General features: G+C 69.8%; 52 protein-coding genes (1 of these 52 running past the window's edge). 29 read left to right on the top strand and 23 right to left on the bottom strand.

Annotated features, from left to right (window positions below; genetic code table 11):
• Positions 1-142 precede the first annotated feature (142 nt).
• The 4 genes from ACIBQ1_RS07255 to ACIBQ1_RS07270 all read left to right on the top strand — a co-directional run bounded on the left by ACIBQ1_RS07255 (position 143) and on the right by ACIBQ1_RS07270 (position 2,749).
• A complete protein-coding gene (locus ACIBQ1_RS07255; protein WP_397275198.1) occupies positions 143-619 on the top strand; it encodes a GntR family transcriptional regulator in 477 nt (158 codons plus the stop codon).
• A gap of 41 nt (positions 620-660) precedes the next feature.
• Positions 661-1,149 carry a GntR family transcriptional regulator gene (locus ACIBQ1_RS07260; RefSeq protein ID WP_397275200.1) on the top strand — a complete coding sequence of 163 codons (489 nt, stop codon included), beginning with the start codon at positions 661-663 and terminating at the stop codon, positions 1,147-1,149.
• A gap of 600 nt (positions 1,150-1,749) precedes the next feature.
• The gene (locus ACIBQ1_RS07265; protein WP_397275202.1) at positions 1,750-2,238 is read left to right on the top strand and encodes a GntR family transcriptional regulator; all 489 of its coding nucleotides are present in this window, start codon (positions 1,750-1,752) and stop codon (positions 2,236-2,238) included.
• Positions 2,239-2,278: 40 nt separating this feature from the next.
• The gene (locus tag ACIBQ1_RS07270) at positions 2,279-2,749 is read left to right on the top strand and encodes a GntR family transcriptional regulator (RefSeq protein WP_397275204.1); all 471 of its coding nucleotides are present in this window, start codon (positions 2,279-2,281) and stop codon (positions 2,747-2,749) included.
• A 15-nt stretch (positions 2,750-2,764) separates the two neighbouring features.
• On the opposite strand, the gene ACIBQ1_RS07275 is transcribed toward ACIBQ1_RS07270, so the two are convergent.
• From ACIBQ1_RS07275 to ACIBQ1_RS07285, 3 genes are read right to left on the bottom strand one after another with little or no spacing between them, the layout of a single operon-like run.
• Positions 2,765-3,169 carry an ASCH domain-containing protein gene (locus ACIBQ1_RS07275; protein ID WP_397275206.1) on the bottom strand — a complete coding sequence of 135 codons (405 nt, stop codon included), beginning with the start codon at positions 3,167-3,169 and terminating at the stop codon, positions 2,765-2,767.
• A gap of 11 nt (positions 3,170-3,180) precedes the next feature.
• Positions 3,181-4,203 carry a hypothetical protein gene (locus ACIBQ1_RS07280; RefSeq protein ID WP_397275208.1) on the bottom strand — a complete coding sequence of 341 codons (1,023 nt, stop codon included), beginning with the start codon at positions 4,201-4,203 and terminating at the stop codon, positions 3,181-3,183.
• Between the two features lie 45 nt (positions 4,204-4,248).
• Entirely contained in the window at positions 4,249-5,190 is a 942-nt protein-coding gene (locus ACIBQ1_RS07285; protein ID WP_397275209.1) for a DMT family transporter, read from the bottom strand.
• Between ACIBQ1_RS07285 and ACIBQ1_RS07290 the strand changes: the two genes are divergently transcribed.
• The 9 genes from ACIBQ1_RS07290 to ACIBQ1_RS07330 all read left to right on the top strand — a co-directional run bounded on the left by ACIBQ1_RS07290 (position 5,189) and on the right by ACIBQ1_RS07330 (position 16,851).
• On the top strand, positions 5,189-6,595 hold the full coding sequence (locus tag ACIBQ1_RS07290; RefSeq protein WP_397275211.1) for a PLP-dependent aminotransferase family protein: 1,407 nt from the start codon (positions 5,189-5,191) through the stop codon (positions 6,593-6,595). The two genes, ACIBQ1_RS07285 and ACIBQ1_RS07290, sit on opposite strands and share 2 nt — an antisense overlap.
• Before the next feature lie 118 nt (positions 6,596-6,713).
• Complete coding sequence (locus ACIBQ1_RS07295; protein WP_397275213.1) at positions 6,714-7,322, top strand: GNAT family N-acetyltransferase; 609 nt, start codon at positions 6,714-6,716, stop codon at positions 7,320-7,322.
• Between the two features lie 17 nt (positions 7,323-7,339).
• The gene (locus tag ACIBQ1_RS07300; protein ID WP_397275214.1) at positions 7,340-8,215 is read left to right on the top strand and encodes a 1,4-dihydroxy-2-naphthoate polyprenyltransferase; all 876 of its coding nucleotides are present in this window, start codon (positions 7,340-7,342) and stop codon (positions 8,213-8,215) included.
• Between the two features lie 10 nt (positions 8,216-8,225).
• Complete coding sequence (locus ACIBQ1_RS07305; protein WP_397275216.1) at positions 8,226-9,233, top strand: adenosine deaminase; 1,008 nt, start codon at positions 8,226-8,228, stop codon at positions 9,231-9,233.
• Positions 9,234-9,373: 140 nt separating this feature from the next.
• Complete coding sequence (locus tag ACIBQ1_RS07310; RefSeq protein ID WP_397275550.1) at positions 9,374-10,609, top strand: P-loop NTPase fold protein; 1,236 nt, start codon at positions 9,374-9,376, stop codon at positions 10,607-10,609.
• Positions 10,602-11,591 carry a hypothetical protein gene (locus tag ACIBQ1_RS07315; RefSeq protein WP_397275218.1) on the top strand — a complete coding sequence of 330 codons (990 nt, stop codon included), beginning with the start codon at positions 10,602-10,604 and terminating at the stop codon, positions 11,589-11,591. The genes ACIBQ1_RS07310 and ACIBQ1_RS07315 overlap by 8 nt, the downstream gene beginning before the upstream one ends.
• On the top strand, positions 11,584-14,259 hold the full coding sequence (locus tag ACIBQ1_RS07320) for a hypothetical protein (RefSeq protein WP_397275220.1): 2,676 nt from the start codon (positions 11,584-11,586) through the stop codon (positions 14,257-14,259). Before ACIBQ1_RS07315 ends, ACIBQ1_RS07320 begins: the two co-directional genes overlap by 8 nt.
• Positions 14,260-14,389: 130 nt before the next feature.
• Entirely contained in the window at positions 14,390-15,592 is a 1,203-nt protein-coding gene (locus ACIBQ1_RS07325) for an FxsB family cyclophane-forming radical SAM/SPASM peptide maturase (RefSeq protein WP_397275221.1), read from the top strand.
• The gene (locus ACIBQ1_RS07330) at positions 15,589-16,851 is read left to right on the top strand and encodes an HEXXH motif domain-containing protein (protein ID WP_397275223.1); all 1,263 of its coding nucleotides are present in this window, start codon (positions 15,589-15,591) and stop codon (positions 16,849-16,851) included. The genes ACIBQ1_RS07325 and ACIBQ1_RS07330 overlap by 4 nt, the downstream gene beginning before the upstream one ends.
• A gap of 1 nt (position 16,852) precedes the next feature.
• On the opposite strand, the gene fxsT is transcribed toward ACIBQ1_RS07330, so the two are convergent.
• Positions 16,853-19,321 carry an FxSxx-COOH system tetratricopeptide repeat protein gene (gene fxsT, locus ACIBQ1_RS07335; protein ID WP_397275225.1) on the bottom strand — a complete coding sequence of 823 codons (2,469 nt, stop codon included), beginning with the start codon at positions 19,319-19,321 and terminating at the stop codon, positions 16,853-16,855.
• Positions 19,322-19,565: 244 nt separating this feature from the next.
• On the opposite strand from fxsT, the gene ACIBQ1_RS07340 reads away from it, so the two are divergent.
• Positions 19,566-19,724 carry a hypothetical protein gene (locus ACIBQ1_RS07340; RefSeq protein ID WP_397275226.1) on the top strand — a complete coding sequence of 53 codons (159 nt, stop codon included), beginning with the start codon at positions 19,566-19,568 and terminating at the stop codon, positions 19,722-19,724.
• A gap of 175 nt (positions 19,725-19,899) precedes the next feature.
• The gene (locus ACIBQ1_RS07345) at positions 19,900-21,924 is read left to right on the top strand and encodes a hypothetical protein (RefSeq protein WP_397275552.1); all 2,025 of its coding nucleotides are present in this window, start codon (positions 19,900-19,902) and stop codon (positions 21,922-21,924) included.
• Here the strand turns inward: ACIBQ1_RS07345 and ACIBQ1_RS07350 are convergent.
• Positions 21,904-23,145, bottom strand: a complete 1,242-nt coding sequence (locus tag ACIBQ1_RS07350; protein WP_397275228.1) for an MFS transporter — start codon at positions 23,143-23,145, stop codon at positions 21,904-21,906. The genes ACIBQ1_RS07345 and ACIBQ1_RS07350 overlap by 21 nt on opposite strands.
• A 371-nt stretch (positions 23,146-23,516) precedes the next feature.
• Here ACIBQ1_RS07350 and ACIBQ1_RS07355 point away from each other — a divergent pair, with 371 nt between their 5' ends.
• Entirely contained in the window at positions 23,517-23,726 is a 210-nt protein-coding gene (locus ACIBQ1_RS07355; protein ID WP_397275229.1) for a hypothetical protein, read from the top strand.
• On the opposite strand, the gene ACIBQ1_RS07360 is transcribed toward ACIBQ1_RS07355, so the two are convergent.
• The 6 genes from ACIBQ1_RS07360 to ACIBQ1_RS07385 form a co-directional block, all read right to left on the bottom strand.
• On the bottom strand, positions 23,713-24,186 hold the full coding sequence (locus ACIBQ1_RS07360) for a GNAT family N-acetyltransferase (RefSeq protein ID WP_397275230.1): 474 nt from the start codon (positions 24,184-24,186) through the stop codon (positions 23,713-23,715). The two genes, ACIBQ1_RS07355 and ACIBQ1_RS07360, sit on opposite strands and share 14 nt — an antisense overlap.
• 160 nt (positions 24,187-24,346) lie before the next feature.
• Positions 24,347-25,084 (bottom strand): 4-hydroxy-tetrahydrodipicolinate reductase, encoded by a 738-nt coding sequence (dapB, locus tag ACIBQ1_RS07365; protein ID WP_397275232.1) that lies wholly within the window; start codon positions 25,082-25,084, stop codon positions 24,347-24,349.
• Positions 25,085-25,173: 89 nt separating this feature from the next.
• On the bottom strand, positions 25,174-26,487 hold the full coding sequence (locus tag ACIBQ1_RS07370; RefSeq protein WP_397275234.1) for a M16 family metallopeptidase: 1,314 nt from the start codon (positions 26,485-26,487) through the stop codon (positions 25,174-25,176).
• A gap of 76 nt (positions 26,488-26,563) precedes the next feature.
• On the bottom strand, positions 26,564-28,930 hold the full coding sequence (locus ACIBQ1_RS07375) for a polyribonucleotide nucleotidyltransferase (RefSeq protein WP_397275235.1): 2,367 nt from the start codon (positions 28,928-28,930) through the stop codon (positions 26,564-26,566).
• A gap of 305 nt (positions 28,931-29,235) precedes the next feature.
• Complete coding sequence (gene rpsO / locus ACIBQ1_RS07380; RefSeq protein ID WP_111180641.1) at positions 29,236-29,505, bottom strand: 30S ribosomal protein S15; 270 nt, start codon at positions 29,503-29,505, stop codon at positions 29,236-29,238.
• Positions 29,506-29,714: 209 nt separating this feature from the next.
• Positions 29,715-30,641, bottom strand: a complete 927-nt coding sequence (locus tag ACIBQ1_RS07385) for a bifunctional riboflavin kinase/FAD synthetase (RefSeq protein WP_397275237.1) — start codon at positions 30,639-30,641, stop codon at positions 29,715-29,717.
• 82 nt (positions 30,642-30,723) lie between these two features.
• On the opposite strand from ACIBQ1_RS07385, the gene ACIBQ1_RS07390 reads away from it, so the two are divergent.
• A complete protein-coding gene (locus tag ACIBQ1_RS07390) occupies positions 30,724-31,743 on the top strand; it encodes a TRM11 family SAM-dependent methyltransferase (RefSeq protein ID WP_397275239.1) in 1,020 nt (339 codons plus the stop codon).
• A 43-nt stretch (positions 31,744-31,786) separates the two neighbouring features.
• On the opposite strand, the gene truB is transcribed toward ACIBQ1_RS07390, so the two are convergent.
• From truB to rimP, 8 genes are all read right to left on the bottom strand, one after another.
• Positions 31,787-32,659, bottom strand: a complete 873-nt coding sequence (gene truB, locus ACIBQ1_RS07395) for a tRNA pseudouridine(55) synthase TruB (protein ID WP_397275241.1) — start codon at positions 32,657-32,659, stop codon at positions 31,787-31,789.
• On the bottom strand, positions 32,641-33,696 hold the full coding sequence (locus ACIBQ1_RS07400) for a bifunctional oligoribonuclease/PAP phosphatase NrnA (protein WP_397275243.1): 1,056 nt from the start codon (positions 33,694-33,696) through the stop codon (positions 32,641-32,643). Before ACIBQ1_RS07400 ends, truB begins: the two co-directional genes overlap by 19 nt.
• Positions 33,693-34,151 carry a 30S ribosome-binding factor RbfA gene (gene rbfA / locus ACIBQ1_RS07405; RefSeq protein WP_397275245.1) on the bottom strand — a complete coding sequence of 153 codons (459 nt, stop codon included), beginning with the start codon at positions 34,149-34,151 and terminating at the stop codon, positions 33,693-33,695. Before rbfA ends, ACIBQ1_RS07400 begins: the two co-directional genes overlap by 4 nt.
• 39 nt (positions 34,152-34,190) lie before the next feature.
• Positions 34,191-34,487 (bottom strand): DUF503 domain-containing protein, encoded by a 297-nt coding sequence (locus tag ACIBQ1_RS07410; RefSeq protein WP_397275247.1) that lies wholly within the window; start codon positions 34,485-34,487, stop codon positions 34,191-34,193.
• A gap of 120 nt (positions 34,488-34,607) precedes the next feature.
• Entirely contained in the window at positions 34,608-37,769 is a 3,162-nt protein-coding gene (gene infB, locus ACIBQ1_RS07415) for a translation initiation factor IF-2 (RefSeq protein ID WP_397275249.1), read from the bottom strand.
• A 125-nt stretch (positions 37,770-37,894) separates the two neighbouring features.
• Positions 37,895-38,194, bottom strand: a complete 300-nt coding sequence (locus ACIBQ1_RS07420) for a YlxR family protein (protein WP_397275251.1) — start codon at positions 38,192-38,194, stop codon at positions 37,895-37,897.
• Positions 38,178-39,182 carry a transcription termination factor NusA gene (gene nusA / locus ACIBQ1_RS07425; RefSeq protein WP_397275252.1) on the bottom strand — a complete coding sequence of 335 codons (1,005 nt, stop codon included), beginning with the start codon at positions 39,180-39,182 and terminating at the stop codon, positions 38,178-38,180. The genes ACIBQ1_RS07420 and nusA overlap by 17 nt, the downstream gene beginning before the upstream one ends.
• A 12-nt stretch (positions 39,183-39,194) precedes the next feature.
• Positions 39,195-39,680, bottom strand: a complete 486-nt coding sequence (gene rimP / locus ACIBQ1_RS07430) for a ribosome maturation factor RimP (protein ID WP_397275254.1) — start codon at positions 39,678-39,680, stop codon at positions 39,195-39,197.
• A 299-nt stretch (positions 39,681-39,979) separates the two neighbouring features.
• On the opposite strand from rimP, the gene ACIBQ1_RS07435 reads away from it, so the two are divergent.
• Together ACIBQ1_RS07435 and ACIBQ1_RS07440 are read left to right on the top strand one after the other, a co-directional pair.
• Entirely contained in the window at positions 39,980-40,444 is a 465-nt protein-coding gene (locus ACIBQ1_RS07435; RefSeq protein WP_397275256.1) for a hypothetical protein, read from the top strand.
• Positions 40,441-40,914, top strand: a complete 474-nt coding sequence (locus tag ACIBQ1_RS07440; RefSeq protein ID WP_397275257.1) for a ferritin-like domain-containing protein — start codon at positions 40,441-40,443, stop codon at positions 40,912-40,914. Before ACIBQ1_RS07435 ends, ACIBQ1_RS07440 begins: the two co-directional genes overlap by 4 nt.
• A 34-nt stretch (positions 40,915-40,948) precedes the next feature.
• Here the strand turns inward: ACIBQ1_RS07440 and ACIBQ1_RS07445 are convergent, their stop codons facing one another.
• Complete coding sequence (locus ACIBQ1_RS07445) at positions 40,949-42,016, bottom strand: DUF5937 family protein (protein ID WP_397275259.1); 1,068 nt, start codon at positions 42,014-42,016, stop codon at positions 40,949-40,951.
• Positions 42,017-42,084: 68 nt separating this feature from the next.
• Here ACIBQ1_RS07445 and ACIBQ1_RS07450 point away from each other — a divergent pair, with 68 nt between their 5' ends.
• From ACIBQ1_RS07450 to ACIBQ1_RS07465, 4 genes are read left to right on the top strand one after another with little or no spacing between them, the layout of a single operon-like run.
• Positions 42,085-42,933: a hypothetical protein gene (locus ACIBQ1_RS07450; protein WP_397275260.1), complete on the top strand. Its 849-nt coding sequence runs from the start codon at positions 42,085-42,087 to the stop codon at positions 42,931-42,933.
• A complete protein-coding gene (locus ACIBQ1_RS07455) occupies positions 42,930-43,916 on the top strand; it encodes a Bug family tripartite tricarboxylate transporter substrate binding protein (RefSeq protein ID WP_397275262.1) in 987 nt (328 codons plus the stop codon). The genes ACIBQ1_RS07450 and ACIBQ1_RS07455 overlap by 4 nt, the downstream gene beginning before the upstream one ends.
• Entirely contained in the window at positions 43,913-44,473 is a 561-nt protein-coding gene (locus ACIBQ1_RS07460; protein ID WP_397275263.1) for a tripartite tricarboxylate transporter TctB family protein, read from the top strand. Before ACIBQ1_RS07455 ends, ACIBQ1_RS07460 begins: the two co-directional genes overlap by 4 nt.
• A gap of 1 nt (position 44,474) precedes the next feature.
• Positions 44,475-45,977: a tripartite tricarboxylate transporter permease gene (locus ACIBQ1_RS07465; protein ID WP_397275265.1), complete on the top strand. Its 1,503-nt coding sequence runs from the start codon at positions 44,475-44,477 to the stop codon at positions 45,975-45,977.
• 208 nt (positions 45,978-46,185) lie between these two features.
• Here the strand turns inward: ACIBQ1_RS07465 and ACIBQ1_RS07470 are convergent, their stop codons facing one another.
• Positions 46,186-47,928, bottom strand: coding sequence for a proline--tRNA ligase (locus ACIBQ1_RS07470; RefSeq protein ID WP_397275267.1), 1,743 nt, complete (start codon positions 47,926-47,928; stop codon positions 46,186-46,188).
• 95 nt (positions 47,929-48,023) lie between these two features.
• On the bottom strand, positions 48,024-48,695 hold the full coding sequence (locus tag ACIBQ1_RS07475) for a hypothetical protein (RefSeq protein WP_397275269.1): 672 nt from the start codon (positions 48,693-48,695) through the stop codon (positions 48,024-48,026).
• Between the two features lie 132 nt (positions 48,696-48,827).
• Between ACIBQ1_RS07475 and ACIBQ1_RS07480 the strand changes: the two genes are divergently transcribed.
• Entirely contained in the window at positions 48,828-49,766 is a 939-nt protein-coding gene (locus ACIBQ1_RS07480; protein WP_397275270.1) for an acyl-CoA dehydrogenase family protein, read from the top strand.
• Here the strand turns inward: ACIBQ1_RS07480 and ACIBQ1_RS07485 are convergent.
• Complete coding sequence (locus ACIBQ1_RS07485) at positions 49,763-50,248, bottom strand: hypothetical protein (RefSeq protein ID WP_397275272.1); 486 nt, start codon at positions 50,246-50,248, stop codon at positions 49,763-49,765. The two genes, ACIBQ1_RS07480 and ACIBQ1_RS07485, sit on opposite strands and share 4 nt — an antisense overlap.
• A 91-nt stretch (positions 50,249-50,339) precedes the next feature.
• Here ACIBQ1_RS07485 and ACIBQ1_RS07490 point away from each other — a divergent pair, with 91 nt between their 5' ends.
• From ACIBQ1_RS07490 to ACIBQ1_RS07510, 5 genes are all read left to right on the top strand, one after another.
• Positions 50,340-51,407, top strand: coding sequence for an LLM class flavin-dependent oxidoreductase (locus tag ACIBQ1_RS07490; protein WP_397275274.1), 1,068 nt, complete (start codon positions 50,340-50,342; stop codon positions 51,405-51,407).
• Positions 51,408-51,471: 64 nt separating this feature from the next.
• Entirely contained in the window at positions 51,472-52,509 is a 1,038-nt protein-coding gene (locus ACIBQ1_RS07495; RefSeq protein WP_397275276.1) for a hypothetical protein, read from the top strand.
• Positions 52,510-52,518: 9 nt separating this feature from the next.
• Positions 52,519-54,063, top strand: a complete 1,545-nt coding sequence (locus ACIBQ1_RS07500; RefSeq protein ID WP_397275278.1) for an AMP-binding protein — start codon at positions 52,519-52,521, stop codon at positions 54,061-54,063.
• A 351-nt stretch (positions 54,064-54,414) separates the two neighbouring features.
• Positions 54,415-55,716 (top strand): FAD-dependent oxidoreductase, encoded by a 1,302-nt coding sequence (locus ACIBQ1_RS07505; protein WP_397275279.1) that lies wholly within the window; start codon positions 54,415-54,417, stop codon positions 55,714-55,716.
• Positions 55,700-56,460, top strand: partial view of a DUF6986 family protein gene (locus ACIBQ1_RS07510; protein ID WP_397275281.1) — the 5' portion only. Its footprint extends 382 nt past the window's final position; 761 of the gene's 1,143 nt are visible here — the first part of the coding sequence; its start codon is at positions 55,700-55,702; its stop codon lies off the right edge, out of view. The genes ACIBQ1_RS07505 and ACIBQ1_RS07510 overlap by 17 nt, the downstream gene beginning before the upstream one ends.

Here is a 56,460-nt window from a genome sequence, read left to right on the forward strand (position 1 = left end):
CGGCAGCAGGACCGGTCAAGGGGCTTGGGCATGGATTAAAGATACGTCTGGTTGTCTCCTCTTGCCTAGCGAGTAGGTGCACTCTGTCTAAATAGACAGAACGATATGGGAGGTCTTGCACCTGTTGGTCTAAGTTGCAGGCGTGCTCGACTACGACGGCGACACCCACATCTACCTTCAGATCGCCGAGATCCTTCGGGAGCGGGTCTCCGGTCTCGCGTCCGGACACCCGGTGCCGAGTGAGGCGGACATTCAGCAGGAGTTCGGAGTCGCCAGGACCACTGCCAGGCGGGCGGTGCACGTACTTCGCGAGGAAGGACTCATCTACACCGTTCAGGGCGAAGGCACCTTTGTCGGCGGGCCAGACGAAGCGCCTCGTAAGCAGCGGAAAGTCCCTCTATACCAGCAGATCGCAACGGATATCGCAGAACAGATCAAGGAGGGACGCTTCCCGCCTCGGCGCTCCATACCGGGCGAGTCGGCGCTGGTGGAGCAGTACGACGTAGCCCGGGAGACGGTACGGCGCGCCATCGCGCTCCTGCGGGAGCAAGGATGGATCTACACGGTCCCGCAGCGAGGCAGTTACGTGTCTCCGAAGGAGTCGTGGCCCCTGGCCTGACTCTGCTCGCCTGCTTGTATCCAGACGTCTACGCTGTGAGCATGCTCGATCGTGATGGGCCTGTCCCGATCTACGTCCAGATTGCTGACGCGATCGAAGAGCAGATCGTCGGCGGGTGGTTGCGGGCCGGCGAGGCCCTGCCGAGTGAGGCGGCGCTGGAGGCGAAGTTCGGCATCGCACGATCGACCGCGCGCAATGTGGTTCGGGAGCTGCGTGCGCGCCGACTCGTCCACACGGTCCAAGGCGAAGGCACTTTTGTTGGGCCGATCGGCGTTCCTCGGATAAGGCGGACGAAGGCCCTCTACCTGGACATCGCTCGCGATATTGCTGCGAAAATCAGGCGCGGTACGTTCCGGCCGAACTGCTCGATTTCGAGTGAGGAGACTCTGATGCTGCGGCATGGGGTCGCCAAGGTCACGGTCAAGAAGGCCGTCGCGCATCTCAGGGAGCAGGGGTGGGTGTTCACCATCCCTTATAGAGGGACGTACGTGAGTGAGCCCGGAAAGTGGCCCACCCACGAGGGCGCCTAACTTGATTGCCCCGCCCGCGCCCCGCCGAGCGAGCCGAGCGAGCTGGGCGAGCTGGGCGAGCTGGGCGAGGGTGATCGTCGGCGGGATGTTCGGCTCGGATCAGGCCGGGGTGCGGCGGCGAGAGATGCCGGGGGCGGGCCCTATGTCCAGGGTGGCCGAGGAAATGGATCTCCACCGCGACTGCTGAGGAGGCCGGTGGTTGCCCGGTGAGGCGAAACGTGGCCGATGAGGCGAGAGCGGCCGATGGCACAAGCGTTGCCGATGAGGCGGGCCGATGAGGCGGAGTGGCCGGTGGAGTTGCTGCTGATGGATGGGTCTCAGTTGCGCCGGAGTCGTAGTGGTCGAGGTGCGTTGCTTCGGTTCCGTGGGGATGCGGTGTCCGGCGTCTCGTTCGATGACGCTGGGTGACGAAGTGATGCATGGTGTCCGGGATGGGCACGGCGGTTGGCTTTACCGACTGGCCCGCGAGGATTACGGCGGGGCCTCGGAGGATCGGGGCTTCTCGCGGCATGCCGACTCATAGGTTCGGGGCATGTATCCGCTCTTCCGCTAGACGTTTTTCTTGTGCAGGTCTGTACGGTTTCGTCTAATATCCGTACCGTGTTAGATCGCGAAGGTCCCGTGCCTATCTACAAGCAGGTCGCTGACCTGGTGCGCGATCAGATCGAGCGAGGTGAACTCAGAGCGGGCGATCCAGTCCCCAGTGAGGCGACGCTCGAAAAGGACTATGACATCGCGCGCACCACGGCCCGGCGAGTGGCTCGGGAACTGCGGGAGCAGGGGCTGGCGCACACGATTCAGGGTGAGGGGACGTTCGTCGGCCGGCCCGGTACGCCGCGGTCGCCCCGGAAGGTCCCGCTGTATCAGAGGATCTCCACGGAGGTCTCCACACGTATCGCGCAGGGCGAGATCTCGCCCAACCGGGCTATTCCCGGCGAGAAAGTGCTGATGCGGCAATACGGCGTCGCCAAGGTGACGGTGCGGCAGGCGGTCGCGCATCTCCGGGAGCAGGGATGGGTGTTCACCGTCCCTTATAGGGGCACTTTTGTGAATGAGCCGGAAAAGTGGCCCAGGAATAGGGATTCTTAATCGCCCTCCCATTGTCAGGCCGCTTGTATATCATTGAGACGTGCTGGATCGCTCGGGTGACACATACCTCTATCTTCAGATCAGCGAAGTCCTCAAGTCACGCATAACCGGCGAGCTCTCTCCAGGAGATCTCGTGATCAGCGAGGCGGGAATCCAGCGGGAGTTCCGGGTGGCCCGGACCACGGCGCGCCGGGCGATTCGGGTGCTGCGAAATCAAGGGCTGGTCCATACGCGTCAGGGCGAAGGCACATTCGTCAGCTCTCCCGGGCAAGGGGCCGAGCAGATTCCGCTTTATCGGCAGATCGCCGAGGAAATCAGGAAACGCATCACGGCCGGTGAGCTGACAGCACACCGGCCGTTGCCGCGAGAGGTGACGCTGGTGCGCCAGTACGGCGCCGCGCGCGAGACCGTACGACGGGCCCTGGCGCTGCTGCGGGAGCAGGGATGGGTGGTCACCGTTCCGCATCGCGGCAGCTACGTCTCACCCGAGGAGCGCAGGCCCTCTTCCTGACCCGCCGCCTCCGGCTCACATCCCCTGGTCCACGACGCGAAACCACAGGCACACCACCGTGGCCCCGTCGTCCACCTCGCACCCCTGCCCCTCCCAGTAACGGCGGTGGACCTCGCGCCAGTGCTCCGTCGAGCGGAAGCCCTCGCCTTCGGCCTGGGCGAATTCCCAGGTGACCTCCGCGAACGGCGTCAGCCGCACCCGCGTTATCTCTATCCCGGCCACCCGCGCGCCCGAGTCGTCCACCAGGACCAGACGCTCCCCGACGTGCTCCACCTCCTCACCCTCGGCGTGATAGTCGAGGGGCAGCAGACCGGCCGTGGCCGTTTTCTCGCCTGCCAGGGTCAGCTCGGTCAGCCAGGTGCGGAGCTCGCCGGGCGTGCCCAGTTCAAGGACTCTGAGTCCGTCGATGCGTGGCCACATGGAACAGCATGCTAGAAGACCGGGATGATGTCCTCCGGGTCGATGAATTCCACCGGCACGCCTTCCAGATCCAGCTCGGGAATGGCGGGGAAAGCGATGCCCCAGCGTTCCACGATCGCGCGGATCCTGGCCATGGCCACCCGCCAGTTCTCCGCCTGCTCCTCGAACGACAGCACGCCCAGCCCCGCCTGCCTGGCGTGATCCATCAGGACGCGGTGGTTGGACAGGAAGTACGGCGGCAGCTCCCAGAACCCCTCGGGAGGCTCCCACAGGATCATGCTGAGGAACACGAAGCCCGCTCTGAGCTGGCGGGTGATGAGGATACGGGTCTCGTCGGTGAGCCCCGGCCATTCGTTCTCCAATATGGTCATGCAGATTTGGAGATGACGCGACTCGTCCCTGCCTATTCGCTGGAACATCTCGCGGAAGACCGGATGCCGAGTGCCCGACGACATGCCTCTGAACAACGTCGAGGCGGCCATCTCCCCCATCATGAAACTGGTGAAGAGAACCGGCAGCGAATACTTGCCGACGGCGGAGCTGTAGCCGTTCCAGTAACGGCCGCCGTTGTGATAGAGCCAGCCGATGTTGTTGTGGGCGGCCATTTCGAGGTCGTCCGAAGGAGTCCAGTCGAGTGGGCCGCCGGGCCACAGTCTGGCGATGGTGCGCTGGCAGCATTCCTCGTGGTTCATCTCGTCACGGGTGATCGAGAAGAAGCACTTCCGTACCGGGTCCTCTTCGTGCTTTTCGAAGGCCTGGATCGTGGCGCGGGCGAACACCGCCGGCCCCGACGCGTCGAAGTTCGCCAGGACCGCGAACCAGTACATGATGCCCAGCCGCTGCTCCCGGGTGAAGTCGTCCGGGTCCAGGCCGTCCCAGGGCAGGTCGGCCGGATTCCAGACCATGCGCTTGGACTTTTCGTAGATCGCGGCGAGTTTCTCGGTCTCCACCCGCCATTCCATGGGATAGATGTTGGGTTGCGGGATCTCCGGCGCGGGCCAGAAGCCGCCCTCTGGGATCGTGAGGTCCGCCATGTTGTGACACCTCCTCCCCCATCCTGCTGGGCGGCGTCACGGCTTTCAAGTACGGGCACGCTGAGTGATGGCCACGCACACGAGAACGACCAGGGCGGCGGCCACCGTGGCCGGCCCGAATCGCTCCCCCAGCAGGGACCAGGCCCAGATCAGGGTGAGGAGCGGCTGGGTGAGCTGGGTCTGCCCGGCTCGGGCGATGCCGCCCCTCGCCAGGCCCGCGTACCAGGGGATGAAGCCGAGGAACATCGAGATCAGCGATACGTACGCGAAGCCCGCTATCGCGTGCGGCGTGGGAGTGATGGGGGTGAGGAGGGCCAGCGCGACGGTGACGGGGACGGTGAGAGGGAGCGAGAGGACGAGGGTGTGGGAGATCACCTGCCAGCCCGGGGTTCGCCTGGACAGCCGGCCGCCTTCCGTGTAGCCGACCGCGGCCGACAGCAGGGCGCCCACCATGAGCAGGTCGGGCCAGGTGGGTGTGCCCTGGTTCTGGGTGAGGGTGAAGGCCGTGATGGCCAGGGCGCCCGCCGCGCAGGCCGCCCAGAAGAGAGGGCGGGGGCGTTCGCCCGCTCTGAGGACGGCGCAGGCGGCGGTGGCGGCCGGGAGGAGGGCCACCACGACGGCGGCGTGCGACGTGCTGGCCCCCAGGGCCAGCGCCAGGCCGCTGAAGACGGGGAAGCCGAAGACCACGCCCAGGGAGATGAGACCGTACGCCGGCCAGTCACGCCTTGGCGGAATTATGGGGATTTTTGCGAATTTAAGGCAGGCCAGCGCGATAAATCCGGCTACACCTGCGCGCCCGATCGCCACGAGCCACGGGTGGAAGCCTTCCATGGCGAACACGGTGGCGGGGAGGGACCCGGAGAAGGCCAGGACGCCCAGGAAGGCCAGGGCGGTGCCTTGGCCGGCGCTCGCCGGCGACGCGGCGCGGCCCGGACCGGGAGGGAGTGCTACTCCATCGAGAGCAGTAGCGCTATTCTGACTTTTCATGAACAACGATAGCAGTATCGCCCAGATCGCCGCGATACTGCGCGAAGAGGCCGGACGGCTGGGGCCGGGGGCGCGGATGCCGTCCAGCCGGGAGATCATGCGGCTGCACAACGTCTCCCCCGTCACCGTGTCCAGGGCCATCGGGCAGCTGGCCGCCGAGGGCAGAGTGGTCGCGAGGCCCGGCAGCGGGGTGTTCGTGACCCCTCAGGTGAGCGCCGCGCAGGAGGCCGTCGATCTCTCGTGGCAGACCGTGGCGCTCGGGGACCGGGTGGTCGACGAGGAGCCCGTGGCGACGCTGCTGGGCGCGGCGGCCGAAGGCGTGGTGCCCCTCACCGGCGGCTATCTGCGGGCGGGCCTGCGGCCGGACAAACAGCTGGCGGCCGCGGCGGCGCGGGCCGTACGGAGGCCGGACGCGTGGGCCATGCCGCCCCTGGCGGGGCTGCCGGAGCTGCGCAGGTGGTTCGCGCGGCAGGCCGGGGGCGACGTGACCGCGGCCGACGCGCTGATCGTGAGCGGCGGCCAGGCGGCCCTCACGCACGCGTTCCGGGCGCTGGCGGCCCCGGGCACGCCGGTGCTCGTCGAGACGCCCACCTATCCGGGGGCGATCGCGGCGGCCAGGGCGGCCGGGCTGCGCGCCACGGCCGTGCCCATCGACCGGGACGGCGTACGCCCTGACCTGCTGGCCGAGGCGTTCGCCGTCACGGGGGCACGGGTCTTCTTCTGCCAGCCCACCCTGCAGAACCCGACGGGCGCCACCCTCCCCATGGAGCGCAGGGAACAGGTGCTGCAGGTGGCCAGGGCGGCGGGGGCGTTCGTGGTCGAGGACGACTTCGCGTGCTACCTGACCGACCGGGCGCCCGCGTCCCTGGCCTCCATGGACCGGCACGGCACGGTCGTCCACGTGAAGTCGCTGACGAAGATCCTCTCGCCGAGCATGCGGGTGGCGGCCGTGGTCGCCAGGGGGCCGGCCGCCCACCGGCTGCGGGCGAGCCAGCTCGTGGAGTCGTTCTTCGTGGCGCGGCCGTTGCAGGAGACGGCGCTGGAGTTCGTGGGGTCGCCGGCCTGGCAGCGCCATCTGACGGCCGTGCACCACGAGATCAGGACCAGGCGCGACGCCCTCGCGGCCGCGCTCGCCACCCACATGCCGCAGGCGGAGGTGCACCTGCTGCCCATCGGCGGGATGCACCTGTGGGTGCGCCTGCCCGCCGAGGTCGACGAGAGCGCGCTCGTCGAGACCGCCAGGCGCAACGGGGCGCTGGTGAGTCCGGGCAGGCTGTACTACCCGTCCGAGCCGCCGGGGCCGCGGATCCGGGTGACGCACATCGCCGCCGCCCATCTGGCCGAGTTGCACGAGGGGGTGCGGCGACTCGCCCGGGCGTTGGCTGAGGTGACGCGAACCGGCTGAGGAAGCTCTGGGCGAGATCGGCGGCGAAGAGGGGTTCGCGTCGTCTCCAAGGGTCAAACACCGATACGGTGTAACTCGTGCCTTGTGGCATGAACGGCAGGCGAAGGAGCGGGCCGAGATGGCAGACGTAGGCGTCCGGGCGGCCCGGCGCGAGGATGTGCTCCAGGTTGCGAATACTCAGATCCGCGCCTGGCGCTACGGCTATCGGGACTTCCTCCCCGAGGGCCCACTCGAGCAGATGACAGGCGCGGCGGCCGAGAAGATGTGGCTGCGCCAGTGGGACGAGGCGATCGTCGCCCCGCCCACCTCCAGGCACCGGGTGCTGGTGGCGGTGGAGACCATCCTCGACACCGAAGGCTTCCCCGCCCTGGGCGCGGGCGGCAGCGCCGCCCTGACCACCCCGCGTGGCGGCGAGCGCGTGGTGGGGCTGGCCTCCCACGCCCCCGCCGAGGACCCCGACCTCGACCCCAGCGTGGTGGCCGAAATGCTGACGCTGCTGGTCGATCCCGATTTCGTACGCCGGGGCCACGGCAGCCGGCTGCTCAACGCGACCGTCGACTACCTGCGCGAGGACGGGTTCCGGCAGATCGTCACCTGGGTGTTCGCCGACAACTACGCGGTGCTGGGCTTCCTGGAGTCGGCCGGCTGGGGCGAGGACATGGCCGAACGCGTGCTCGACATGGGCCGCCCGATCCGGATGATCAGGCTCGCGACGGACATCAGCTAGAGGACGAACGACAGATCATGGCAACCCCTGGCCAGTGGATCGCGGGCGCCCGCCCGCGCACGCTCCCGAACGCCGTCGTGCCCGTCATGGTGGGCACCGGCGTGGCGATCGGCGAAGGCGGCTTCGTGTGGTGGCGGGCCGTCCTGGCGTTGTTCGTGGCGTTGTCGCTGCAGATCGGCGTCAACTACGCCAACGACTACAGCGACGGCGTCCGCGGCACCGACGACCAGCGGGTCGGCCCGATGCGGCTGGTGGGCTCGCGGGCGGCGAGCCCGCGGGACGTGCTGATCGCCGCACTGGGCTGTTTCGCGGTCGCGGCGGTGCTGGGGCTGATCCTGGTCGTGGCCACGCGGGCGTGGTGGATCCTGCTGGTGGGCGTGGCGTGCATCGCCGCCGCCTGGTTCTACACGGGCGGCAAGCGCCCGTACGGCTACCGCGGGCTGGGCGAGGTGGCCGTGTTCGTGTTCTTCGGGATCGTCCCCGTGATGGGCACGGCGTATGTGCAGACGGAGTCGCTGAGCTGGCCGGCTTTCTTCGCGTCGATCCCGGTGGGGCTGCTCTCGTGCTCGATGCTCGTGGTCAACAACCTGCGGGACGTCGGGACGGACGGCCAGACCGGCAAGCGCACGCTGGCCGTGGTGCTGGGGCCGGAGCGCACCCGTGCCCTCTACGTGGCCTGCCAGGTGGTGCCGTTCGTGGTGGCGCCGGCGATGGTCACGGTGACGCCGTGGGCCGCGCTCGTGCTGCTCGCCGCGCCGCTGGCGATCACCCCGATCAGGACCGTGCTGGGCAGGGCCGTGGGCCCCGCGCTGATCGCGGTGCTGCAGCAGACGGGCAAACTGCAGATGGCGTACGGGCTCCTGTTCGCCGTGGGGCTCGCGATCGTCTTCTAAGCTTGGGCATGTGAAGGACTTCATCGCGGGGCTGCCCAAGTGCGAGTTGCATCTGCACATCGAGGGCACGCTGGAGCCCGAGCTCAAGTTCGAGCTGGCCGGGCGCAACGGACTGGAGCTGCCGTACTCGTCGGTCGAGGAGATGCGGGCCGCCTACGACTTCGACAGCCTGACGTCCTTCCTCAAGGTCTACTACGAGGGCATGCAGGTCCTGCGCACCGAGCCCGACTTCTACGACCTGGCCATGGCCTACCTGCGCAAGGCCGCCGAGCAGAACGTCCGCTACGCCGAGATCTTCTTCGACCCGCAGGCCCACACCTCGCGCGGGGTGCCGTTCGACGTGGTGATCCGCGGGCTGCGGCGGGCGCTGATGGACGCGGAGGCGCGGCTCGGGGTGCGGGCGCAGCTCATCATGTGCTTCCTGCGTGACTTCCAGGCCGAATACGCGATGGCGACGCTGCTGGAGTCGCTGCCGTACAAGGAGTGGATCGCGGGCGTCGGGCTCGACTCCGACGAGAGGGGCAACCCGCCGGTCAAGTTCGCGGCGGTGTACGAGCGCGCCCGGCAGGAGGGCTACCTCCTGACCATGCACTGCGACGTCGACCAGGACGATTCCATCGAACACATCCGCCAGGCCGTCGAGGACATCGGCGTCAACCGCATCGACCACGGCGTCAACATCCTGGAGGACCAGCGGCTCGTCGAGGTGGTCCTGGAGCGGGGCATGGGGCTGACCTGCTGCCCGATCTCCAACGGCTACGTCACCGACTCGATGAAGGCCGAGGGCATCCGCAAGCTGATGGACCTGGGCGTGCGGGTGACGATCAACTCCGACGACCCCGCGTATTTCGCGGGTTACGTGGGCGAAAACCTCCAAGCGCTGCAGGCCGAGCTCCGGCTCACGCGCGAGGAGGTGGCTCAGCTCGAACGCAACGCCTTCGAGATCACGTGGCTGCCCCGGCACCTCAAGGACGCGTACCTGGCCGAGGTGGACGCGTACGTCGCCGCGACCGGCTAGCCCGCCCGATCGCGTGCGGAAAGCGGCGAATCTCTGGAAATCGGCATGCGCGCAGTGATATCACAGTTCGATAACCCGTGGTTTTGTGCGGCTCGAACGACGCATCCTCTTCCTTGGGGGGGAAGATGCCCGATATCGCAATGCTCTCCGACGCGCCCGCGGATTGGCGTGGAGATCTTCTCCAGTTTCGGCGTTACGTCGATCCGCTTGTTTCGGTCATTACAAATCCGCGTACCCAGACCCCGTTCACCATCGGCGTTTTCGGCGCATGGGGAAGCGGGAAATCGTCCTTGCTGCAAATGGTTGACCAGCGGCTGCTCGACCGGCACGGCGCGGAGTTCGTACGCGTGCACTTCAACCCCTGGATGCACCGCCGCGAGCCCGAGATGCTCCTCCCCCTCCTGAACGCCCTGCACAACGCGCTCGACCAGGATCCCGCCCACCGCTTCGCCGACAACGTCAAACGGCTCGGCGTCATCATGCTGAACCTCGCCGCCGACGAACTCCTGAAGCGGATCAACGTCGGCTCCGCGAGCGTCGAGAAGATCGGCAGGCTCGCCCAGCAGTACGCCGAGCTCCGCGGCCAGCTCGACAGCCAGACCGGCCGCCTGCGCGGTCTCCTGCAGAAGGAGGCCGACAGCCTGGCCGAAAAGGGCCGAAAAGTAGTTTTCTTTGTGGATGACCTGGACCGGTGCGAGCCCGACCAGATCATCGACGTACTGGAGTCGATCAAGCTTTTCCTCGACCTGAGGAACGTCTTCGTGATAATCGCCCTGTCCAAGGAGGTCGTGGACCGCGGGGTGTCGGTGAAGTACAAGTCGTTCGAGTTCCCCGATCACGCCGTCATCGCCGACGACTATCTCGACAAGATGATCCAGCTTCCGCTGCATCTCTACCCGATCGGGTCGATGGAGGTCGGCGGTTTCATCCGCGCCTCGCTCCTGGGCGACCTGGCGGGCAGGCACGTCGCGACGCTGGAGAGCATCGTCGCCCCCAACCCCCGGAAGATCAAGCGGGTCCTGAACCTGCTGCGGGTGACGGAGGCCGTCATCGAGGGCACGCCCAGTCTCGGGAGCCTCGACACCGACCTGGTCGTGCGGCTGGTGGTGCTGCGCGTGCAGAGCCCGGACCTGTTCGCCGACGTGGTGCGCCGGCCGGCCCTGCTGGTGGCCATGGAGCTCATCCACCAGGACAAGCTGGCGACCGACGCGCTCAGGGGGTTCCAGCTGCGCTTCGGCCCACAAGCCGCTGAGATCCAGAGCCTGACCAGGGCCTACCACGGCAAGTACGACTTCCTGCCGCCGCTGTTCGCCGGGTCGGCGTTCGAACCGGCGACCGGCGAGCTGCGCGACTACCTGACGATGATCGGTGGCTGAGATGCGGCCCGCCGACGCCCGGTACCAGCTCTACGGCCTGGAGAGCAATCCGTACGCCGTCGGGCCGCTGGACGCCGTCACGTGCGAATCCGATCGCGAGCTGCTGCTGGAACTGGCCGGCATCCGCCTGTCGGCCATCAAGGCGGCCATCGAGCGCGCGGTCAGCCGGAACCGGCCCGCGTTCTTCCTGATCACCGGGGTGGGCAAGAGCGGCAGGACCTCGCTGGCCAACCACGTCCTGCGGCTCTACCAGGACGCCACCGCGAAGCCGGACCGCGCGTTCGTGACCCACTGTGCCGAGCCCGAGCACATGACGCACGACGCGTACACGCAGATGTGCTCCACGCTGCTCGACCTGCGCAACATGATGAACGACTGCGCGATCAACGTCCCCGAGGAACTCCGCGCCCGCTTCTCCGAGCTCGGCCGGCGCACGAGCACGGATCCGATGAACGAGTACGACCTGCAGGACATCGCGTGGTCGTCCGGCGCCACCTTCGCCTCCGCGAACGTCGGCTTCGGCGTGCGGTACGAGAGCGTGCCGACCAAGAAGCTGATCTGGCTGGCCACCAAGGTCTTCGAACGCACGAGCACGGTCGTCGTGTTCGTCGTCGACGCGTACGACCATGCGAACACCGCCCAGCTCACCGTGGCCGACCGCGAGCGGTTCACCACCCGCGGCCACATCGTGGACCTGGGCGCCCTGACCCCTGCTGAGATCGCGGAGCTGGCCCGCCGCCGGTGGAGCGGCCGGCCGCCCCCTCCCTTTCACGCGGAAGGCCTGGTGGAGGCGCTCGGAGGGCGCGCATACACCGTGGGCCAGGCCATGCGGCGCCTGGCGCTGCTGCTCGAGTTCCGCCTCAGAGAGTACGAAAAGGACGATCCGTGGCCGACGGACGACCTGCACATGCCCGGCGACTGGCTGCATCTCAGAATCTGGCAGGGCGAGAGCTGGAACGGGCTCGGAGGCACGCATGGCTGACTATCCCCCGCGCAACCCCTTCCCGGCCCGCGGCATCGCCAGCGGGGAGGAAACTTCGCTGCCGACCTTCCTGAGCAGTTGGCCGGGCCGCGCCTGCACCGCGGTTCTCCCCAGCGTGAGCAGGGCCGAGCGCCTGGCCCGGGCCTACCTCGACGGCTTCCCCCGCGACGGCGGGCTCAGCTGCCTGTACGGCGCCCACGGCATCGGCAAGACCCACGCGGCCCGCCACATGATGGCGTTCGTCCAGGACGAGCGCCCGGAAGCAGTTCAGCTCTACCTCCGCTTCCACGAGGACGACTTCGTCGCCGCCTACCGCCGCCTGGTCTCCCAGCTCTCGCAGACGCTGCTGGCGGACCTGAGCCTGGGCTATCTCGGCACCATCGAGAGTGACCTGGCCGCCCGAGCCGTGCGCCGCGCGAGCCACGCCGAGGGCATGGCGCCGGACCGGCTCGGGCCGGACCTGGTCGAGACGGGAGAGGTCCTGGAGGAGCAGGCCAAGGAGATCGCCGCCGTGGCGGGCGACGGGCCGCGGTTCCAGCGTGCCCTGACGTACCTGATCAGGCCCGACTACTCCGAGGCCGCCTACGACTGGCTGTGCGGCCGCCCCATCAGCCCCGGAGCCGCCGCCGCGATCGGCGTCGACGGCCGCATCGACGATCCTCTCACCTGCCGATACGGCCTGCAGTTGCTGGCCACGCTGGTGACCAGGGGCGGGCGGCCGTTCGTGATCGTGCTCGACCAGTGCGAGAAGTTCCTGCTCGTGGACGGCGAGCCGGTGGCCGCGAACATCGGTCTCCTACAGGGGCTGGTCGAGATGATCCCCGAGGCGTCCGGGCTGCTCCTCCTGGTGACGAGCGAGACCGGATGGGAGGTCATGCCGCAGGACCTGCGCCAGCGGCTCGGCGCCGGGGCCTGCCACCTGCTGCCGCTCACTCCGGACCAGGCGGAGCTGGTGCTCTCGACGTACATCGGGGCGGCCCGCCAGGCGCCGCACACGGGCATCCAGCCGTTCACCGACATGGGCCTGCGGGAGTTGCTGCGCCACAGCGGCGGCAACATCCGGCTGCTGCTCCAGCTGGCCTGGGCGAGCTTCGAGGCCGCCGCGCCGCGCTTGTCGTCGATCGACGCCGAGGTGGTCTCTCGGGCCTCGGCACGGCGCAGCCGCTCTCCCGACCTCGCCTCCCTGGCGAAGCAGATCGAGACCGAACTGCGGGCCGAAGGGCTCAGCGCCGAGCGGGTCGAGGAGAACGGCCGGCTCGCGTCGTTCCAGGTGCCCGACGGACGCGAGCCACGGGCGGTGATCAGGCTTTCCGAGGCGGTGTTCTTCGACGACGAGGTGGCCAACGCATCCGAGGTCCTCGAGTCGGGCCCGCGCTGCTTCACGGCACTCCTGGTCACGGGATACGTCAGCCCGCCGGTGCTGGACACGCTGCGCGAGGCGATCCCCGTGGTGCTGGTGGCCGACGGCTCCGCCGCGTTCGCCCGCGAGCTGCACGGCCTCGTCGAGCGGATCGCCGCCATACGCGGGCCGGCCGGGCAGCCGGACACACTGGACGAGGCCCTGCTGGCGCGTCTGGAGGAGCTGAGCGTCGAGCGCCGCGGCGAGGCGGCGGCGCTGCGCCGGGAGCTGGCCGAACTGGCCGAGCGGCTCGAACGCGCGGAGCGGAAGTCGCGCTCCGACTGGCCGGCCCGGCGTGACGAATTGCGGGAACGCATCGCGGAGGCCAGGGACGCGCGCGCGGCGGCCGACTGGGAGGAGTTCCGCAGGAGCCGCGCCGACGTCGTCGAGCGGCGTGGGACGCTGCTCGGCCGGCTGAAGGTGGCCATGGGCACGACCGCGGCGCTGGTGATCGCCGCACTGGCCTCGGCGCCGATCCAGTCGATACCGCTGACGCTGACACTGATGATCGGGGCTGCCGGGACGGCCGGTGGCACGCTGTACGTCAGGGGACGGCTGGGCTCGATCAAGGTGAGCCACCCGCGGTCGAGCCTGCAGTCCCCACGCGACCTCGACCGGCTCGTCAGGCAGACGCCGCCCGACGCAAACTCGCCGGACCCCGTCGGCCGCTACGCCCACGTCCTCCGGACCGATCCGGACCAGGCATACCAGGAGCTGGTGGACGCCATGCTGGCGGAGCCTCTCCCCCTCGTTCGACAGGCCATCGGGCGGCGCCTGGCCGTCGCCGCCCGGTCGCCGTCGGACTGCGTGCCGGAGGTGCTGCGCGGGCAGCGGGATGGCGCGCCGGAGATGCTGCTGCTCCTGGCGCGCAGGCAGCGACACGCCGAGTCGGGCCGGCCGCGCGTGCTGCGCGACCTGGCGCCCGAGTTGCGCGTCCTGGTGGCCCTCGCCAACCCGGACGCGCTGGAGCTGGCCGCGGGCGCGGTCTCACCGCATCCCGCCGAGCTCGCGCTGGAGGCGCTCGGTGTACGCGGGTCGCAGCACCCGCTTGCCCAGGGCTTCCGCGGAGGCGCGGTGCAATCCCTGCCGGTGGAGATTCCGCCGAGTGCGCTCAGGGCCACCGCGCACCTCCTGTCGCCGCTGGAACGGAACGGCCTTGGCGCGTACGACTGGCTCCCGATGATCACGAAAGTCGACGATCTATACCTTTTCTTCGAGGAATTACTGTATTACCAGGAGACATTTCGCTCTACACGGCATAAATCTTGACTCGCCTTCCAAGTCGTGAGACATAAGAACAAGGGTTCTAACGCCTTTTCCTGCTCCGATCGAGTGCAGGACGGGGCTCACGACGCTTAAGAGGTAGCCGTTGTTAGGTAACCCTGATTCGGAACCGGTGATGACCCACGGGTTCCCAGATTTTCCCGACGTCGACGCGCTGCTGTCCAGCGGCTGGAAACCGCTCGCGTTCCAGCAGTTCATCATGAAGATTCACAGCCGCTGCGACCTCGCCTGCCGTCACTGCTACGTGTACGAGATGGCGGACCAGAGCTGGCGCGGACAGCCGCGCAGAATGTCCGACGCCATCGCCGACCGGGCGATCGAGCGCATCGCGGAGCACGCCACCCGGCACGACCTGCCGGAGATCGACGTCATCCTGCACGGCGGCGAACCGCTGCTGGCGGGCACCGAGCTCATCTCCCGCCTGGTACGCGGCATCCGTGGCGCCGTCAGCACCGGTACCCGGGTCAACGTCAACATCCAGACGAACGCGGTCCGGCTCGACGAGGAGTACCTGCGGCTCTTCGAGTCCCTGGAGATCCGCGTCGGCGTGAGCATGGACGGTTACGCCGAGGCCCACGACCGGCACCGCCGCTTCGCCAACGGGCGCGGCAGTCACGCCCAGGTCAGCGAGTCGCTGCGGCGGTTGGCCCTGGGCCCGTACCACCACCTGTTCAGCGGGATCCTGTGCACGGTGGACGTGCGAAACGACCCGTTGCGCACGTACGAGGCGCTGCTGGAGTTCGACCCGCCCGCGGTCGACTTCCTCCTCCCGCACGGCAACTGGGGGGCGCCGCCGCCCTTCCGCGTCCCCGGCTCGGAGGCGACGCCGTACGCCGACTGGTTGATCACGATCTTCGACCGCTGGTACGACAGCCCGGTCCTGCAGACCGAGATCCGGATGTTCCGGGAGATCATGCGCCTGCTCATGGGCGGTTCCTCACGTGCGGAGACCGTCGGGCTGTCCCCGGTGCGCATGGTCGTCATCGAGACGGACGGCAGCATCGAGCAGTCGGACATCCTGAAGAGCGCCTACCACGGCGCCCCCGAGACCCGCCTGCACGTGCTCCGCGACTCCCTGGACGTGGCGCTGCGGCACCCGTCCATCGTCGTGCGGCAGGTCGGCGAACGTGCGCTCTCCCTCGCCTGCCGCCGCTGCGACCTCATGTCCACCTGCGGCGGGGGCCTCTACGCCCACCGCTTCAGCCCTGGCACCGGCTTCACCGAACCCTCCGTGTACTGCCCCGACCTGTACCGGCTGATCTCGTACATCGGCGAGCGCTGCGAACGCGACGTCGCGCGACTACGGGGAGCGGGATGAGCTCGTCTCCGCACCAGATCTCCGGCACGGCGTTCTCCAGGCTGGCCACCGGAGGGGGCGGCGCACAGGCGGTGAGAGAGGTGTGCGCCGCGCAAGAGAGCAAGCACCGTCTGCTGGTTCGGCTGCTCGTGGAGGAGGCCCCGCGGCCACGCGCCGCGCTGGTGGCCCACGCCTATGAGGCGCTGTCGGAGTTGGAGGCGGACGCGCCCCAGGAGGTGGCCCGCTGCCTGCGTCACCCCGCGGTGGGCGCTTGGGCGCTGCGCGCCTGCCGCGGCGGCGCCGATCCGGGCCGGCTGGCGGCGGTCGCCCTGGCCGCGGCCGTCCGCACGGGCCGCCGTCTGCGTCTGGAGGTGCCGGTCAAGGGCACGCTCATGCTGCCTTCCGTGGGACTGCTGACCCTGGCGGACGACGTTCCCGAGGTCACCGAGATATCGGTCGAACCTGCCTCGTACGGGGCCGAACTGCGGGCCGGCGGCCGTACGTACCAGGTGGACGTGTCCGGCGACCGTCCGGGCTGGCAGGTCCTGCACCGCGTGCCCGTCGCGCGAGAGGCGTATGTGACCATCGACGACCTCGACCCCTACCGCTGGCCGGGAGACGACGCGGACGGGCGCCTGACCGCCGAGCGGCGGCGCACGTGGGTCACCTGCCTGGAGGAGGCGTGGAAGGTGCTGCGGGCCCGCCACTGGACGGTACAAGGGGAGCTCGAGGCGGCCGTCTCCGTCGTCACCCCCGTGGTCACCCGCTCGATCGAGCAGCACAGCGCCTCGGCGCGGGACACCTTCGGGACGATCGCGCTCTCCGACCCGGTCGACGGGATGGGCACCGCGCTGACCCTGGCCCACGAGCTCCAGCATGCCAAGCTGAACGGACTGAGCGAGGTGGTGGAGCTGGTCCTGCCCGACGACGGGCGCCGCTTCTACGCGCCCTGGCGCCCGGATCCGCGCCCGCTCTTCGGCCTGCTGCACGGCGCGTACGCACACGCGGGCGTGGCCGGGTTCTGGCGGCGGCACACCCAGGACCCCGAGCACGGTCTGCGCGCCCAGGTGGAGTTCGCCCGCTGGCGCGAGAGCGCCTTCCACGTCACGGGCACGCTCCTGGACAGCGGCGGGCTGACGGAGGCGGGCACCCACTTCGTCGGCACGTTGCGCGACACGCTCAGCGGCTGGCGGACCGAGCCGGTGACACCGGCCGCCGCCGCCAAGGCCCGCCTGCAGTCCGAGGACCACAGGAAGGCCTGGGTGCGGGCCAACACCTGAATCAGATGGGCGGCGGGTCGAAGTCGCAGTCGAGCCGCTCGCCGGCCAGCACCGAGAGCGACTCGGGGTGCTCACGCCCGAGCACCGCGTCCATCTTCTGCGTCGTCTCCTGCAGCAGCTGATCGGCCTCTTTCACGGCGCCCGTGGCCCGCAGGTCCATGCTCAGATTGGCGGCGCACACGATGCTGAGATAGTGATCGGGGTTGAAGAACGTCTGGATCCGCCGGTAGTTCTCCTCGCCCAGGCGCCGGGCCTCGCCGTGCAGGCCCAGCGCGGCCAGGTCGTTCTGCAGGTTGATGGCGCAGCTCACGGTGTAGTCATGGTCGCGCCCGAGCCGCTCGGTGAGGCTGGTCAGGGCCCGTTCGTTGATTTTCCGCGCCTTCACGGCGTCGCCGGTCAGGCGGGTCAGCAGCGCGAGGTTGATGTTGGCCGCGTAGGTGAAGGGATGATCTTCGCCGAACACCGAGGGATAGTGGTCGAGCGCGCGCTTCGCGATCACCATCGCCTCTTCGAACTCGCCGTTGGCGCGCAGCGCGTTGGACAGGCCGATGGCCGCGGCCATCGTGTCGGCGTGCACGTCTCCGTACACCCGCACCAGACGGGTGTGGGTGTCCTTCATACGCTCCAGAGCTTCGATCAGCCGTCCACTCCGGCGCAGGGAGATCGCGAAGTCCTTGGCCGCCAGGAGGGTGGTCGGGTGGTCGTCGCCGATCTGCGCGGTCCCGTATCCCAACGCCTCTTCCGCGATGTCGGTGGCGACCTGGAACTGGCCGCTGAGCCGCACGGTCCGGCCCAGATTGGTCCACGTGGTGAGAAAAGCGCGCCGCCCGATGCCCTCCTTCTTGCTGCTCATGTAGTTGTAGCTCTCCCGGAGCCGCTCTTTCGCCTTTTCGTATTCGCTGGTCAGGGCCAGGTCGACGCCGAGGTTGTTGAGCGCGCGGACGCGGTCGTCCCCCGTCTCTCTCAGCTCGCCGTAGATCTGGACGGTCTCCTCGTCGATCTCCCGCGCACGCAGGAAATCACCGCGAGCCCGGAGGGTCGAGCCGTAGCTGCTTCTCGCCCACAGCGTGTCCGCGTCCTCGGGGCCGAGGGCCTCGCGCATCATGTCCAACGTCTCGGAGTCGATCGTGTACGCCTCCGCGTAGCGCGCCAACGACCGATAGATGTTTCCCAGGTGGATGCGGGCGACCAGCACGTCCTTGTGCCGGGCGTCGCTCCTCGCCGCCCACGTCTTGATGTACTGGTCCAGCAGCGCCTCCGCCTGCTTGTAGCTCCCTCGCACGTAGAGGTAGCGCACCAGGTCCAGGGCGAACTTGCGGACGTCGGGATGGTCGCAGGCGATCACACCTGACGGTTCGAGGTGAGCGGCCAACTCCTCGAACTGGGGCCATTTGCTCGGGTCGTCGGTGTCGACCGGCATGCTGCTGGCCAGCAGCAGGTGCACTTCGTGACGCAGCTCCTCACGCTCGCCCTCAGGAGTCTCGTCACGGAGCAGCGCCTGGTTGAGCCGGTGCACCTGGAGGGTGCGGGTGGACGGCTCGACCTTGACCAACGCCAGGCGCTCGAGGCTGCTCAACGCGTTGGTCAGTCTGATCGGGTCCGAAAGGACTTCCTTCAGGTTCTTGCGCAGCGCCACTTGGTTGCCCCGGCGAAAGACGTCACGCGGAATGGGCTCGGGCCCGAAGAACGCGCAGCAGCGCAGCACCTCGACGGCGTCGGGGACGCGATCTTCAAGCTGCGAGACCGACACCTGCCACGCCGCCGTCATGGACTGCGGATAGGTCGGCGACTTCTCCAGGTTGAGCACGTCGCCGGTCCGCTGCTTCACCAGCCCGACGTATTCCTCCACGGGCATCAGAGTGCGCGCCAACAGGGCCGCGGCCTGCTCCAATGCCAGCGGGAGATCGCCGAGCACCTCGGCCACCTCGTTCGCCTCGGCCTCGGTGATCGCGCCGGCCAGGCGCTTGCGCAAGAATGCCATGCTCTCCTCGCGCGTGAACACGTCCACCTGGATCGTGGCCTCGTGGTCGCTCCACCGCGAATTACGCGAGGTGATGATGACGTGGCCGGGCCCTCTGGGGATGAAGTCCTTGATGAACTCAGGGTCCTCGGCGTTGTCGAAGATCACCAGCCAGCTGCGGTAGGGGACCCCGCTCTGGAGCGCGCGCAGCACCGACTGCGTCGCCTGCTCCACACCGGTCACGGTCGCGGGGGGCAGTCCGAGCGCGGTCGCCATCGCGGCCAGCGACGACGGCACGAGCATGGGCTGGTCGGCGGAGACCCACCAGACCAGGTCGTAATGGGTGCGATATTGCCAGGCGTACTCGACGGCGAGCTGCGTCTTCCCCACGCCGCCGAGACCTTGCAGCGCCCAGGGCTGCGCCACCACCGCGGTCACCGGGCTGATGCTTCTCCGCAGCGACACCAGCAGCTGGGCACGGCCGGTGAAGTTGGGATTACGCTTCGGCACCCTCTCCCAGACCGTCGGCACGTGCGCTGGCAGGGAGTGTGAATTCTCCGTCACGTCGGCCCTCCGCTTTCACGCCCGAGAGGTCGCTAACCGTACGCCCAATACTAGATGTTGATTCGCGGAGTCGGTTATCACAGAATCATAATGAGAATCTTGCGCCATCTTGGTCGGGCTCGACGACGCGCACGCCCATAAGCGCCTGTATGCACATGGTTATTCGGCCGGCCCGAAAAGAGGAGTGCACATGCAGGATGGGCAGTACGGATCCAGCGTATTGATCGACGTGACCAGCGTTTCGCTGCGCGAGCTGCAGGAAATGGAGAGCGCCGCCCTGCGCGACGCGCTGGCGTCCTGCCTGCGCGACGACAAGGAGCAGGTCGCGGCTTTCTCGAATTCGATCTAGCACAATCTCCCATCTGCCACCGGCAGGGCGGAAACCGGGCGCGCTTTGGCGTGCCCGGAAGGCACCTTATCCTTGAGGAGGATGTGCCGGCCCCACCGCGCATGCGAGGATATCGACCTCGTTGACCGGCACGGCGGAAAATTGCGGTGCATCGTGGCCGCTGATGGGGATCGACATGGTGACTTCCGGCACGAACGGGCAGCAGGAAACACCGGGACCGTACCCGGGCTCATGCGTTTTTCGCACCGAGGACCGCTACCGATTCTTCGGACGTGCTGAAGAATCCCACGAAGTGCGCAAATTATGGCAGGCGCAGCGGGTGACGGTCCTGTACGGCCCCTCCGGAATCGGGAAGACCTCGCTGATCCAGGCCGGCGTCATGCCCCTCCTCAGCCCCAGCGCGACCGACGTCCTCCCCCTCGGCCGGGTCTCGTACGCCTCCACCTTCCCGAGAGCCGCGCTGCCCTCCCACAACCCGTTCGTTCTGGCCCTGCTGATGTCGTGGTCTCCGCCGGCGCCCCCCACTCGGCTCGTGGGCACGACGATCCCGGCGTTCCTGAGGTCGCGGCCGGTCAGGCGGGACGTCTACGGCGATCCCATGCCCACCTTGATGGCGGTGGATCAGGTCGAGGAACTCTTCACCGCAGGGCGGCGGCACCAGCTCTACCGCGACTGGTTCTTCGGCCAGTTGGCCGAGGCGCTACGCGCGAACCCCGACCTGCGGCTGCTGCTGTCGATCCGGGCCGACCGGCTGACGGACCTGTTGCCCTACGAACGGCAGCTCGCCGACCCCGACCGCAAGGCACAGAGCCCGGAGACGCAGAGCGCCGGGGAGCCCGAGCGCTTCCCGTTGGAAGCGCTGACCGTCGCCCGCGCGTTGGAAGCGGTGACACGCCCCCTGCGGGGCACGGGACGCGCGTTCGCCACGGACGCGGCGGAGCAGTTGGTGGACGACCTCACCAAGGTCCGTGCGCGCTCGCAGAAGGGGCGAAGCGTGGAGCCCGCCCAGCTCCAGGTGGTCTGCGAGGCACTGTGGCACTCCCTGCCGCCGGACACCACCGAGATCTCGAAGAGCGACGTGCTCCAGTACGCCGACAGGGCGCTGTCCGAGCACTACGAGAGGGAGATCAGGCAGATCGCCTCCGAGCGGTTCAACGGGGACGACCGCACACTGCGGACCTGGCTGCGACTGACGTTCACGACCCGGGCCGGCGACAGGCAGGCCGTCCGGCAGGGCGCGACCAGGATGGCGGGCATCGGCCGGAACGTCGTCGCCCTGCTCGTGAAGCGGCGCCTCCTCCTGGCCGACCAGAGTATGGGCAAGGGCTCGTACGAACTGGCGTACGACCGGATGCTCCGGCCCGTCGATCGCGACATCCAGCCGACCCCGCAGGGGCGGCTGGGCGCCGAGGAGTGCCTGCGCGAGGCGGAGGCGGCCCTGTGCGAAGGCGACCTCCTGCTGGCCGCCAGGCTCGGCGAGAAGGCGCTGACCCGACTGGAGGAGCACGATCTCCTGCTGCGCGCACGGGTCGAGTCGCTGCTCGGCAACATCGCTCACGAGCACGAAGACCTGGAGGGCGCGATCTCCCATTACAGTACCGCCGCCAAGAGCTTCGAGACCGCCGGCGTCGTGGCCGCCGTCGGGCCGCTGCTCACGGCCATCGGGCGGCTGCAGCTGGCCCAGGGGCACCCCGCCAGGGCCGTACGCGACCTGCAGGCCGCCATGGTCCGTGTTCCCGCGGACCTCACGATCCAGACGGAGCTGGCCTGGGCGCTGTGGCACGGCGGTCACCCCGACGCGGCTCTGGGCGTGCTCAACGGCGTGCTCGACCGGGAGGGGAACAACACCGACGCCCTGCTCACCCGCGGGCAGATCCTGGCCGGCATGGGCAGGGCCGACGCCGCGCTGCGCGACCTCGGCCGGGCCGGTCCGCTGCGGTGGCCCTTCGCCAAGGTGGCCCATGCGCTCGCGCTCGCGCAGACCAACAGCCTCAAGGAGGCCCAGCAGGAGATGGTGGAGGCGTTGGCGCAGTCAGCGGACCACGGCCCGCTGCTCTTCTACGCGGCCAGGGTGGAGCAGCTCTCGGGCAAGACCACCTCGGCAGTGGACCTGGCGGCCAAGGCCATCACCGCCAAGGCGCCCGCTCTGCCTGAGCACCTGGCCAAGGACGCCAAACGGTTAGCCGTCGGCGCTGGGTGAGGGCTCCAGATTCCTGAAACAGAAATCCATTTTCCGCAGCTGAGACTCCGGCAGCTCAGGCAGAGGCGGAGTCAGGTATTTGCGTAGCCGCTTGACGCTCGACACCAGCCCGGCCAGGCCGAGCATGACGACGAACAGGGCGATCGACCCGCCCGCCACGCCCCGCCAGGTGGCCAGCAGACCTCCCAGCGGAGCCGCCAGGCAGAGCGCGCCGTGCGACAGCAGCCGCGAGACGCCCACGACCCGCGCCAGCGTGCTGGGGTCGACCAGTTGCACCTCCACGGATCTGATCGCCACGTTGCTCAGCGCACCGCCGATGCCTGTGGTGAAGAGCGCGAGACCGAAAAAGTACGATCGAGCCTCCGAGGCCGCCCCCACCGCGGCGAGGAACAGCCCCAGCACCCAGATCCACAGGTGGGCCAGCAGCACGAAACGCGGCGGCTCCCAGCGGAAGGTGAGGGCGGCGCCGACCGCCCCGCCCAGCCCGCCGGCGGCGAGGACGAGTCCGATGTCGAGTGAGGACATGCCGCCCGTGCCGGCAACGATGATCATGATGAGCGCGTTGACGATCAGGTTGGTGACGGCGGTCACCATGATCGACCCACGGAGAAAAGGTTGCTCCTTGAGCGCGCGAAGTCCGCCGGGCAGATCACGCGACAGCCGTCCACCTTCGGCGCGCTTCCGGGAATCCCGGCGCCAGCCGAAGGCCAGGGCTCCGGAGAGGGTGAAAAGCACAGTGTTGAGCATGAAGGGAACGTGGTACCCGATTCCGAAAAGATATCCACCGAGCGGCCGGCCGGCGATCGAGGCGAGATGACTGGCGGCCTCGCTTCTGGCCAGCGCCCGCCACATCGTGACCGGTTGCGCCAGGGACGGCAACAGCGCGGCCTCAGCCAAGGTGAACAGCACCCAGAGAGCGCCTTCCGCCGCCGCGGCTCCGATCAGGAACCAGAGTGGCGGACCCCCGAACGGCAGCATGGCGAGCACGGACGCCACGCTCACCATGCGCCCGAATTCCGCGAAGAGCATGACCGTGCGCGGCTCTATCCGGTCGACCAGAACCCCGCCCGGAACATAAAGCAGCAGGATCGGCAGCGTCAGAGCGAATCCCGCCCAACCGGCCGCGGTGGGTGAATGAGTCAGGTGCAGAGCCAGGAGCGGATAGGCGACGGCAAGTGTGCGCGTACCCATCGTGGAAATGGCTGACCCAGCCCAGACCACGGCAGACTTGGTCCTCTTCGGGACCGGGCCCGCCAGCGATGGATCAGTTATGTTGCTCACGGCCCCCGCCCCGCCTGCCCTGTCTTGGTCGGGGAGACCGACCTTATGCTCCCGAGCGGGGCTCAGCATGACGACAAGCCGCCTCTGGCTGGACAGGAAAGGGACCACTTACCAAGAATTTAGGTTTTGAACGCGCGTGAAGTATATGGGCTGCATCCGGGCCACGCATCATGATCCACTCAATCAGTGGGCACGTGACCAGGAGAATTAGCCCATGGAGATCACTTGTGGACCGAGTACGCTCCGAAAGAGACGTCAGGGGTCATATGTTGAACTTCGCCCATATATGTCATGACTTCGCCTCCTTGGGTGTGGATTTCGGACAGGACGACGCCGGAGCCCTGGTCCTGCTGCTCGGTGTGGGGTACGACAAGTGCACGTGCTTCGCGGCCCATCCGCCGCGGCGCGGCTGTCGGACGGTCGGGAACGACGGGCGGGGGCCAGGGTGGTACGAGTTCGAGGACGTGCGGGTGGACGACAGCGACCTCGCGCGCCCGCCCTCCCGGGTCAGTGGCGCATGACCACGCGGGGCGCGATCTCGATGCCCAGCTCCCGCTCGTTCTCCACCAGCGCGCGCAGCTCCGGCCCCCACTCCTCCTCGGGCATCACCGAGAAGCCGTGCCGCGTGTACCACGGCGCGTTCCAGGGCACGTCGCGGTAGGTCGTCAGCGTCACGGCAGGCGCTCCGGCGGCTCGCGCGTGGTCGAGGACCGCCGCGATCAGCCGCCCGCCGATGCCCTGGCGCATGTGGTCGGGATGCACGGCGAGCTGTTCGAGGTGCAGGTTGCCGTCCACCCACGCGAGCAGCGCGAACCCCGCGGGAGGGGTCCCTTCGACCAGGACGCTGAGCGGGTCGTCCGCCTCTTCGATCATGGTGGTGCCCGGTGGGAAGACGATGTTCACCTGTTCGAAGAGCCTGTCGGCCGCCAGCTCGATCGCGACCAGCCCGGGGAGCTCGTCCGGCTCAGCCCATCGCACCATGCCGACACGATCTCATGGTGGAGCCGGATCGCGCCGCTCATATTTTAATGTTGATGATCGTAAGGCCCGGCTGTGCGGAGCCGGGACCCTCTCCTCACGACGTGCCCACGACCGTACGGTTGTGGGCACGTCGTGTGCGGTTCACACCGGCGCGGGAGGGTCAGAGGTCCAGGAGCGGCTCCAGGCCCACCGTGAGGCCCGGGAGCTCGCGTACGCGGCGCACCCCGAGCAGCACGCCCGGCGTGAAGGACGCCCTGGTCATCGTGTCGTGCCGGATCGTGAGGATCTCGCCCTCGCCGCCCAGCAGCACCTCCTGGTGCGCGATGAGCCCGGACAGCCGCACCGAGTGCACGTTGACGCCTCCGACGTCGGCCCCGCGGGCGCCGTCGAGCGCGGTGCTCGTGGCGTCGGGCATCTGGCCGAGCCCGGCCTTGGCGCGCGCCTGGGACACCAGCTCCGCCGTGCGGGTGGCCGTGCCGGAGGGCGCGTCGGCCTTGTTGGGGTGGTGCAGCTCGATGATCTCGACGGACTCGAAGTAGCGGGCCGCCTGCTGGGCGAAGTGCATCATGAGCACGGCCGCGATGCCGAAGTTGGGCGCGATCAGGCAGTGGGTGCCCGGCGACTCGGCCAGCCAGCCGCGCACGGTCTCCAACCGCCCCTCGTCGAACCCGGTCGTGCCCACCACCGGGTGGACGCCGTGCCGGATCGCCCATTCGAGGTTGCCCATGACGACGTCGGGATGGGTGAAGTCGACCACCACCTCGGCGCCTTCTAGCCCCTCGATGGAGTCGTCCTTGTCGAGCGCGGCCACCAGCTCCATGTCGGAGGCCGCCTCGACTGCCTTGCACACTTCGACGCCGACGCGCCCGCGGGCGCCCAGCACACCTACCCTGATCACAGGCCAACCCTATACCAGCGCGAAAACCCGCCCATGGGACCTCCGGCCCACTGTCGTGGCCGCTCAGGACCCATGTGGCGGGTCTGTTCTCACGGGCGGACGGCCTCGGTGAAGTCCTTGTCGCCGTACGGGCCGATCACGGCGAGCGTGAGCGGCCGCTTGAGCACGTCCCGCGCCACCTCGTCGATCTCGTCGGGGGTGACCGCCTCGATGCGCGCCAGCACCTCGTCCACCGACATCAGCTCGTCGTACACGAGCTCGTTCTTGCCGATGCGCGACATGCGCGAGCCGGTGTCCTCCAGGCCGAGCACGAGCCCGCCGCGCATCTGCCCCTTGCCGCGCATGATCTCGTCGGCGCTCAGGCCCTCGGCCACCACCCTGGACACCTCGTCCCGGCAGATCTTGAGCACGTCGTCGATCTTCGACGGCAGGCAGCCCACGTAGATCCCGAACTGGCCGGTGTCGGCGTAGGCCGAGGTGTAGCTGTAGGCGGAGTAGGCCAGGCCGCGCTTCTCCCTGATCTCCTGGAAGAGCCTGGACGACATGCCGCCGCCCAGCGCCGCGTTGAGCACGCCCAGCGCGAACCTGCGGTCGTCCGTACGGGCCAGGCCGGTCGTGCCGAGCACCAGGTTGGCCTGCTCGGTCGGCCGGTCGAGCACCCGCACGCCGGAACGCAGCTCGGCGCCGGGACCGCTGGTGCGCGGGGGCGCGAACTCGGCCGGGCCGCCCAGCGCGCCCGCCCGCTCGTACGCCCGGGTGACGAGCTCGACGACCTCTTCGTGCCGGATGTTGCCCGCGACGGACACGACCGTGCGGCGGGGCCGGTAGTAGCGGTGGTAGTACTCGGCGATCCGCTCACGCCCGAGAGCGTTGATCGACTCGACGGTGCCCAGGATGGGCCGGCCGATGGCCGAGTCGCCGTAGAGCGCGGCGGCGAACTGCTCGTGCACCACGTCAGAGGGGTCGTCGTCGTGCATGGCGATCTCTTCGAGGATCACGCCGCGCTCGGACTCGACGTCCTCCTCGGTCACCAGCGAGCTGGTCACCACGTCGGCCAGCACCTCCACCGCGACCGGCAGGTCCTCGTCGAGCACGCGCGCGTAGTAGCACGTGTACTCCTTGGCGGTGAAGGCGTTGATCTCACCGCCGATGCCCTCGATGGAGGCGGAGATCTCCATGGCGTCGCGCGTGGGAGTGCCCTTGAACAGCAGGTGTTCGAGGAAGTGGGTGGCCCCCGTGTGCTCGGGGGCCTCGTCGCGCGAGCCGATGCCGACCCACATGCCGACCGCGACGCTGCGTACGGTCGGCATGGTCTCGGTCACCACGCGCAGCCCACCTGGGAGGACGGTGCGCCTCACGACCCCGGCTCCGTCCCTGCCGGGGTGCAGCGTGGTAGTACTCACAGGGCCTCCGGGGCGCCGACTGGCCCGGCCACGGGCCCTCCGGAGAGGGCCCCATGGCCGGGGTGCCTGAGTTCGCTCACGAGTTGCGGTCGTCCCCGTCGGCGCCGCTGCCGCGCGTGCGCACACGGGTGCGGGTGCGGCGGGGCCGCTCCGACTTCTCCTCGCCAGGCGCCGCGGCGGCCTCCTCGGCCTGCGGGGCCTCGCCGCCCTCGCCGCCCTCGCCGCCTTCGGCGTCGGCCCCGGCGGCGGCCTTCGCCTCCTTCTCGGCGGCCTCCTTCTCGATGACCTCGACGGGCACCAGCGAGAGCTTGCCCCGGGCGTCGATCTCGGCGATCTCGACCTGGATCTTCTCGCCGACGCTCATCACGTCCTCGACGTTCTCGATGCGCTTGCCGCCGTGCAGCTTGCGGATCTGGGAGACGTGCAGGAGGCCGTCCTTGCCGGGCAGGAGCGAGATGAACGCGCCGAAGGCCGCGATCTTGACGACCGTGCCGATGTAGCGCTCACCGACCTCCGGCATGTGCGGGTTGGCGATGGCGTTGATCGCCGAACGGGCCGCCTCGGCCGACGGGCCGTCGGTGGCGCCGATGTAGATCGTGCCGTCGTCCTCGATGGTGATCTCGGCGCCGGTGTCGTCCTGGATCTGGTTGATCATCTTGCCCTTCGGGCCGATGACCTCGCCGATCTTGTCTACCGGGACCTTGATGGTGATGATGCGCGGCGCGGTCGGGTTCATCTCCGCCGGGGAGGCGATCGCCTCCTGCATCACGTCGAGGATCGCCAGGCGCGCGCCCTTGGCCTGCTTCAGGGCGCCCGCGAGCACGCTCGCGGGGATGCCGTCGAGCTTGGTGTCGAGCTGCAGGGCGGTGATGACGTCCTTGGTGCCGGCGACCTTGAAGTCCATGTCGCCCATGGCGTCCTCGGCGCCCAGGATGTCGGTCAGGGTGACGTACTTGTCGCCCTCGCCGATCAGGCCCATCGCGATGCCCGCGACCATCTCCTTGAGCGGCACACCCGAGTCCAGCAGCGACATCGTGGACGCGCAGACCGAGCCCATCGAGGTGGAGCCGTTGGAGCCGAGCGCCTCGGAGACCTGGCGGATGGCGTACGGGAACTCCTCGCGGGACGGGAGCACCGGGATCAGCGCCCGCTCGGCCAGCGCGCCGTGACCGATCTCGCGGCGCTTGGGCGAGCCCACCCGGCCGGTCTCACCGGTGGAGTAGGGCGGGAAGTTGTAGTTGTGCATGTAGCGCTTGGTGCGCTCGGGGTTGAGCGTGTCGATGACCTGCTCCATGCGCAGCATGTTGAGCGTGGTGATGCCCATGATCTGGGTCTCGCCGCGCTCGAACAGCGCCGAGCCGTGTACCCGGGGCACCACGTGGACCTCGGCCGACAGGGCACGGATGTCCTTGGTACCGCGGCCGTCGATGCGGATGCCCTCGTTGATGACCCGCTCGCGCATGAGCTTCTTCATCACCGAGCGGAACGCGGCGGAGATCTCCTTCTCGCGCCCCTCGAACTCGGGCAGGAGCTTCTCGGCGGCCAGCGCCTTGACCTTCTCCAGCTCGTTCTCGCGCTCCTGCTTGCCCGCGATGGTCAGCGCGGCGGCCAGCTCGGTCTTCACCGCGGCCTCGACCGCGGCGTAGACGTCCTCCTGGTAGTCCAGGAAGACCGGGTATTCGGCGGTCTCCTTGCCGGCGACCTGCGCGATGCGAGACTGGGCCTCGCACAGCACCTTGATGAACGGCTTGGCGGCCTCCAGGCCCTGCGCGACGGTCTCCTCGGTGGGCGCGACGGCCCCCTCGGCGACCAGCTTCAGCGTGTCCTTGGTGGACTCGGCCTCGACCATCATGATCGCGACGTCGCCGTCCTCGAGCACGCGACCCGCGACGACCATGTCGAACGTGGCCCGCTCCAGCTCGTGGTGCGTCGGGAAGGCCACCCACTGGCCGTCGATCAGCGCGACGCGCACGCCGCCGATCGGACCGGAGAACGGCAGCCCGGCCAGCTGCGTGGACAGCGAGGCGGCGTTGATCGCCACGACGTCGTAGAGATGGTCGGGGTTGAGCGCCATCACCGTGGCGACGACCTGGATCTCGTTGCGCAGGCCCTTCACGAACGACGGGCGCAGCGGCCGGTCGATCAGGCGACAGGTGAGGATCGCGTCCTCGGAGGGACGGCCCTCGCGGCGGAAGAACGAACCGGGGATGCGACCCGCGGCGTACATTCGCTCTTCGACGTCGACGGTGAGCGGGAAGAAGTCGAAGTTCTCCTTCGGGGACTTCGACGCGGTGGTGGCAGAGAGCACCATCGTGTCGTTGTCGAGGTAGGCGACGGCGGAACCCGCCGCCTGGCGCGCGAGACGACCGGTTTCGAACCGGATCGTACGAGTGCCGAATGAGCCGTTGTCTATGACGGCTTCAGCGGTGTGGACACCCTCCACGGGGGACCTCCTTGTGGTCGGTCTCCCGCGCCCTTTTTCTCACCGGCACCCTCGTTAGGTGCAGCGCCGGTCTTCGATCGAAGCGCCCGGTCACATTCTCACTGTCAAATACCTACCGGAAGCCACTACCGAGGACCGGCCCGCAGGCGTCGCGGGTCGCATGGTGCTGAACGGACGCGGGGGCTGTGTGTCTCGGATCTTCAGTTGTGAGTCAGATGCGACAACATTTCCACATTGCCGCTTATCCGACCATATGGCGCTACCCATATGAGAAGGGAGCGGCGCGTTCGCCGCTCCCTTTCATGCTATCGGCGCAGGCCGAGCCGCTCGATGAGCGAGCGGTAGCGCTGGATGTCGACCTTCTGCAGGTACTTCAGCAGGCGGCGCCGGCGACCGACGAGCAGAAGCAGGCCACGACGGCTGTGGTGGTCGTGCTTGTGCGTCTTCAGGTGCTCGGTGAGCTCGCTGATGCGCTTGCTCAGCAGTGCGATCTGCACCTCGGGCGACCCGGTGTCGCCTTCGACCGTCGCGTATTCGCTGATGATGGACTTCTTGGCAGCGGTGTCGAGGGACACGGCTCTCCTTCGAGCTACGGGCACGCGTGAACGATGATGAGAATGCGAACGACCGTGCGTGCCTACAGTCGCCGCGTGAAGGCCGTCATGGGCAGCGCGCAGCGCCGCCGCTACAGAGCCGACATGCTAGGTTACCACTTCACGCGGCGTGCTCGGGCGGTCCTTTCCGGGGTCCGATTCGCGCCTCGATGTCACGAGGCGTGAGCGTTTCAGGTCGTGAGGCGGCGGGCGGCGTCGACGTCGGCGTGAATCTGCGCGATCAGCGCCTCGATGGAGTCGAATCGGGTGTTGCCGCGCAGCCGGGCGCGGAAGTCTACCGCCACGTGCACCCCGTAAAGCTCAAGATCGTCCCGATCGAGCGCATATGCCTCGACCGTCCTGGGCACTCCCTCGAAGGTCGGATTGGTGCCGACCGAGATCGCCGCCGGCCACCGCTCCCCCTGGTAGAGCGCGGGCAGGTTGGCCATCGGCACGCACTCCAACCACCCCGCGTAGACCCCGTCGGCCGGGATGGCGGTGTGCTGGGAGGTCTCGACGTTCGCGGTCGGGAAGCCGAGCTGGCGTCCCCGCTGGTAGCCGCGTACGACCACGCCCTCCACCCGGTGCGGCCGCCCGAGCTGCTCGTCGGCGCCCTCGACGTCGCCCGCGACGATCCGCTCGCGGATCGCGGCGGAGGAGACGGCATCGAGCAGGGGCACGGCCTCCACCTCGAAGTCGTACTTGTCGCCCAGCGTCCGCAAAGTCTCGACATCTCCGCTGGCCTCGTGCCCGAACACGAAGTCCTCGCCCACCACGACGACGGCCGCGCCCAGCCGCTCGGCCAGCACGGCCTGGACGAAGTCGTCCGGGCTCGTCCGCGACAGGTCGAGCGTGAAGTCGACGACGTCGATCTCGTCCACCCCCAGCTCGGCCAGCAGCTCGGCCCGGCGCCGCGGGCCGGTGAGGCGCAGCGGGTGCGTGCCGGGCCGCACGACCTCGTCGGGATGCGGCTCGAACGTGACGGCCACGCTGCGCAGCCCCCGCCCGCGGGCGATGCCGACAGCGCGCTCGACCACCCGCCGGTGCCCGCGGTGGACCCCGTCGTACACGCCGATGGTGACGACAGACCTTCCCGAACCCTGCACGCTAGGCCCCATTCGCTCGTGGCGGCTCAATCCCCCACAAGCCTGCCACGCGCGTCGCCGTTCGCTCCAATCGAGGGCGCTAGGATCGGGCATCATGCCTCGTTACGCGCTTCTGATCCTGCCTGCCTTCAACCGGGTCTACGGGGAGAGCTCCATCCGGCTGACCAGGAGCGAGCTGGCGGTGTTCAGCACGTACGGCCTGGGCGGGAAGGTGCTCGCCAGCGAGGAGACCGCCATCGGCGGTGTGCCGTATGTGACGTTCGAGACATCTGAGCCGCTGACGCAGTCGGACATTTCGCTTTTGTCGAATCTTTCCTCTGTTTATGCGATTTTTGGGATGGAAGGGGAGCTGCTCCGGCCCCTCTCCATGGCGTCGCTCGACCGGCTGAGCAGCGACCTGATCACCATCCAGAAATACGCGGGCAAGACCAACGAGCACTTCACCAAGCTGCTGCTCAACGTCACGCTGCTGGCCGGTGACAAGGGGCTGGGCGAGCGGCTCTCGGTCTTCGACCCGCTGTGCGGGCGCGGCACGACCCTCAACCAGGCCCTCATGTACGGGTACGACGCGTACGGGCTCGACGTCGACGGCAAGGACTTCGAGGCCTACACCGGGTTCGTCAAGACCTGGCTGCGTAACAAGCGGCTCAAGCACACCGCCGAGACCGTGCCGGTGCGGCGCGAGCGGGCCCTGGTCGGGCGGCGGCTCAACGTCACGTTCGGGCTGTCGAAGGAGGCGGTCAAGGCCGGTGACGTGCAGCACCTGGCCGTGGTCAACGCCGACACCCTCAAGAGCCGCGACTTCTTCAAGCCGCGTTCGTTCGACGCCCTGGTGACCGACACGCCGTACGGGGTGCAGCACGGCAGCAAGGGCGGCGCGGGGCTGTCGCGCAGCCCGATGGAGCTGCTCCGGCAGGCGGTGCCCATCTGGGCCGAGCTCCTGCGTCCCGGCGGGGCCATGGGGATCTCGTGGAACACGTACGGGGGCAAGAGCTCGGAGCTGGCCCAGATCCTCGACGGGGCCGGGCTCCAGGTGATGGACTACCCCGACTTCGAGCACTGGGTGGACCAGGCGATCGTCCGCGACATCATCGTCGCCCGCAAACCCGCCTGAGCGCCCCCGTGCCCGGGTGGGTGTGCGGGGCTCTCAGAGGGCCCTAGGAGGCGAAGACGGCGAGGGGCCTGGCCACTCGCCCATGCTCCTCCACCAGCGCCAGCAGCTCCCCCTCAGGCCCGAACACCCCGATCGGCCCCTCACCCAGCCCGGTGGACGAAAGCCGCCCCCCGTGCGAGATGACGCGCGCCTCCTCGGCCGTCACGTCCCGGCGCGGGAACGCCGCCGCCACCGCCTCTGCGATGGGCAGGATCGCGCACTCCTCGGAAAGCTGGTCGATGGTCCTGGCCAGCGACAACCCGTAGGGCCCCACGCGGGTGCGCCGCAGCCGCGTCAGATGCCCGCCGACCCCGAGCGCGGCGCCCAGGTCGCGGGCCAGGGCGCGGATGTAGGTGCCGCTGGAGCAGGTCACGACCGCGTCCACGTCCACGACGTCGTCGTGCGCCCGGATGTCGAGCACGTCGAACGTCCGCACGGTGACGGGCCGGGCCCGCAGCTCGACCTCTTCGCCCGCGCGGGCCATCTTGTAGGCGCGCTGCCCGTTCACCTTGATGGCGCTCACCTGCGGCGGGATCTGCATGATCTCCCCGGTGAGCGCGGCGACGCCCTTGTGGATCTCGGCCGCCGTGACGCCGGACGCCGGGGCCGTGGCGGTGACCTCGCCCTCGGCGTCGTCGGTGTTCGTGCTCACGCCGAGCCTGATCGTGGCCTCGTACACCTTCTCGGTCAGCGTCAGGTGGCCGAGCAGCCTGGTGGCCTTCTCCACGCCGACCACCAGCACGCCCGTCGCCATCGGGTCGAGCGTGCCGGCGTGCCCCACTCGGCGGGTGCCCGCGATGCGCCGCATCTTGGCCACCACGTCGTGGGACGTCCACTCGCCCGGCTTGTCGACGATGATCAGCCCGCTCTCGACCATCCAACCTTCCCAAGTTCGCGCCGGAAGGCGTCCATGGTCGCCTCCACGGTCTCGTGCGAGGTGTAACCGGCCGCGTTGTGGTGCCCGCCGCCGCCCAGGGCGGCGCACACGGCCCCGACGTCGGCCCTGCCCTTGGACCGGGTCGACACCTGCCAGTCGCCCTGGTCGTCCTCCTTGAGGACGACCGCGACCTCGGCCTCGTCGGTGCGCCGCACGATGTCGATGATGCCTTCCAGCTCCGCGTACGGGAGCCCGTGCGCGGCCCGGTCGACCCGCGTCACGTACGTCCAGACCAGCCCGTCCTCCAGCGCCGCCCGGTCGAGGGCGGCGGCCAGCACCTTGAGGTAGCCGAACGGGGAACGGTCCCACAGCTCGCGGGCGATCTCGTCGGTGCGCAGCCCGGTCGCCACGAGCCTGGCCGCCATCTGGTGCACGGCCGGGGTGGTCGAGGAGTGCCGGAACGACCCCGTGTCGGTCACCAGCCCGGTGTAGAGGCAGACGGCGATGTCACGGTCGAGCCGCCCGCCGAGCCGGTACATCAGCTGTTCGGCCAGCATCGCCGTGGCGGCGGCCGTGGAGTCGATGAGGCTGAGCGTGCCGAACCCCTCGTTCGAGGGGTGATGGTCGACGACGATGACCTCGCGGGCCCTGGCGGTGTTCTCGCGCAGGAGCCCGAGGCGTTCGAACGTCGAGGCGTCGAAGGTGATCATCAGCTCCGGCGCCGCCGGATAGTCCTGCGGCGGCACCAGCATGTCCTGCCCGGGCAGGAACCGCAGCAGCCGCGGCACCACGAAGTGGTGGTCGCCGAACGACGCGACGACCCGCTTGCCCATCGACCGCAGCACGAACCCCACGGCCAGCATCGACCCGAGCGCGTCACCGTCGGGCGTCACGTGGCAGGCCAGCGCGATCTCGTCGGTCTGCCCGATCAGCCGCAGGGCCCGGTCCCATGCGGCCTCGGGGATCGCCCCGCCGGTGACCGTCCGGGCGTCCGCACGGAACGGGCGATCCGCTCTGTCGCGCACGTTGGGCGTCACGCTTGGTCGTCCCCGCCCAGGTCCGCCTCGGGACCCTCGTCGGGCTTGCGGTAGGGGTCGGCCTCGCCGGCGTAGGAGGCCTCCTGGGCCTGGCGCGCCACCTCGGCGTCCCGGCTCCGGGCGGCGGTGATCAGGTCGTCGAGGTGGCGCGCGGAGTCGGGCAGCGGGTCGTGCTTGAACGTCAGCGTCGGGGCGAAGCGCACGCCGGTCTGGCGGCCCACCTCGGAGCGGATGATCCCCTTGGCGCTCTCGAGGGCGGCCGCGCTGTCGGACCGCTCGGCCTCGGAGCCGTACACCGTGTAGAACACGGTCGCCTCGCGCAGGTCGGCGGTGACGCGCGTGTCGGTCACGGTGACGAAGCCCAGGCGCGGGTCCTTGATCCGGCGCTCCAGCATCTCGGCGACGATCTGCTGGATGCGGTCGGCGAGCTTCCGCGCTCGTGCGGCATCCACCATGTTCGCTCCCCCTCACGCACGACGTGGCCGTGCAATCGTTCAATCTTCGTCGTTGTAGAGCCGGTGCCTGGCCGACAGCAGCTCGATCTCCGGGCGGAAGGCCACCATCCGCTCGCAGGCGTCCAGGACCTCGTTGCAGTTACCCGCGGAGGAGGAGACCACCGCTACGCCGACCTCGGCCCTGCGGTGCAGGTCGAGATGGCCGGTCTCGGCCACCGCGATGCTGGGATAACGGCGCTGCAGCTCGGCGATCAGCGGCCGTACGACAGAGCGCTTCTGCTTCAGCGACCTGACGTCGCCGAGCAGGATGTCCAGGGTCAGAGCACCCACATACATCGTTGGCAACCACCGCTTGATCTGGTGTGGTGGACGCACGCCCGGCCTGCTGCGGTGGGGACCAGGCCAAGGCGTGCGAGAGGCGCCCGGCGGATCTCCCGCCGGGCGCCGAGCCGCGCGTCAGTCTCGCGGCTTCTCCCGCATCTCGAAGGTTTCGATGACGTCGCCTTCCTTGATGTCGTTGTAGCCGACGCCGATACCACACTCGAAGCCCTCGCGGACCTCGGTGACATCGTCCTTCTCCCGCCGCAGCGAGGAGACGGTCAGGTTGTCGGTCACGACGACACCGTCGCGGATGAGGCGGGCCTTGCTGTTGCGCACGATCCTGCCGGAGCGGACCAGCGAACCGGCGATGTTGCCGATCTTCGGCACCTTGAAGATCGCGCGGATCTCCGCCGTGCCCAGCTGGACCTCTTCGAACTCGGGCTTGAGCATGCCCTTGAGCGCCGCTTCGATCTCCTCGATCGCCTGGTAGATGACCGAGTAGTAGCGGATGTCGACGCCCTCGCGCTCGGCCAGGTCGCGCGCCCGGGGCTCGGGGCGGACGTTGAAGCCGATGATGACCGCGTTGTCGTCGGCCACGGCCAGGTTGACGTCGTACTCGGTGATCGCGCCGACCGCGCGGTGCAGGACACGGAGCCTGACCTCGTCGCCGACGTCGATCTTGAGCAGGGCGTCTTCCAGGGCCTCGACCGAACCGGACACGTCACCCTTGATGATGAGCTTGAGCTCGTCGACGCTGCCCTTCTCGAGGTCCTTGAAGATGTCCTCGAGGCTGCGGCGACGGCTCGACTTCGCCATGTCGGCGCTGCGCTTGCGCGCCGCGCGCTGCTGGGCGATCTGGCGGGCCATCCGGTCGTCGGTGACGACGATGAAGTTGTCACCGGCGCTCGGCACGGCCGTCAGACCCATCACCAGGACCGGACGGGACGGCGTGGCCTCCTCGACCGCGTCGCCGTTGTCGTCGAGCAGCGCCCGGACGCGGCCGAAGGCCTCGCCACAGACGATGCTGTCGCCGACGCGCAGCGTGCCGCGCTGGACCAGGACGGTCGCGACGGGGCCGCGACCGCGGTCGAGGTGCGCCTCGATCGCGATGCCCTGGGCGTCCATCGTCGGGTTGGCCCGCAGGTCGAGCTCGGCGTCCGCGGTCAGCAGGATGGCCTCGAGGAGGTTGTCGATGCCCGTGCCGTTCTTCGCCGAGATGTCGACGAACAGCGTGGAACCGCCGTACTCCTCCGCCACCAGACCGTACTCGGTGAGCTGGGCCCGCACCTTGTTCGGGTCGGCGCCCTCCTTGTCGATCTTGTTGACCGCGACCACGATCGGCACGTCGGCCGCCTGGGCGTGGTTGAGAGCCTCGATCGTCTGCGGCTTCACACCGTCGTCGGCCGCGACCACCAGCACCGCGATGTCGGTGGACTTGGCGCCTCGGGCACGCATGGCGGTGAACGCCTCGTGACCCGGGGTGTCGATGAAGGTGATCTTCCGATCTTCGCCCTCGTGCTCGGCGGCGACCTGGTAAGCGCCGATGTGCTGGGTGATGCCACCCGCCTCGCGCGCCACCACGTTGGTCTTGCGGATGGCGTCGAGCAGCTTGGTCTTACCGTGGTCGACGTGACCCATGACGGTCACGACCGGCGGACGCGCGGCCAGGTCGGCCTCGTCGCCCTCGTCCTCGCCGAACTCGATGTCGAAGGCCTCGAGAAGCTCGCGGTCCTCCTCCTCCGGGCTGACGACCTGGATGTTGTAGTCGAGCTCGTTGCCGAGCACCTGCAGCGTTTCCTCGTTGACCGACTGCGTCGCGGTCACCATCTCGCCGAGGTGCAGCATGATCTGCACGAGCGAGGCGGGGTTCGCGCCGATGCGGTCGGCGAAGTCGGACAGCGACGCGCCGCGCGGAAGGCGGATCGTCGCGCCGTTGCCACGAGCGACCTGCACGCCGCCGATCGCCGGCGCCGACATGTTGTCGAACTCCTGGCGCCTCTGCCGCTTCGACTTGCGCCCGCGGGCCGGACGGCCGCCGGGACGCCCGAAGGCTCCCGCGGTGCCGCCGCCGCGACCGCGACCGCCGCCGCCGGGACGACCGGCGAAGCCGCCGCCACCGCCGCCGCCACCGGGACCACCGGTGCCGGTGCGCTGGCCGGTGCCACCGCCGCCGCCGGGACGACCGGCGAAGCCGCCGCCGCCACCGGGACGACCGCCGCCGCCACCGCCGGGACGGCCACCGCCGCCACCGCCGGGACGACCGCCGCCGCCACCGCCACCCGGACGGCCTGCGCCGCCACCACCGGGACCGGCGGGACGACCCTGCGGCATCATCATCGGGTTGGGACGCGGCCCGCCGGGACGGGGACCGCCCGCACCGGGACCGGGACGCGGACCGCCCGCACCGGGCGGGCCAGGACGCGGCCCAGGACGGGGACCGGCGTCACCGGTGCCGCCACGGCCCTGCGGCGGGCGCGGCATGGCGCCGTCGCGCGGCGGGCCGTCACGGCGCTCGCGGCGGTCGGGACCGCCGCCGTCGCGCTGGCCGCCGGGACGCGGCGGCCGGGACTGGCCCATGCCGCTGGCGGTCGAGGAGAACGGGTTGTTACCGGGACGCGGACCACGCGGGCCCGGCCTCGGACCGGGACGGGGACCGCCACCGGTGGACGCGCCGGGACGCGGGGCCTGCGAGGCGCCGCCATCCCTGGAGCCGCCGCCATCCCTGTCCCTGGGGCCGCCGCCGTCCCTGGGGCCACCGTCCCTGGGACCCGGACGGGGCGCGGGACCCGGCCTGGGGCCGGGACGGGCGCCGCCGGGGCCCGGACGGGGACCCGGAGTCGGACGCGCGGGCGCGCCGCTCTCGAAACGTGCCTGAGGAGCCCCGGAAGTCTCACCGCGAGCAGCCTCGGGCTGCTGCGGCGGCTGGTGGGGCATGGGCACCGGCGGGCGCGGCTGACCGCCGCCCGCGGGACCCGGACGCGGACCCGGACCGGGCCTGGGACCCGGACGCGGGGCTGAGGGGGCCGGCGCCTGAGGGGCGCCATTGCCACCGGCCTGGCCTTCCGCCGGCCGGGGAGCAGCCCTAGGCGGCTGCGGCCTGTTGGACGGCTGTCCGCCGCCTCTGGAGGGCCCACCCTTCGATGCGCCCAGAGCTTCGGTGAGCCTGCGGACCACCGGCGCCTCGATGGTCGAGGACGCCGAGCGGACGAACTCTCCCATCTCCTGGAGCTTGGCCATGACGACCTTGCTCTCTACGCCGAACTCCTTAGCGAGCTCGTATACCCGGACCTTCGCCACTGCACTCCCTTACTCGGCCCGGGAGGCTGGCTATGCCGTCCGGACCGTCGCTAACTTGACGTCTTCATCGCCGCGTGCTCATCAGGCGCTCATAGCAATCTGACTCCGCCCATCAACTCGGCGTCCTACATGACATTTGCGTGGTCTCCCTCCAGTTGCGCCCGCACGCGCGAGACGTCAAGCGGCCCCGGCACGCGGAACGCGCGCGGAAACGCTCGGCGACGCTCGGCAAGCTCCAGACAGCTCAAGGTCGGATGCAGCGATGCACCGCGGCCAGGAAGCCGTCCTTGCAGATCAGGGACCAGATGGTCCTCAACCCGCACCAGACGGAGCAGCTCGGACTTAGCCGTACGAACCCTGCAGCCCACACAGGTGCGCTGTGGGGTCGCGTGGCCACCATATTCCAGCTTACCGTGTCGACGCATCTACGGAACCGGCGGCATCTTCGGCCTGTGTATCCGGCCGGATGTCGATCCGCCATCCGGTGAGTCTCGCGGCAAGCCGGGCGTTCTGCCCCTCTTTCCCGATGGCCAGCGAAAGCTGGTAGTCGGGCACGGTCACCCGCGCGACGCGCCCCTCGAGATCGAGCACCTCGACATGGGAAACACGGGCCGGCGACAGGGCATTCCCCACGAACTCCGCCGGATCTTCCGACCAGTCGATGATGTCGATCTTCTCGCCGTGCAGCTCCGTCATCACGTTGCGCACCCGCGAGCCCATGGGCCCGATGCAGGCGCCCTTGGCGTTGACGCCGGGCTTGCGCGACCTGACCGCGATCTTCGTCCGGTGGCCCGCCTCGCGCGCCACCGCGGCGATCTCCACGGTGCCGTCGGCGATCTCGGGCACCTCCAGCGCGAACAGCTTCTTCACCAGCCCGGGATGCGTGCGCGACAAGGTGACGGAGGGGCCCTTGTGACCCTTCTTCACCTGCACGACGTAGGCGCGGATGCGCTCTCCGTGCACGTATTCCTCGCCGGGGACCTGCTCGGCGTGCGGCAGCACGGCCTCGATCTTGCCGAGGTCGACCAGCACCACCCGCGGGTCCTTGCCCTGCTGGATGACGCCGGAGACCAGCTCGCCCTCGCGGCTGGCGAACTCGCCGAAGTTGATCTCGTCCTCGGCGTCGCGCAGCTGCTGCAGGATGACCTGTTTGGCGGTGGTCGCGGCGATCCGGCTGAAGTTGCCGGGAGTGTCGTCGTACTCCCTGACGACCTCGCCGTCCTCGTCGAGCTCGGCGGCCCAGATCGTGACGTGACCGCTGCCGCGGTCGAGCTCGGCGCGCGCCTTGGAGGCGGCGCCCTCGGTGCGGAAGTAGGCGATCAGCAGCGCGTCCTCGATCGCCTTGACGACCAGGTCGAAGGAGATGTCCTTTTCTCGCTCGAGGCTGCGCAGGACGCTCATGTCGATGTCCACGACGGCTCCCCCTTAGCCTTCGTCGCCGTCGACGTCGTCGATCCGGCGGAACTCCACCTGTACCCGTCCCCGGGTCAGGTCCTCGTAATCAAGCCTGCGTGCGGAGCCCGCGACGTCGATGTCGACACCGGCCTCGTCCGCGGCCAAAATGCGCCCCTCGACCACGGTGTCGTCTCTCAGCTCGGCCTTCACCAGGCGTTTCGCGGCGCGGCGCCAGTGGCGCGGCTCGGTGAGCGGGCGGTCGACGCCCGGCGAGGAGACTTCCAGCGTGTAGGCCGCCTGGCCCATCGCGTCGTCGTCGTCCAGGGCTGTGGAGACGGCCTGGCTCACGTCGGCCACGTCGTCGAGGCTCACGCCGCCGTCGCGATCGACGATCACGCGCAGCAGCCGTCTCTTGCCTGCCTGGGTGACCGTGATGTCCTCAAGATCGAGGCCCTCCGCGGCGACCACAGGCTCAAGGAGCTTCATCAGGTGGTCGCGGGGTGATGCGCTGCCCATATCGACCTCCCCTATTGTCATGTCTCAACCGGGCGGACCTCGCCTCTGGCTCTCCGCCGTCTGGCCGCTCAGCCAGCGACGACAGTTGACACCCTATCTGTATGGGGGCACGGAAAGAGCGCCACTCGTAATGGTCGAATGGCGGAGCGTCGCCTGACAGCGATCGCGGGCACCAGCCCGTACGATGCTACCGATGAGAAAGCCCCCGAAGGGCCCGCCGTCGCGGCGTCGATCGGGCGCGCCTGCCCATGGGCGGCTTTCTCCTCGATCGGCTCCACCGTCACTGGAGGTCCCAGCCCGTGCGCCCGCGTCACCTCTCCCGGCGAGTCGTGCTGGCGGGCGGAGCGGCGGCTCTCACCGCCTGCAGCGCCACCGGCCCGCCTCAGCCGTCCGTCCAGGCCTCCGACTCCCCTGAGACCACGCTGCTGAAGGACCTGATCGCGGAGAAGGAGCGGACGATCGCGCTCTATTCGTCGCTGATCTCGGGCGGGGCGCGGAAGCTGGTGCCGTTCCGTGACCGCCATCAGGCCCACGTGAACGAGCTCCGCAAATACGTAACCGTGGCCTCGACGCCACCCGCCACCTCCACCCCCACCTCCGCCGCGCCCAAGCCGTCCCTGTCCCGCCTGCGCGACCTGGAGAGCAGGGCGGCGGCCCTGCGGGTCCGCCAGCTCGACCGCGTCTCCCCCGGGGTGGCCCAGCTCATCGCCAGCATCGGGGCCTGCGAGGCCGCCCACGCGCTCGCCCTGCCGAGGTCGCTGTGAACCCTGACGACGTCGAGAAACTCCGCAAGGCGCTGGCGGCCGAGCATGCCGCGCTGTTCGCGTACGGGCTGCTGGGCGCGCGCACGTCGGGGTCGCTGCGGGCCAGGATGAGCGCGGCCTTCGACGCCCACCGGGCGCGCCGCGACCAGCTCCGCGCGTTCATCACGAAGCGCGGGGGCCGGCCGGCCGAGCCCGACGCGTCCTACGCGCTGCCGTTCTTCCCTTCCGGGCCGGCGCTGGCGGCCAAGCTGGCGGTGCACCTGGAGACCGGCGTCACGGCCGCCTACCTTGAGCTCGCCGCCGCGCAGGACGTCTCGCTGCGCCGTTACGCGGCGCTGGCCATGCAGGAGGCGACGACCCGCTCGTACGCCTTCCGCCCCGTCCAGCCCGCGGCCTTCCCCGGCATGCCCGTGGCGGCGCCGCCGCCGTCCCCGCCCTCCTCACCCGCGGCGTCGCAGGAGGGCGGCTAGCCCCACGGCTGTCGCGTGGGCGATCTTCGGGGCTTCACCGGTACAGGACGGAGAGCAGGTCGGGGCCGAGGCGTTCGACGGCGTCGGCGTCGAGCTGGTAGTAGACGACCGAGCCGCGCCGGTGGGTGTGCACGAGCTGGGCCTCCCTGAGCCTGCGCAGATGCCGGGAGACCTGGGGCGCGGTCATGCCGAGCTGGATGGCCAGCTCGGCGGTGGCGACGGGGTTGCGCAGGATCGCGTACGCCAGCCGCAGCCTGGTCGGATCCTGGAGCGCGGCGAGCCGGCGCCTGGCCGTCTCCAGCGTGGGTATGGCGGCGCCGTCGGCGCTGTACTGGATGACGACCGGGTAGCCGGGGTAGTGCTTGATCACGAAGTGCGGCCGGCCGTGGACGGTCGGCACCAGCAGGCAGGGCCGGCTCTCGTCCACGCGGGCGGTGGCGTTGTAGAGCTTGTCGAAGACGATGCGCAGCGGCCCGCGCGCGCCGGACGACGTGGACGCGGTCGGGAGGTCGGCCAGGACGAGGGCGCCGCGCCGGTGCAGGTCGCGTACGCGTTCCGCGCGGTCGCGGTCGAGGGCCGGGCGCAGCGACGGCCATTCGGCGTCGAAGGCCGCGGCGGCGAAGTCGGCGAGGAAGCCGAGCAGCTCGCCGCGGAACGCCTCGGGATCGGCGCGCAGCCGGGCGCCGATCTCCATGCGGCTGGAGGAGATCAGCCGCAGCCGCTGCAGCACCTCGTCGCTGAGCCTGGGCGCCAGCTCGGTGTCGTTCTTGCCGATGAGGGCCTGCGCGGTCATGGCCACGAAGTCACCGATGGGCAGCCCGGCCACCTCCCGCAGCTCGCCGGCCAGCGTACGCGCCGGTCCCGCGGACAGCGGCAGCAGGTAGCGGGCGCGGAAGGCGCCCCAGAGCGGCGCCGAGGCGGCTGCCGTGGCCAGCAGCCCGCTGTCCAGCCGGGCGTGTGCCCTGGCCACCCAGCTCGCGCTGCCGGGGTGGTGGCCGGGCTCGTCGAGGGCATGGAGGCAGGCGCACAGCTCGGCCAGCGGGGACTGCTGAACGGCGACGGATCCGGTGCCGGGGGAATCGAGGAGGAGCGTGACGGCCACCCTGCACATTACCGCGTTGACGGCAATCTGCTTGTGAGTCACCGAGCGTTTGCCCAGGCTGTGGCGTCATGGCTGAGCAACTGCACGTGGTCAAGCATCCGACCGGCTTCTATTCGGCGGGTGCGACGACCGTATTCGCGTCGAGATACGACCAGAGGTTCTCCTACTGCTTGTACGTGCCGTCGGCGCACGACCAGGACGGAGCTCCCCTGCCGCTGGCCGTTCTGCAGCACGGCACGGGGCGACGCGGGCCGCAGTACCGGGACAACTTCGCCGAGTGGGCCGAGAAGCACGGCTGCCTCGTCCTGGCCCCGCTCTTCCCCGCGGGCATCGGCGACGACCCCTACGACCTGCACAGCTTCAAGTTCCTGAAGTACGGCGGCATTCGCTTCGACCACGCGCTGCTGGCCATGGTCGACGAGGTCGGCGAGCGCTTCAACGTACGGACCGAGCGGTTCCTCCTGCACGGTTTCTCCGGCGGCGGCCAGTTCGTGCACCGGTTCGCGTACCTGCACCCCGACCGGCTCACCGGATTGTCAATTGGTGCACCAGGGCGGATAACGTACATCGATCACAGCAGCCCGTGGTGGATCGGGCTGAAGGGGTTCGAGGAGGAGTTCGGCAGCGCTCCCAGATTCGAGGAGCTTCGTGACGTGCCGGTGCAGATGGTCGTGGGCAGTGCGGACGTGGAGACCTGGGAGATCAACAACCAGGGCGACTCCAACTGGATGGACGGCGCCGACGCCCACGGGGTCACCCGCATCGAGCGGCTCAAGGCGCTGCGCGACAACTTCGAGGCCCATGGCATCGATGTACGGCTCGACGTCGTACCGGGCGTGGGTCACGACCCGATGTCGGTGCTCGAGCCGGTCAAGGACTTCTTCGCATCGATCCTCACCCCCCGGGAGTCATCATGAAGATCAAATTGTTGGCCGCCGCCGCGGTGGCCGTGACACTCACCGGCTGCGCCGTCGGCGAGGCCACCGATTCGGGCGGCGGCTACCCGAGCAAGCCCCTGTCGATCATGGCGCCGGGCAGCCCCGGCGGCGGCTGGGACACCCGGGCGCGCGGCATCGCCAGCTCGTTCAGCGAGTGCAAGGTGGCCGACGTGGACACCACGGTCACGAACGTGCCCGGCGCGGGCGGCACCATCGGGCTGGCCCAGTTCGCCAAGAAGCAGGGCGACCCGTACCAGCTCATGGTCATGGACAGCGTGACCATGCTGGGCGGCATCGTGAACAACAAGTCGCCGGTCGACCTGTCCACCCTCACCCCCGTGGCCGGGCTGAGTCGGGGGCCGACCGCCATCGTGGTGGCCAAGAAGTCGCCGTACGCGGACCTGAAGTCGGTGCTGGACGCCATGGAGGCCAAGCCCCACAGCGTCAAGTGGACGGGCGGCTCGCTCGGCGGGCCCGGCCAGATGACGGTGGCGGGGCTGGCCAAGGACCGCAACGTCGCCGCCAAGGACGTCAACTTCGTCCCCACCGCGGGCGGCGGCGAGTCCCTGAACCTGCTGCTCAGCGGTGCCGCCACGGCCGGCATCGACACGGTCGCCGAGCTGCGCGCGCAGATCTCCGCGGGCGAGCTGCGGGTGCTGGCGGTGGACTCGGAGCAGCGGGTCGCGGGCATCGACGCGCCCACGATGAAGGAGCTGGGCCTGGGCAACGCGGCGATCTCCACGCTGGCCGGCGTGCTCGCGCCCGCGGGCCTGACCAAGGAGCAGCAGCAGGACGTCATCGGCCTGCTGGACAAGGTGCGCCAGACCTCCTGCTGGAAGAAGGTCCTCGAACGCAACAACTGGGTCGAGGACTGGCGGCCGGGCGACCAGTTCGCCCAGGTGCTGACCCAGCAGCGCACCCAGGTCACCACCATCCTGGGCGAACTGGGGCTCGGCAAGTGACACAGCGGATCGTCTCGCTCGGGTTCCTGGCGACGGCCGTGGTGGTGCTGGCCCAGGCGTTCGCGATCCCGCAGGGCGAGGGCTACCAGGCGGTGGGACCGCGCGCGTTCCCGCTGCTGGTGGGGGTCGGGCTGGCGGTGGTGTCCGTCATCGGGGTCGTCCAGGCCTTCAGACCGGGCACGCGGGAGCCGGTGTCCGAAGGCGCCGACGGCATCAGCAGTGGTATCAGCGCCGGCATCGGCGGCAGCATCGGCGCCGATATCAGCGCCGGCATCGACGACGGCATCGACGACGGTGCGGCGGCCGCGGAGAGGCCGCACTGGCCCTCCGTCCTGCTTCTGATCGGCAGCCTGGCCGCCTACGCGCTCCTCCTGGTCCCGGTCGGCTACTGGCAGGCGACCACCGTCTTCTTCGTCGCCGTGGCCAGGGTGCTGGGCAGCAGGAGGCTGGTGCGCGACGTGTTCGTGGGGCTGGCGCTGGCGCTGGCCACGTACTTCCTGTTCGACCGGCTCCTAGGCATCTCGCTGCCGCCGGGCCTGGTCAGATTGGCGATCTGAGATGGACGTGCTCGGCAACCTGCTGGACGGCTTCGGCCACGCGCTGAGCCTGCAGAACCTGCTGCTCGCCATACTCGGCGTCACCGTCGGCACGCTGGTCGGCGTGCTGCCCGGGCTCGGCCCCGCCACGACGATCGCGTTGCTGCTGCCGCTGACGTTCGTGTTCGATCCGGTGGGGGCGTTCGTGATGTTCGCCGGGATCTACTACGGCGGCATGTACGGCGGCTCGACGACCGCGATCCTGCTGAACATCCCGGGCGAGACGGCCTCCATCCCCACCACGCTCGAGGGCTATCCGATGGCCCGGCGCGGCCGGGCGGGGGCGGCCCTGGCCACGGCGGCCATCGGGTCGTTCGTGGCGGGCACGATCTCCACGATCGTCATCACGTTCCTGGCCCCCGGCATGTCGAACATCGCCAAGTTGATCCAGCCGGCCGAGTACTTCTCGATCATGGTGCTCGCGTTCGTGACGGTGACCTCGCTCATGGGGGACTCGATCGTACGGGGGCTGTCGAGCCTGTTCCTCGGGCTGACGATCGGGATGGTGGGGATCGACCAGATGACCGGGCAACCGCGCTTCGCCTTCGGCCTGCCCGACCTCTACGAGGGGCTGTCGGTGGTGGCGGTCGCGGTGGGGCTGTTCGCGGTGGCGGAGGCGATCTCCACGGCCGCCGCCCGGCACCGGCCGGCGCAGCCTCCCGTCGCGGTCTCCGGGAAAGTGGGGATGACCCGCGAGGACTGGCGCAGGTCCTGGAAGCCCTGGCTGCGCGGGACCCTGTTCGGGCTGCCGATCGGGTCGCTGCCGGCCGGGGGCGCCGAACTGCCCACGTTCCTGAGCTACAACGTCGAGAAGCGGCTGTCCAAGCACAAGGAGGAGTTCGGCCAGGGCGCGATCGAGGGCGTGGCGGGTCCCGAGGCGGCCAACAACGCGGCGTTCTCCGGGGTCCTGGTGCCGCTGCTGACGCTGGGGATCCCGACATCGGCCACGGCGAGCATGCTGCTGATCGCCTTCCAGATCTACAACGTGCAACCCGGGCCGCAGCTCTTCGACCAGCAACCGGTGCTGGTGTGGACGCTGATCGCCAGCCTCTACATCGGCAACGTGATGCTGCTGGTGCTCAACCTGCCGCTGATCCGGGTCTGGGTGAAGCTCCTCAGCGTCCCCGCCGCCCTCCTCACGGCCGCCATCCTGACCTTCGCCACGCTGGGGGTCTACTCGATCTCCCAGAGCGTCTTCGAGGTGCTGGTGGCGTACGGGTTCGGCCTGCTGGGCTGGGTCCTGCACCGGGCCCGATACCCGGTGGCGCCGCTGATCCTGGGAGCGGTGCTGGGGCCGCTGATGGAGGTCCAGTTCCGCCGCGCCCTGGCCTTCAGCGAGGGCGACCCCTCGATCTTCGTCACCCGCCCGGTCTCCCTGGCCATCCTGCTCATCGCAACCGCCTGCCTCATCGGCCCGCCCCTGCTCCGCCGCCGCGCCAAGACCCCCGTCCTCCCCACCGTCTGACGCCGCCTCCGAGCCACCGCCCACACGCCTTTCCCCGCTCCTGCCCAAGCGTCGACGAGACGGCCCTTCGACGGCGGCGGTGTTCGGGGCCGGCGACGAGCGGTTGAGACACCCGCCCCCAACGCGCCGCGTCGGCGAGACGACGGGGGGCGGGACCGCGCGCCGGGCCCCCGTCAGGACGGAGGCCCGGCGCCGATGCGGCCAGGACTCAGGCGAGAGCGGCGACGATGCGGTCGGCGGCCTCGGACAGGGGGATCTCCGACTTCTCCCCGGAGACCCGGTCCCGAAGCTCCACGACCCCCTGCGACAGCCCGCGTCCGACCACCACGATGGTCGGCAGGCCCAGCAGCTCGGCGTCCTTGAACTTCACCCCGGGCGAAACCGAAGGCCGATCGTCCACGAGCACCCGCACCCCGCGCGACTCCAGCTCGGCCCCCAGCTCCAGGGCCGCCTCCACCTGGTTTTCCTTGCCGGTCCCGACGATGTGCACGTCCGCGGGAGCGACCTCGCGGGGCCACACGAGCCCGAGCGCGTCATAGGCCTGCTCGGCGATGACCGCCACGGCCCGGGAGACGCCGATGCCGTAGGAGCCCATCGTGATGCGGATCGGCTTGCCGTCGGGGCCGAGGGCGTCGAGGCCGGCGGCGTCGGCGTATTTGCGGCCCAGCTGGAAGATGTGGCCGATCTCGATGCCGCGGTCGATGGACAGCTCGGAGCCGCACCGGGGGCAGGGGTCGCCGGCGCGCACCTCGGCGGCCTCGATCGTGCCGTCGGGGGTGAAGTCGCGACCGGCCACCACGTTGGCGGCGTGCTTGCCCGGCTCGTTGGCGCCCGTCACCCAGGACGTGCCGGTGACGACCCGGGGGTCGACGAGGTAGCGGATGCCGAGCGAGCGCAGGACCTGCGGCCCGATGTAGCCGCGTACGAGCCCGGGGTGCTTGGCGAAGTCGGCGGCCTCGAAGATGGCGGGCTCGCCGGGCGCCAGCGCCGCCTCCAGACGCTTGAAGTCGACCTCGCGGTCTCCGGGCACGCCGATGATCAGGGTCTCGACCTTGTCGGAGCCCGGCGTGGAGACCTTGACCACGACGTTCTTGAGCGTGTCGGCGGCGGTGACGGACAGGCCGTGGTGCTCGTTGACGTACGACACCAGCGTCTCGATGGTCGGGGTGTCGGGCGTGTCCATGACCTGCAGCGGCGCCGCGTCGTCGATCGAGCGGGCGGCGGGCGCGGTCGTGACGACGGCCTCGGCGTTGGCGGCGTAGCCGCAGGAGTGGCAGGCCACGAACGTGTCCTCGCCCGTGGGCGTGGGCGCCAGGAACTCCTCCGACGCCGACCCGCCCATCGCCCCGGACTGGGCGAACACGATCTTGTAGTTGATGCCGAGCCGGTCGAAGGTGCGGATGTAGGTCTCGCGGTGCTGCTCGTAGGAGTGCTTGAGCCCGTCGTCGTCGAGGTCGAACGAGTACGAGTCCTTCATCAGGAACTCGCGCCCGCGCAGGATGCCCGCCCTGGGCCGGGCCTCGTCGCGGTATTTGGTCTGGATCTGGTAAAGGGTGACCGGATAGTCCTTGTACGAGGAGTATTCGCCCTTGACCATGTCGGTGAAGAGCTCCTCGTGCGTGGGCCCGAGGAGGTAGTCGGCGCCCTTGCGGTCCTGGAGCCGGAAGAGCGTGTCGCCGTATTCGGTCCAGCGGCCGGTGGCCTCGTAGTATTCGCGGGGCAGCAGGGCGGGGAAGAGCACCTCCTGGCCGCCCATCCGGTTCATCTCCTCGCGGACGATCCTGGCGACGTTTTCCAGCACCATCTTGCCGAGGGGCAGCCAGGAGTAGATCCCGGGCGCCACCCGGCGGACGTAGCCGGCGCGGACCAGGAGCTTGTGGCTCGGCACTTCCGCGTCTGCCGGGTCGTCCCGCAGGGTGCGAAGAAACAACGACGACATGCGCAGCAACACGGCTACTCCTTGCTCGAACCTGGAAGTGAAGGACTACAGGCTATCGACTCCGGGTGGCGCCGCGCGCGACCTTATCCACAGGTCCGGAAGGGACGTCAGACCGGCGACGGGATCCAGCCGGACACGAAGGCAGCCAAAACCGCCATGAACACGCCGGCGAACACCGCGGACAGCACCAGCGCGCGCACCCGGCCCCGGCCGTTCCTGCGCATCACCAGCACCAGGGCGACGGACAGCAACCCGATCACCAGCGCGGGGACCGGCCAGAACGACCGCTCGCTGTCGATGAACCCCGGCGTCGCCCGGTCCACCACGTCGGCGATCAGCGCCGCGCCGACCGCGCCCGCCGCGAGGTCGCCCCAGACGTCGTCCCTGCGGGTGGCGAACGCGAGCAGGCCCAGGCCGACGAGCAGGGCGAGCGTCCAGTTGAGCCCGGCGGCGCTGCCCCCGACGACGTCGAAGGCCGGGTCGCCCTTCAGCGCGCTCGCGCCCAGGGCCGCGACCAGCGTGGACGCCACGGCCAGGAACGTCGTCAGCAGTGCCCACCCGAACCCCGACGCCGTGGCGCCCACGGCCAGCGTCAGGCCGAGGTAGACGTACGGGTCGTAGATCTGGCCGACCCACTCGGGGCCCTTGCCGGCCATGAGCATGCCGGCGATCCCGACGGCGAGTCCCCCGAAGAAGGCCGACAGGAGGTGATGTTCGATGCAGCGCTGCCGCCGGTCATATTCGGCGAGATCGGCGTAGTCGATGCTGGTGTCGTTCATATCCATTTCCCTGGTCAACCCCTCCTCGGCTAACCCTTGGGACGACCACTTGCAGATTATGTGACTGTACAAAAAAGGCAAATTTCGGTCACCCGGATGTCAAACAAGCAACCGCTTGGTTAAGATGGCTCCGTGGCACTCCCCGATGAGCTGGGCGCCGTCGTCCGCGACTACCTCGCCGACCGGCCGGACGCACCGTGGCAGGCTTTCGCGCGCGACGTGGGAATCGCGGGGCTGCTCGTCCCCGAAGAACACGGAGGGACGGGATGCGGTCCGGCCGAAATGGCCGCCGTGGCCGAGGAACTGGGCCGGGCACTGTCGCCCCACCCGTTCCTGCAGACGGCGGTGATGGCCGTCGAGGCGCTCAGGGCGAGCGGGGCGCACGACCTCCTCGCGACGCTGGCCGACGGCTCCACGACCGCGACCGTGGTGCCGCCGGACGACGGCGCCCGCCTCCGGCTGGAGTCCGGCCTGCTCACGGGCGTGGTCCCGTACGCGCCGGCGGGCGAGCTGGCGCTGGTCTACGCGGACGGGCTCCTGGTGGCGGCCGCGCCCGCCGGGCGCAGGACGTACCGGACCATGGACGAGAGCCGGCCGCTGCAGGAGCTCTCCTTCCAGGACACCCCGGTACGCCGGCTCGGCGACGGCTCGTCGTGGACCCGCGTGCGCGACCTCGGGATCGCGGCGCTGGCCGCCGAGCAGGTGGGCGGGGCGCAGCGGTGCCTGGAGATGGCGGTCGAGCACGCGAAGCGGCGGCGGCAGTTCGGGCGGCCGATCGGGTCGTTCCAGGCGATCAAGCACAAGCTCGCCGATCTGCTGCTGCTCGTGGAGTCGGCCAGGTCGGCGGCGGGGGCCGCGGCGGTCGACGGGGTGTACGCGGCGATCGCCGGGTCGTACTGCACGGAGGCTTATCTGGCGGCGGCCGGCGAGAACATCCAGATTCACGGCGGGATCGGGATCACCTGGGAGCATCCCGCACATCGCTACCTCAAGCGCGCCACCTCGGACGCGCAGCTTTTCGGCCCGCCGCAGGCCCATCGCGCCCGGCTCGCGGCCCACGCCCTCGGCTAGCCGCCGAGCAGTTCTTCCCATGGGTGGCGGGTGTTGGTGCGGCGGGTGGTGTCGAGGGCCTCGGCGAGGCGCCAGAAGCCGGGCCGCTCCCGTACGGTGGCCCGCCCGATCGGGTCGATCGCGCGCAGCTCGAACCGCACGCCCATCACGTCGAGCACGGCCGAACCGCTGCTTCCCGGGCCGGCCTCGGTGACGAGCGAGCCGTCGTAGTCGGGGTCGCGCACCTGCTGGGCCAGCAGCGAGGCCACCTCCGACGCGTACGGGCCGTCGCGCCACTCGACGTGCCAGCTGTGATCGGCCCCGCGCCACCACGTCAGGTCGCGGCAGGACTCGATGAAGTCGGCCTCGGTGGCGAGCGCGGCCATCACCCGGCCGAACGCCTCATATCTCCGGGCACTGGTGAGCGAGAAGTCGTCGTCGGCGGAATCGGGGAACGGACCGTCCTTGGGCCGCCGCAGCGCGCGCTTTCGCTTCACAGGCATCCACTCTGATCGGGTCCGCGCCCTTCCCGCAAGTCTTCGCTGCTGATACGCTCTACCAAGCGAGCGCTTGGTTTCCTACTTCGGAGGCGCGATGACGTCCCTACGGATCAGCCTGGGGTATGAGCTGGAGGTCCGCGGGCGCACCCGCGAAGTGGAGCAGCAGACGTTCCAGAACGTGGTCGACCAGGTCGTGCTGGGCGATCGGCTGGGGTTCGACACGGCCTGGTTCGTGGAGCACCACTTCACCAGGGGCTTCTCCCACTCCTCCGCGCCCGACCTGGTCCTGGCCGCCGTTTCGCAGCGCACCGAGCGCATCCACCTGGGACTCGGCGTGGTGCTGCTGCCGTTCCAGTCCCCGATCCGCACGGCCGAGCGCGTCGCCACGCTGGACGTGCTGAGCGGCGGCCGGGTGGAGTTCGGCACGGGGCGGGGGGCCTCGCCCCTGGAGTACCAGGCGTTCCAGCGGCCGTTCGAGAAGTCGCGGCAGATCTGGGAGGACTCGCTGGAGGCGACGCTGGCCATCTGGCAGGCCGACGGCGAGCCGGTCAGCCGGTCGAACGAGTTCTTCGAGATCCCCGACGTGGCCGTCTACCCGCGCCCGGCCCAGCGGCCGCACCCACCGGTGTGGGTGGCGTCGACCTCGCTGGAGGGCTACCTGGCGGCGGCCAGGCACGGGTACAACCTGCTCGGCATGACGATGCTCAAGGGCATCGACGACGTGGCCTCCGACATCGCGAAATATCGGGAGTGCCTGGCGGAGCACGGCTTCGACCCGGCGAGCCGCCGCGTCGCCCTGATGATCCCCTGGCACGTCGCCCGGACCCGGGACGAGGCGACCGCCACGGCCGCCGACGCCGTCCTGTGGTACATCCGCCGCCAGGTCAACCTCGTCACCCCGCCCGACTACTACGACGCCCGCCACGCCACCCACCGGGTGCTGGGGCAGCTCGCGGCCGGGATGCCGCCAGAGGAGTCCATGGCCACGCTGCGGGAGCACCTGATGGTGGTGGTGGACGACGTGGAGGGCTCGCGCAAGGCCCTGGCCAGGATCGCCGAGGCGGGCGCGACGGACCTCATCATCCAGGCGCAGGTGGGCGGGCTGGCGCATGAGCGGGTGTGCGACTCGATGACGCTGTTCATGACCGAGGTGGCACGTTGATCAGGTCGACGGCCCGCTCTCGCCCGACGCCCCGGACGCTCGACCGTACGGAGGTGGTGGTTTGATGGCCCGCTGGCTCACCCGTGACGACCTCGGCGCCGCCGCGCGCTCGGCCACCGGGCTCCTGCTCGTCTCCCCCGACCTGTCGAGCGCCGTCCCGCTGGACCCCCGCGACCACGTGCTGACCGCGAAGGCGCTGCGCGAGGCCGGGGTCGGCGAGCGCGAGCGCGTCGTGGTCGCCCTGGCCGAACCCGCCGGGGCGCTGTGGACGGCCGCCGCGGCCGACGCGGCCGAGGCCGCCGCGGACGTGGGCCCGCGCGGCCGGATGCGCCTGCACCACGCGCTGACCGCGCTGAAGGCCACCACCCTGGTCGCCACCCCGACGGGCGCGATGGACTTCCTGGCCCGCCTGCACCTGGAGTTCCTGCTGGACCCGCTGGATCTCGGGCTCAGGAACATCGTCCTCACCGGCGAGATCGCCTCCAGACGGACGATGGCCCACCTGGCGGGGGAGTTCGAGGCCAGGGTGACGGAGGTGTTCACCAGCCCGTTCACCGGCGGCGCGCTGGCGTGGCGGGCCTCGGAGGACGACCCGCTCACCCCGCTCGCCGACGACGCGCTGGGCCTGGCGGCGCTGACCAAGGACGACTCCCCCGACCCCGCGGCCGAGCTCGCCGAGCTGGTCGTCACCTCCGCGGCCGGCGACACCGTGCTCAGGACCGGCCAGGTCGCCAGGCTCGCCGGCGCGGGCACACCCGCGCCGGCCCACACGGTGGGCGATCACGTGCTGGTCAGAGGCGTGTGGCTGGCGCTGGCGCGGATCGAGAAGGCGCTGTCCAAGGTCGACGGCGTGTCCGGCTGGGACCTGGCGATCAGCCGTCAGGGGACGCTGGACGCGGCGGTGCTCACGGTCACGTTCAGCCGGGCGAGCCTGGTCAGGAACCCCATGTGGAAGTCGAGGATCCAGCAGGCCGTCCAGGCGCTGACACCCATCTCGATCAACGTGGAGATCGCCCAGGACGTCTCCGAGGCCCCGGCGCCGGGCACGGTGAACGACCTGCGCGGCCACCACCTCGGAAGGGACCGCGCTCTCATCACCTAGGGGCAACCGATGGCACCGATGCCGGACTGGGGAACGCTCCCCCGCATGCTTCGCGACCAGGCAGCGCACCACCCCGACGCCATCGTGGTCGCCGAGGGCCGCGCGCGGATGACGCTGTCCGAGCTGCGGACCTCGGCCGCAGAGATCGCCCGCGGCCTCATCGCGCTCGGCGTCGGCCCCGGGGACCGGGTGGCGATGTGGGGGGTGAACTCGGCGTTCTGGGTGCGGCACGCGTTCGGCGTCTGGGACGCGGGCGCCGTCATCGTGCCGCTCTCGTCCCGTTTCAAGGGCATCGAGGCGGCCCAGCTGATCGAGAAGACCGGCGCCAAGGTGCTCATCACCGGAGCGGGCCCGTCGTCCACCCCGCTCGCCGATCTCCTGCCGCCCCTTCCCGGCCTGCGCCGCCCGGACGACTTACGCGCCCTGGGCACGCGGGTCTCCGCGCGGGAGGCCGAGGAGCGGGCGCTCGCCGTACGCCCCGAGGACCTGTGCGAGATCATGTCCACGTCGGGCACCACGGGTGTGCCCAAGGGCGTCATGCTCGACCACGCCCAGGTCCTGCGCGGCTACTGGGACTGGTCCGAGATCGTCACCCTGGACGACCGCGACCGCTATCCGGTCATCGCCCCGTTCAGCCACGGGTTCGGGCTGAACGCGGGGCTCATCGCCTGCGTCCTGCGCCGGGCCACGATGCTGCCGATCCCCATCTTCACGCCCGACGCCCTGATGTCGCTGATCTCCTCCGAACGGATCACGGTGCTGGCCGGGCCGCCGACGCTGTTCCACCGCATCCTGGACGAGCTGGACCGCGGGTCCTGGGACGTGTCCTCGCTGCGCGTGGCCATCTGCGGCGCCGCCGCCGTGCCGTCCAGCCTGATCACCCGGCTGGTGGAGCGGGTGGGGCTGGAACGGATGATCAACGCGTACGGGCTGATGGAGGGCACGGTCGTCTCCATGACCCGCGCCGGGGACCCCATCGACGTCATCGCGAACACCACCGGCCGGGCCGTGCCCGGGATCGAGGTGCGGATCGTGGACGACGACGGGAAGGAGGCCGGCGCCGGGGAGCGCGGGGAGATCCTGCAGCGGGGCTACGGCGTGATGCGGGGGTACTGGGGCGAGCCCGCGAGGACGGCGGAGGTCGTCGACGGCGACGGGTGGCTGCACACGGGCGACGTGGGCGTGCTGGACCCGTCGGGCAATCTGGCCATCGTCGACCGGAGGAAGGAGCTCTACATCGTCAACGGGTTCAACGTGTCGCCGGCCGAGGTGGAGTCGCTGCTGCTGCGGGAGGGGTCGCCGGCGCAGGTGGCGGTCGTGGGCGTGCCGGACCCGGTCAAGGGAGAGGCGGGGGTGGCGTACGTCGTTCCCAGGCCCGGGGTCGCCGTCGATCCCGAGGGGCTGATCGCCTGGGCGAAGGCCAACATGTCCAACTACAAGGTGCCCGCGCGGGTGGTCGTGGTGGACACCCTGCCGGTGAACGTGAACGGCAAGGTGGACAAGCTGGCGCTCCGTACGTCGGCCGAGGCCCTCTTGCGGGGAGAAAAGGGCTGAACGGGGGCGCGGGGCCGCCTGGCGAGGCTTCGGGGTGGGTAGGGTCGAGTTGGCTGGGGCTCGGCGCCCGGCGCGGCGACCCGCCCGAGGACGCCGAGGCCCGCGGCGGCAGGCCACGCGGCGGTGTGAACGTGTCGATCGGAAACGCCGGCGGGCGCGTACTGTCAGATGAGGACGAAGGCGAAGTGTCCCTCCGCTCCGAGGCGGTGATGAGCGGCTACGTTGGCAAGAGCACCGATCATGCGGTATTCGCGAAAGACGGGTTCATCCGAACCGGCGATCGGGGATACCTGGATCACACCGGCCGGTTACACCTGGTGGGACGCGTGTAACCGAGTCTTAGGAGGCAGCGTGGCGTTGCACGTGGCGGTCATCGGATCGGGCCCCGCCGGGATCTACACGGCCGAGGCTCTGGTGAAGCAGTCGGCCGAGCCCGTCGAGGTCGATGTCCTCGAACGCCTGCCGACCCCATACGGGCTGGTCAGATACGGCGTCGCGCCCGACCACACGTCGATCAAGTCGATCGCGAACTACCTGCGCAAGGTGCTCGAACTGCCCGAGGTCCGCTTCCTCGGCGGCGTCACGCTGGGCGAGCACGTCTCGGTCGAGGATCTGCTGGGCGCCTACGACGCGGTGGTCTACTGCACGGGCGCGATGGTCGACAGGAAGCTCGGCATCCCCGGCGAGGACCTGCCCGGCAGCGTGGCGGCGACCGACTTCGTCAACTGGTACTGCGGGCACCCCGACGTCGATCCGGGGCGGTTCACGCTCGACACCTCCGAGGTCGCGGTGATCGGCGTCGGCAATGTGGCGGTCGACGTCGTACGCGTCCTGGCCAAGACCCACGAGGAGCTGCGCTCCACGGACGTGCCGCACGACGTGCTCGAACGCCTGGAGGAGAGCCAGGTCAAAGCCATCCACATGATCGGCCGGCGCGGCCCCGAGCACGCCAAGTTCACCCTGAAGGAGCTGCGCGAGCTGGGCGAGCTGGCCAACGCCGACGTCTGCGTCCGCCCCGACGAGGCCGTCGTCCTGGGCGTCGACTTCCCGCGCCAGGTCCAGGGCAACATCAAGGTCCTGCAGTCCTGGGCCGCCCGCAACCCGGTGGGCCGACCGCGCCGCCTCGACGTGCGTTTCTGGCTGCGGCCCGTGGAGATCCTCGGCACCGAGCGGGTGGAGGGCCTCAAGCTCGAACGCACCCGCCTGTCGGAGGAGGGGCGCGTGGTCGGCACGGGCGAGTTCGAGACGCTGCCGGTCGGCATGGTGCTGCGTTCGGTGGGCTACCAGAGCGTGCCGCTGCCCGGGGTGCCGTTCTCGGAGCAGACCATGACCGTGCCGAACGAGGCCGGGCGGGTGCGCGACCGCGAATACGTCGCAGGCTGGCTCAAACGCGGCCCCACCGGGGTGATCGGCACCAACAAGTCCGACGCGGCGGAAACGGTCCGCACGCTCCTTTCCGACCTCTCCGACCACCCGCGAGTGGGCGGCGGGGCCATCGACGCGCTGCTGGCCTCGCGCGGGGTGCGTCCCGTGACGTACGAGGAGTGGCTGGCGATCGAGGCGGCCGAGGCCGAGCTGGCCAGGTCGCTGGGCCGGGGCGAACGCGTCAAGCTGGTCGGACTGGAGGCAATGCTCCGTGCGTGCCGTTCCTGAAGGGTTCGACGAGGTCTACCGGCTCCAGCAGGCCCGCTACCCCTCCGCCGGTCCGGGCTGGCAGCCCGTCCACACCGTCTACGTCCCGGCCGACCGGTTCTCGATCCGCACGCTCTCCGAGTGGAGCGATCAGGCGCTGTCCCTGGTCAAGACGCATCTGCCCGATCCAGCCGCTCTCGCGGAGGTCTTCGGGGTGCCCGGCGGGACGGCCGCCGCCGTGCACTCCAAGGTGATCCAGAAGCTCTCCTCCGAGCCGATCGAGGACGTGCGCATCGACTTCGAGGACGGGTACGGCGTACGTCCCGACCTGGTGGAGGACGAGCACGTGGCGCAGGCCGTCGAGGCGGTGGCCACGATGCACGCCGCGGGCACGCTGCCGCGGCGGTGGGGGCCGCGGGTGAAGTCGTTCGCCGACGGGAACCCCGGGCGGTCGGTACGCACGCTCGACCTGTTCCTCTCGGGGCTGATGGAGCGGGCCGGCGAGCTGCCGCCGGGTTTCACGGTGACCTTCCCCAAGGTCCTGATGGAGGCCTACCTCGGTCAGTTCACGGACCTGCTGGCGCGGCTGGAGGATGAGCTGGAGGTGCGGCTGCGGTTCGAGATGCAGGTGGAGGCGCCGCAGACGCTGCACTTCCTGCGCGGGGACCTGGCGGAGTCGCTGGGCGGGCGGCTCGTGGCGGCGCATTTCGGCGTCTTCGACTACACGGCCGCGATCGGGCTGCCGCCGCACGAGCAGCGGCTGGA

The organism is Nonomuraea sp. NPDC050153 (genome assembly GCF_044460125.1).
In the GTDB taxonomy this organism is placed as follows: Bacteria; Actinomycetota; Actinomycetes; order Streptosporangiales; family Streptosporangiaceae; genus Nonomuraea.

Excerpts from the sequence above, each read along its gene's own strand:
- ACIBQ1_RS07500 (WP_397275278.1), top strand. The coding sequence starts at position 52,519 with ATGGCACCGATGCCGGACTGGGGAACGCTCCCCCGCATGCTTCGCGAC.
- ACIBQ1_RS07465 (WP_397275265.1), top strand. The coding sequence starts at position 44,475 with ATGGACGTGCTCGGCAACCTGCTGGACGGCTTCGGCCACGCGCTGAGC.
- ACIBQ1_RS07410 (WP_397275247.1), bottom strand. The coding sequence starts at position 34,487 with ATGTATGTGGGTGCTCTGACCCTGGACATCCTGCTCGGCGACGTCAGG.
- truB (WP_397275241.1), bottom strand. The coding sequence starts at position 32,659 with ATGGTCGAGAGCGGGCTGATCATCGTCGACAAGCCGGGCGAGTGGACG.
- ACIBQ1_RS07385 (WP_397275237.1), bottom strand. The coding sequence starts at position 30,641 with ATGGGGCCTAGCGTGCAGGGTTCGGGAAGGTCTGTCGTCACCATCGGC.
- ACIBQ1_RS07340 (WP_397275226.1), top strand. The coding sequence starts at position 19,566 with ATGCAGGATGGGCAGTACGGATCCAGCGTATTGATCGACGTGACCAGC.
- ACIBQ1_RS07455 (WP_397275262.1), top strand. The coding sequence starts at position 42,930 with ATGAAGATCAAATTGTTGGCCGCCGCCGCGGTGGCCGTGACACTCACC.
- ACIBQ1_RS07280 (WP_397275208.1), bottom strand. The coding sequence starts at position 4,203 with ATGGCGGACCTCACGATCCCAGAGGGCGGCTTCTGGCCCGCGCCGGAG.
- ACIBQ1_RS07475 (WP_397275269.1), bottom strand. The coding sequence starts at position 48,695 with ATGAACGACACCAGCATCGACTACGCCGATCTCGCCGAATATGACCGG.
- ACIBQ1_RS07450 (WP_397275260.1), top strand. The coding sequence starts at position 42,085 with ATGGCTGAGCAACTGCACGTGGTCAAGCATCCGACCGGCTTCTATTCG.
- ACIBQ1_RS07390 (WP_397275239.1), top strand. The coding sequence starts at position 30,724 with ATGCCTCGTTACGCGCTTCTGATCCTGCCTGCCTTCAACCGGGTCTAC.
- ACIBQ1_RS07495 (WP_397275276.1), top strand. The coding sequence starts at position 51,472 with ATGGCCCGCTGGCTCACCCGTGACGACCTCGGCGCCGCCGCGCGCTCG.
- ACIBQ1_RS07325 (WP_397275221.1), top strand. The coding sequence starts at position 14,390 with ATGACCCACGGGTTCCCAGATTTTCCCGACGTCGACGCGCTGCTGTCC.
- ACIBQ1_RS07490 (WP_397275274.1), top strand. The coding sequence starts at position 50,340 with ATGACGTCCCTACGGATCAGCCTGGGGTATGAGCTGGAGGTCCGCGGG.
- ACIBQ1_RS07260 (WP_397275200.1), top strand. The coding sequence starts at position 661 with ATGCTCGATCGTGATGGGCCTGTCCCGATCTACGTCCAGATTGCTGAC.
- ACIBQ1_RS07300 (WP_397275214.1), top strand. The coding sequence starts at position 7,340 with ATGGCAACCCCTGGCCAGTGGATCGCGGGCGCCCGCCCGCGCACGCTC.
- ACIBQ1_RS07360 (WP_397275230.1), bottom strand. The coding sequence starts at position 24,186 with ATGGTGCGATGGGCTGAGCCGGACGAGCTCCCCGGGCTGGTCGCGATC.
- ACIBQ1_RS07275 (WP_397275206.1), bottom strand. The coding sequence starts at position 3,169 with ATGTGGCCACGCATCGACGGACTCAGAGTCCTTGAACTGGGCACGCCC.
- ACIBQ1_RS07420 (WP_397275251.1), bottom strand. The coding sequence starts at position 38,194 with ATGCGTCGACACGGTAAGCTGGAATATGGTGGCCACGCGACCCCACAG.
- ACIBQ1_RS07485 (WP_397275272.1), bottom strand. The coding sequence starts at position 50,248 with ATGCCTGTGAAGCGAAAGCGCGCGCTGCGGCGGCCCAAGGACGGTCCG.
- ACIBQ1_RS07285 (WP_397275209.1), bottom strand. The coding sequence starts at position 5,190 with ATGAAAAGTCAGAATAGCGCTACTGCTCTCGATGGAGTAGCACTCCCT.
- ACIBQ1_RS07290 (WP_397275211.1), top strand. The coding sequence starts at position 5,189 with ATGAACAACGATAGCAGTATCGCCCAGATCGCCGCGATACTGCGCGAA.
- ACIBQ1_RS07345 (WP_397275552.1), top strand. The coding sequence starts at position 19,900 with ATGGTGACTTCCGGCACGAACGGGCAGCAGGAAACACCGGGACCGTAC.
- ACIBQ1_RS07295 (WP_397275213.1), top strand. The coding sequence starts at position 6,714 with ATGGCAGACGTAGGCGTCCGGGCGGCCCGGCGCGAGGATGTGCTCCAG.
- ACIBQ1_RS07310 (WP_397275550.1), top strand. The coding sequence starts at position 9,374 with ATGCTCTCCGACGCGCCCGCGGATTGGCGTGGAGATCTTCTCCAGTTT.
- ACIBQ1_RS07330 (WP_397275223.1), top strand. The coding sequence starts at position 15,589 with ATGAGCTCGTCTCCGCACCAGATCTCCGGCACGGCGTTCTCCAGGCTG.
- rimP (WP_397275254.1), bottom strand. The coding sequence starts at position 39,680 with ATGGGCAGCGCATCACCCCGCGACCACCTGATGAAGCTCCTTGAGCCT.
- rbfA (WP_397275245.1), bottom strand. The coding sequence starts at position 34,151 with ATGGTGGATGCCGCACGAGCGCGGAAGCTCGCCGACCGCATCCAGCAG.
- ACIBQ1_RS07320 (WP_397275220.1), top strand. The coding sequence starts at position 11,584 with ATGGCTGACTATCCCCCGCGCAACCCCTTCCCGGCCCGCGGCATCGCC.